Genomic DNA, 54,777 nt, shown 5'->3' on the forward strand with positions numbered 1-54,777 from the left:
ACCTTGCCGTACGCGACGACGAAGACAGCGGCGACGAAGACCGACGTGGGCATCGACTCACGGGGTGCCGTCGACAGGATGGCGAGGCCGGTCGCTGCGAGTGCGAAGCCAGCGAGGCCGTTGAGTCGGCCGTCCCGTCGGTCCTGGGGCCGAGCGAAGAGGTCGAACACCGGCCCCTCGTCCACGACGAACGCGGCGAGGAGCGCCACGATGGCGAAGGGAGCGGCGGCCGCGCGCCCGAGTTCCGGGGCGGCGAGCGCGAGCGTCCCGACGGCCGCGAACGCCCCTGCCCGCCGAAGGGTGGACGTCACACCCTCCGGTATCCCCGATGGCCACTTAACGCTCCCGACACGCCCCGCTCGCGTCCACCAGTCCGCCGGATCCGTGGCTTTTTGCGCCGTCACCCCCTGTCGCCGTCGTGGGACTGTACGACCGCTATCTCGCCCTCAGACAGCGGGTCCACGACGGCGATCCTCCTGCTCATGTCGCCATCGTGCTCACCGAACGCGACCTGCTGGAACAGGGTGCGTACGACCGCCTCGAACGCGTCCTCCGCTGGGCCTTCGAGTACGGCGCCGACCGCGTCACCGTCTCGGTGAGCGTCCTCGACGAGGCGGTAGTGCCGACGTTGGAGCGCGAACTCCGGTCGGTCGACGCCCCCCGCCCCGTGGCCGTCCGCGCCCCCGACGACACCGAACCCGTCGCGGCGCCCGTCCAGGTGAACGTCGGCCTCGGCGGCAAAGGGGAGTTCGCCGCCGCCGTCCGCTCGCTGGCCGAGGAGGTCGACGCCGATCGCCTCGACCCCGAAGACGTCGACGAGACCGACGTGGAACGCCGCCTGGTCTTCCCCGACGAACCCGACCTGCTGATCAAGACCGGCGCCGAGCGCCTCTCGGATTTCATGATCTGGCAGTCGGTCTACTCGGAACTCTACTTCACCGACGTGAACTGGCGGGACGTGCGCAAGCGCGACTACCTCCGGGCGGTGCTGGACTACCAGAACCGCCAGCGGCGCTTCGGTCGTTAGACCGAAGCACGTCGTGGTAACGACGGCGGTTCGGACGCTGAGCGTCGGCACGCGTCGCTCCGTCGCCGATTCGGACGCCACCCGACGCGTCGTCGTTCAGCCCTCCCCGATCGGCTCGGCGTCGTCGACCTCGATCCGCCCCTGTAGCTCGCGCTTGGACGCGGGGCTGATCGCGATGCCGGCCCCGTCCAGTCGCTCTTTGACCGCTCGGGCGTACCGACCGGACGGCGAACACGTCCAGGTGCTTCGGGTCCGCGATCCAGTAGTGAACACGTAGTACGACAGCGTCGCCGCCGAACTCGTCGACGTAGGCCTTCGGCGTCGGCCCCGCTTCGATGTCGTCGACGGCGTCCGTCGCTGCGGTGAGTAGGTCCAGTGCCTCGCTCACGTCCGCCTCGTACGCGATCCCGACGCGCTCGACGATGCGCCGTCGTTTCCGACCGTACGGGCGGGTGATCGCCTGCCCCGTGAGGGTCGTGTTCGGCACCGTGACGAGTTCGCCGTCCGGCGTGAGCACGCGCGTCACCCGGAGCGTGATCGACTGGACCGTCCCTCCGCCGTCCGCCCACTCGATGTAGTCACCCACGTTGAACTCGGGGTCGGCGACGAGTACGAGTCCGCTGACGATGGAGCCGATGACCGTCTGTCCGGCGACGCCGACGGCGAGCGTCCCGGCGGCGATGACGAGCGCGGAGTCGCCGATCAGGTCGCCGTACCCGGCCGTTCCGGCGGCGACGAAGAAGGCGACCACGACGACCAGCAGGCGGACGTACCGCGAGACCGCCTCCCTGATCGTCGGATTGTTCCGGTTGCGCCGGCGGACGTACCGCGCGACGAGGGGTTCGACGCCGAACCAGCCGACGAGGACGACGGCGACGAAGCCGGCCAGGAACCACGCCCCGCGCCGGAGGATCGGCCAGTAGTCGACGAGTCCCCCGGCCCGACGGCCGGCGGCGGTGTGGTCGTCACCTGCGCGATGACGTGCATACCGCGTATTCACGCTCGGGCGCTACAAAGGTCCCGCCGTCACTCGGCGGTGCGGTCCTTGTGGTCGAGTTCGGCCGACAGTTCCTCGGCGCCGCCCCGTGGCAACTGCTCGCGGAGGCGGCCGACGACCTCCCGCGTCTCGACGAGCGACGACCCCGCGACCGCCCGCACCAGCGCCACGGCCCGATCGGTCCGGGTGTGACGCCACGACGCCTCGCGGGACTCGTAGGTCCGGATCGCCCGCAGGAAGTCCACCTTCGAGAACTCGGGCCAGTAGGGCGCACAGAAGAAGACGGCGGCCTCGTTGCCGTTGGCGTGCCAGGGGAGGAAGTTGCTCGTCCGCTCGGCGCCACCGGTGCGGACGATCAGGTCCACGTCGCGGACAGGGCGGGCGTACAGGCGACGGTCGATCTCATCCACGTCGATGTCCTCGGGATCGAGGCGCCCCGCTTCGACCGCCCTCAGGGTGTCGCGGGCGGCGCCGAGCAGTTCCGCACGGCCGCCGTACGCCACCGCGACGTTCAGCCGGAAGCGATCGTAGGTCTCGGTCCGTCCCTCGGCGTAGTCGACGGCCTCGCACACTCGATCGGGCAGGCGGTCGACCTGACCGAGGGCGCGGATACACACCTCGTTCTCGTGGACGCCCTCGGCGTCGGCGAACTCCCGGAGTTTCGACTCGATGAGGTCGAACAGGTGTTCGCGTTCCTCTCGGGATCGGTCGAAGTTCTCCGTCGAGAAGGCGTAGACGGTGAGTTCCTCGACGCCGAGATCCTGACACCACCGCAACACTTGCTCGGTCGTCCGGGAGCCCTCGCGGTGACCGGCCGTGGCCTCGTCGCCGCGCTCGCGGGCGTATCGTCGGTTTCCGTCCATGATAATCGCGACGTGGTCGGGACCGTCGTCGATGTCACGGCGGAGCAGTCGCTCGTAAGCGCGGTCGAGCCAGCTACGGACCCGCGAGTGCATGTGGATGGCGACGACGTGGATGGGTATGGGTCTTTTGACACGTGTCGCCCCGTCGCCCGCCGACGCCGCGCCGGCCAGGGTGGATCATCGCCGTGACGACAACCCATATTAGCCTCGGGCGTCTGTCCTCTCACGATGAGCGACCCGTCCGACGCCGCGGTCGAAGGGTTCGATCACGTCCCCGAGACCGACCAGCACTTCGAGAACGCGCTGGCGAAGGCCCGGCACGGCCACCGCCTCACCGTCGACGACGGGGTGGAGCTTCTGACGACCGGGACCGACCACGAGGGGATCGACCCCGTCCGGAAGGAGGCGGTACTGGAGGCGGCCGACCGACGGCGCGCCGAGGTGGTCGGGGACGACGTGACCTTCGTCGCCAACCTCAACAACAACGTCACGACGGCCTGCGATACGGGCTGTCAGTTCTGCAACTTCAAGGACCGCGCGTCGGCGTTCGAGGCCGACGCCCCCGACGACCACGGCGGGTTCACCAAGACGCCGGCCGAATCGCGGCGGGCCGTCGCCGAGGCGGTCGATCTCGGGATTTCGGAGGTGTGTTCGGTCAGCGGCCTCCACCCCGCGTTCGCCCTCGATGCCGAGCACCGTGAACTGCTCGCCGCCGCCGAGAACCCGGAGCGGGTGAACTACCGTCCGCCCGAAGCGTACACCACGTCGCCGGGCACCTACGTCGACCAGATCCGCGCCATGTCCGTCGACGGCGTCCACGTCCACTCGATGACGCCCGAGGAGGCCTACCACGCCCGCCGCGGCACCGACTGGACATACGAGGAGGTGTACCGCCGCCTCCGGGCGGCGGGACTCGACAGCGCCCCCGGTACCGCCGCCGAGATACTCGTCGACGAGGTGCGCGACGTGATCTGTCCGGCCAAGATGTCGACAGCCGAGTGGATCGACGCTATGGAAGGAGCGATGGCCGCCGGGCTCCCCGTCACCGCGACGATCATGTACGGTCACGTGGAAAACGAGATGCACCGCGTCAGGCACCTGAAACGGGTGCGCGACCTGCAGGACCGCACCGGCGGGATCACGGAGTTCGTTCCCCTTTCGTTCGTCCACGAGCGGACGCCGCTCTACGAACACGGCCTGGTCGACGGCGGCGCGACCGACGCCGAGGACGAACTCATGATCGCCGTCTCCCGCCTGTTTCTCGACAACGTCGAGAACGTCCAGACCTCGTGGGTGAAGTTCGGCGATGAGAAGTCACTGAAGACGCTCTCCTGTGGTGCCAACGACTTCATGGGGACGCTCCTCTCCGAGGAGATAACCAAACGCGCCGGCGGCGACTACGGCGAGTTCCGTTCGGTTGCGGACTACGTCGACATGGTGACGGCCATCGGCCGCCGCCCGGTCGAGCGCTCGACCGACTACGAACGCCGGCGACCCGTCGACCCGGAGGACGCGCCCCACGGCCCCCGCCTCGGTCCCCACGCCGACGGAACGCCGATGCTCGGTGCGCGATCCCGGTCTCCGGCGGACGACTGATATGATGGCGACCACCCATGCGGCCGTCGGACTCCTCCTCGCGCTCCCGCTGACGGTCGTCGCGCCGGAACTGGCTCCTCCTGCCGCCCTCGCGGGCATGGCCGGCGGCGTCTTCCCGGATCTCGACCTCGTCGCCGGCGTCCACCGCAAGACGCTGCATTTCCCCGATTACTACTGGTTCGGCGCGTTCCCGGCGCTCGTCGGCGCCGCTCTCGTGCCCGGTTCTGGCATCGTCTCCGTCGCCTTCTTTCTCCTCTCGGCGGCCGTCCACTCCGTCAGCGATGCCTTCGGCGCGGGGACCGAGCCCCGGCCGTGGGAGCGTACCTCGGCGCAGGCGGTGTACCTTCACTCCCGGAACCGCTGGCTCTCGCCGCGCTACTGGGTACGATACGACGGCGCACCCGAAGACTACCTGCTCACCGTCTGCCTTCTCTCGCCCGGCCTGTTCGTCTTCGGCCCGACCGTTCGGCGCGTCGCGTTCGCCTTTCTCGTCGTCGGCGGGGCCTACACCCTCGTCCGTAAGCGCCTCCCGGACGTCGAGGAGCGGTTACTGTAGGGCACGATACCGCTGTCCCGCCTCGTCGTCGGCGCGAAGTGCCTCCCGGATCGCCGGACGGAGCCACGCTCCACCCTCGGCCGGCGCCGCCGCGCCGCTCCGATACGCCGCTGGAAGGTATCGGTCGTGGACCGGCAGACGCTCGCGGAGCGGGACCCCTGCCTCGCTCGCGATTGCCGACAGTTCATCGACTGCGGGCCACTCGTAGTCCGGGTTGATGTAGTCGTCGGTGATCGGGGAGACACCGCCGAGGTCGTCGACGCCACAGGGAAGCAACTCGCGGACTGGCGCGAGGTTCGGCGGCACTTGCACCGACACCTCGTTCGGCAGGGCGACCCGTGCCATCGCCACCGTCTCGCGCAGCGTCTCGACGCCCGGGCGCTCGAAGTCCGAACGCTCGTTGGGGACGACCGGCTGGACGATCACCTCCTGTACGTGGTCGTAGCGGGCGTGGAGTTCGCCGATCGCCAGCAGGCTCTCGGCCCGGTCCCTGCGCGACTCCCCGATGCCGACGAGGATGCCGGTGGTGAACGGAACCGACGCCTCACCGGCCGCCCGGATCGTCCCCAGTCGGCGTTCGGGGGTTTTCCGCCGGCTCCCCGCGTGTGCGCTCACGTCCGCTGTCGTCTCCAGCATCACGCCCATGCTGGCGTTGACCGCCGCGAGCCGGTCCAGTTCCTCGTAGCGCAGGTCGCCCGGGTTGCTGTGGGGGAGCAAGCCGACGTCGAGTGCCATCTCGCAGGCGTCGTAGAGGTAGTCGAGGACGGTGTCGTACCCCCAGTCGCCGAGTCGGTCGTGAATCGCCGTGTACCGCTCGTCCGGGGCGTCGCCGAAGGTGAACAGGACCTCGGTACAGCCGGCCTCGGCCCCGAACTGGAGCTCTTCGCGGAGTTCGTCCGGCGACACCAGCGTCGCCTCGCCGGGCACGTCGTAGAACGTACAGTAGGTGCAGGTGTACCGGCACGCGGTCGTCAGCGGCACGAAGAGGTTCCGGGCGAAGGTGAGTTCGGGCGCCGGTCCCACGTCTGCAGGGGTCGCGTCGAGCAGGTCGGCGACGGCGCCGGCGTCGACCAAACTCTCGGGGTCGACCCGCTCGGCGTCGGTCTCGGGTGCCCGTGGCATGCCCCCGGATCGTCGCCCGACGGACAAAAATCCTCCCTCACGTCCGACCCGGTCGGTCGGCCGCTCACGCCGTCCGGTCGATCCCGACCCGTCCCTCGCCCGCGTCGAGTTCGAACCCCGCCTCGCGGAGCCAGGCCGCCGCCTCGCCCTCGCCGTGGAGCAACACCTCGACCAGATCCGCCGGCTCGTCCACGTCGCTCGCGAGGCGCATCGAGTCGACCACGCGTGGTTCGACGCCGACCGCTCGCGCCACAGTCAGGTGATCGCGATAGGAGACGCCGTGGAAGTCGACTTGGAAGTCGGGGTGGGAAACGACGAGACCGTTCGTCCCGCCGCCACGGCCGGGGGCGACGACCACGTCGCCGTCGGCCGCGGCTTCGACCAGCGTCTCGACGGCTGTCGGCGTCACTAGCCCTAGGTCCGCGACGAGGACGCCGACCGGGTCGGTGCCGCCGAGGCGAGCGTTGATCGCGGCCGAGAGTGGGCGGTCGTCGACGCTCGTCGGGACGTTGTCTAGGTTGCCGTCGACGGGGGCCGTCGCGACGACTTCGGGTGCGTGACTCGTCGCCCGGAGCGCGCCGAGCACGTCACGGAGCATCGCCCGCGCGAAGGCAGCCCGCTCGTCGGCGTCGAGCACCGGATCGAGTCGCGTCTTGGGCCGCGACGCCTCGAACGGGACGAGAAAGCGCATTCAGCCGAGTGGGTCGTCGGGGCCCTGCTGGGACCGCCAGTAGAGGACGCTGCCGACCAGAAGGCCGAGAACGAGCAGTCCCGCGACGGCGTAGATGAGCAACTGCTGGGTTTGTTGGGACTGCCGGGCCCCGTTTGCCTGTTCCGTCGCACGGGTGGCGAGGTTAGTCGCCACGTCGAAACTCCCGTCGTTGTACGCGGCGATCGCGTCCTCGTAGTTGGCCTGTGCGTCGGACGGATTCGCGCCGCTCGATCGCGCACTCTCGATGGCGCTGCCCGCCTCCTCGATCGCGCTACGGGCCGAGGCGCTCGATTCGGTGTAGTGGTGGGTCTGCCAGCTGTCGATGGTGCTGCTTGCGCCACCCTGCTGGCTGCGGGTCAGTTCCATCAACAGGAACTCCTGGGCCGGGTCGTAGCTGTAGGCGTCGACCTCCGGGACCGTGCCCGTAATCCGGACCTCGACCTCGGCGGTGCCGGAACTCGCCGCGACTTCGGCCCCGGAGAAGGACTGCCCGGTGGGTTCGACTAGGTTCTCCTGTGAACCGGTCTGATCGTAGTAGACGATCGTCCAAGAGACGTCGGTGAGGTCGGTCGATCCCGAGAGCTGCCACTGCTCGCTCTGGGGGTTCTGGTACAGTTCGTCGAGCGTGATCGTCGCCGATACTTGCGTGCCGACCTGTGCTTCCTCGGGGACGTCCTCGCCAGTGACGGAGACTGCTGCCGCCGGGACGGTCGCGGCGAGCAGAACGACGAGTGTGGCGAGGACGACCCTAGAAGAGCGATTCGAGTTCGTCCTCGTCATCTTCGACTAGGTTCTGGAGGTTGGCTTCGCTCTCTTCGCGGATCTCGCTGATGTTGTCCTGTGCTTCGATGGCGACCTGCTGGAGTTCCTTGATGCGGGGAACGTTGGTGACTCCGGAAAGCAGGATGGCCGAGGCGACGAAGTCGCTGTCGTTGACGGGGTAGTCGCCGCCCCTGACTTCCATGCTGCCGGTCTGCTCTTCGAGCCATTTCCGGCCGCGTTCGATGCCTTTCCGGTTCAGGTAGGCGGAGGGCCCGGCCATCACGAGGAGGGCGCGTTCGGTACCGTCGATCTCACAGGGGAGGGTCAGCCGACCCAAGGCGGCCTTGCGGACGAGGCTCGTGATGCGGTTGGTCGTGTTGGCCGAGTCGAGTTGGTCCTCGACGGACTGCTCGTTGCCGGTGAGTTTCGAGAGCAGGCCGCTGGACTGCTGTTTGCGCTCGACGGTCTCCGAGGCGTAGCCGACGGTCGAGACGCCGCCACCCGAGAGCGTGTTGATGATCTCGGAGCTGTCGACGACGGATTCGGCGACCTCCTGTCCCTCGCGGACCTCGCCCGCGCCGAACAGGATGCCGAACCGGCGGACGATCTCGTCGTTGATTTCGTCGTAGCCGCTCTGGACGGATTCGCCGGTCTTGCGCCAGGCGTCGTTGTCGAAAACGAGCAGGTTGTCGACCTCGTTGACGAGCGTCTGGAACGAGCGGGCGGCGTTGAGCGTGTAGATCCCGCCCTCGTCGCTGCCGGGGAGGATGCCGAGACCGTAAACGGGCTCCGTGTAAATGCGCTTGAGGTGTTTCGCGAGGACCGGCGAGCCGCCGCTCCCGGTGCCGCCCCCGAGGCCGGCGACGACGAGGAAGGCGTCGACCTCGTGGACGGGGATACCGTCGATGGCACCCTGGATCTCGCCGATGTCCTCCTCGGCGATCTCCGCACCGAGTTCGTTGTCCGCGCCCACGCCGTGTCCCTTCACCCGGGACTGGCCGATGAGCACGCGCTGATCCTGCGGGATGTGTTCGAGACCCATCAGGTCAGCCTTGGCAGTGTTGACGGCGACCGCCGCGCGGACGATTTCGCTCCCCGTCCGCTGATCGTACTCGAGGAACTTGTCGACGATCTTGCCGCCGGCCTGCCCGAAACCGATCATGGCCAGTTTCATAGTTTCAGACCCCTCTTCATTGGGAAGAACCCAGGCGCAAAACGAACATAAACCTTGTGGGCGACGGCGATGTTCGGCGGCCGAATCCGACGCTCGATCCACCGATGGCGGCGCGAAACCGACCGTTTCGGCGCCGTCTGACGGACGGCGGACGTCCGTCAGCGATCGCCGAGGTACTCCCCGAGGGTGCGAAGGTCCCCCTCCTCGACGTCGAACGCCTCCACGTCGTTGTGCGCGGCCGTGTTGTCGAACCGGAGCGATCGGTACTGATCGGCACCCATCGGCGCGCCGGGAAGCGATCCGAGCGCCGACAGCCCGATCTTGGCGAGGGCCATCGGCACCGGGATCACGGTCGTCGGCCGCCCCTCGCTCCCGTGGACAGTGCGCGCGACGTCCGCGAGCGAGAGCCGCTGGGGGCCGCCGATCTCGTAGATGCCGCCGTCGTAGGCGTCGTCCTCGACCGCCGCCGCGAGCATGGGCACGAGATCCTCGATCCAGATGGGCTGGAACCGGGTCTTCCCGCCGCCCGGCAGGGGCGTCAGGTACGGCGGCGCGAGCTTTTTCGTGAAGGGGACGAACTCGCCGCCGTCGCCGAAGATCACCGACGGTCGGAAGATGACATAGCGCAGCGACGACGACTTGACGATCTCTTCGGCCGCTCCCTTGGCGCGGATGTACGCCGTCGCGCCGTCGGGATCGGCGCCGAGCGCGCTCATCTGCAGGATCTTCTCGACGCCCGTCTCCTCGGCCGCTCGCACGACGTTTTCGGTCCCGCCCCGGTGGATCCGGTCGTGCATCTCGTCGCCGCCCGAGGGCTTGAACAGCGGTGAGAGCGCGACCAGGTTGACGACCGCGTCCTGTCCCTCCATGGGTTCGACCAGCGAGTCGTAGGCGGTCACGTCCCCCATCGCCTTCTCGACGCCCCCGGGCAGATCGCCCTTGCTCGGTTGTCGCGCGAGCGCCGTCACCGAGTGACCCCGCGATTTTAGTTCCCGGCACAGGTGTCGGCCGACGAATCCGGTCCCGCCGGTTACGAGGACATCCATGACTCACGGTTACCCCGTATCACGGTAAAGGTAACGCAGTCGAACGGCTCGCCGTGGGAGTGCCGTTTCACTCGGCCCGGTCAGAACCGTTGCCGTTTCGCGCCCGCGCTCGTCTCGGACAATCGACAGTGAACGTCCGTTCCACGAGGGACACCTCGACCCCGACCCCTCGTGCTTCGATAACTTCTATTCGAAGCGTGTCGGCGGATTCGTTTCCCAACGGATTCACCCGCAGTCCCGGTCCAGTGCCGGGCTCGTAGCCCCGTCCGGACGACCCAGCCCCGTCGAAAACGATCGTGGTGCTGTCGCCGGGATCGAGGCGGGATCCGTCGACCCGGAGTCCATCCCTCGACCCGCGTGGGACCGTCGCGATGATTTCGATCCGTTCGAGGGTGGTTCGAAACCGGTTCTGGAGAACGGTGTTCTCGTGGGGGTTGCCACAGTGCAGGTTTTCGTCGGAAACCCCCAGGAACGCGTCTTCGTCTTCGGCGACAGCTATCTCGACGGGCCGTTCCGCTACCGTCGTGGTGAATCCGCCGGTTCCCGTCGCTACCAGAACGCTCGTCGCGACGAGGCCGACGACAACGACGTGTCTCGCGGGACCCATCGGTCTTTAGGATTGCACCTCGGGCGGAGCTGGTTCGGTCCCCAGTTTCATCCTACGTGTCATGATCTGGTGGACGATGGCGGAGATCACGACCCACACGACACAGAAGACGCTCCACTGGATGTCGGAGAGCATCGTGAGAGGGAAGACGTCCGCCCAGACGGCGGTCATCAGGGACAACTCGACTACCGACAGGCCGAGATAGTACCGGCTCCAGGGGAAGTCCCCGCTCGGGACGATCTCGGTGTAGATGTCGACCTCGGAGAGGGTATCCGTGGGCGTGATGGTCCCGTCGCGCCGGTCGAACGATACCAGTCCGGCGTCGTCCATCTTCGGCAGATGGCGCTGCTGTAACGCCGTGTACGTGTTCTTCCGCTGGGTCGCCGAGAGTCGATCCGGCTCCGTCCCGTGTTCCCACGCACCCACCCGCTCGGCGAGTGTCCCGAGGTCGACGGTCTCACGGTGGTACTGCAAGTAGTGAATGGCGTACCGTCGGCGACGGTTCGCCAGCACCTCGTACAGCGTGTCCCGGGAGGGGTCCCGTTCGGTCGGAGTGCCCTGTTCCGACGGCGCTATCGTCTCCGAGTGTCTCCCCCCTTGGTGTTGTGTTTTCGACATTTCCCCTCGTCGTGTGTCGTGTCGACCTGTCACATAAAAGTGTATTATTTTTCATAATTTCTTGGGGGGGTCGACCGTCTTCGCGGCCCCCGAGAAGGTGCGTTCGGGGACGTTCGCGGTCTCCGTGAGGACGATCCGGGTGACATCGGTCGCCTTCGCGGTACTGAATACAAACACGGTGTGCTTCCACGGGGAACGCACGCGCTCCCGACGAGTGCGTGACAGAACGGAACGAAACCATGAGACGGAGAAAATTATTGATCGGCGCGGGATCGCTCGTCGCCAGCGGGGCGGCTGTAGTGGGTTCTGGCGCGTTCACCAGCGCGACGGCGCAGCGGAGTGTCACGGTAAACGTCGCGGGTGACGGGTCAGCCTACCTCAGGTTGAGGCCCGGCAACTCGTCCGGGGGCGGTCCGAACGCCGCGTACGCCGAGTACAACAGCGACGATGAACTCGAGGTCAATCTCGACGGTTCGGCGTCGAGTGGCTTCTCCGGAACACAGGGGGACGGCGTGAATCCGGATGCAGTGACCGACATCGACGAGGTGTTTACGATCTATAACCAAGGGACCCAGGACGTCGGGGTCTATCTCACCGAGAGTTCGAGTGCGGTTACGTTCTACGCACAGAACTCGTTCCCCGCAGGAGGAAGCGGCGGGACGGCGAAGGCTCCGAGCGGCACCAACGACGCCGGGACTCCCGGAAACGACTCCCTAGAGGGCCAGAGCAATCACGTCGACATGTCTCCCGGTTCGTACCTCGAGGTGAGCATTCAGGTCGATACGACGGGGACATCCAGCACCGACCTGCTCGACAACATCACCGTACACGCGGATGCGAGTTTGGTGTAACAATGAAACGACGTAACCTTCTCCTCGGCATCGGCGGCCTCTCTGCGGCCGGTGCGGGCATGAGAACCGGAGCGTTCAGCCTCGGGACCGTCGACCGGAGCGCCGACGTCACCGTCGCCAACGAGGACGACGCGTACCTCGCGATGGCACCCTCGTCCGGCCCGAACGGTGCGTACGCGACACAGGGCAGTAACAAAAACGAGCTTGCGCTGGACTTCACGAATAACGGACAGGGAGGCGGAGTCAACAGCGAAGGTGAATTCTACTTCGACAACGTATTGACCGTCGAGAACCGAGCCACTCAAACCGTCTACGTCTGGGCGCGATTCGGCGGCGGTAGCCAGTTCGACAACCAGAACCTCTACCTCTACCCGAACGGGGCACGCGACACGAAACTCAACGATCAGTCCAACAGCGTGCTCACGCTCGCGCCAGGCGAACGCGCAAACATCGGAGCGTATATCGATACGTCCTCCACGTCGACAGGGTCCAGCGAGACGCTCACCATGACGGTTCGGGCCGACGTGGACAACCCGAGCGGCACCAACTCGGTGGGGCCGAGCGGCGGGCAGGCCCTCGTGGTAAGCCAAGACCCCGACCAGAACGAGTACGGGTCGATACAGAACGCCATCGACGACGCCACCGGGACCGATGTGCTCGTCGAGGCCGGTACGTACAACGAGGCCATCGTCATCGACAAGGACGATATCACGCTCCGATCGCTTGCGGGTGCGGGTCAAACCACGATCCGGGCGTCGACGGAGGATGCGAACGTCGACTTCGGCACGGGATCGAACAAGGCTGTTCTCGTCGACGGCGCCACGGACGTCACGATCGACGGATTCACGGTCACCTTCGAGTCCGCGCCTGCCAACAACAGCGAGAAGTACGCCGTCCGGGGCCGACCGGATGGCAGCGGCGGCGGTCCCGACAACCTTGTCGTGGCGAACAACATCATCGAAGACTTCAGTACGTCCGATCAGCCCGGGAACTCGGGTGCTGTCAGGGCGGGCGGCGTCTCCATCGACATGAACCCGACCGGTGGCCTCGGGCCTGCAACGACTAACGGAATCGAGGTCAGAAACAACATCATTCGGGATATCGAGTGTGTGGGTGACGTCGACCAGAACGACTCCAGGGCAAAGGGCATCGCGATGAACGGTGATGTCCAAGAGGCGGTCATCATGGACAACACCATCCACAACATCGGGACCACTTCGAACGAGGATCCCAACGCTGCAGAGGAACTTGCGAACACCTCCGGTGTCGAAGGGACTGAAAAGCCCCGCGGGATCTCCCTCACTGAAAATGGTCCTACTGGCCCCACGAACTTCGAAATCGTCAGAAACGACTTCGACGGTATCGAAGGGACCTACGGCCAGCCGGCGATCTTCGTTGGAGGATCGAACGGTCTCGGCGGCAGTCACGCGGTGAGGTTCAACAACTTCCGGCATCCCGTGGACAATCTCAGTGGTGAGGCGCTCGTTCTGCGAAAGAACTGGTGGTCGTCCGGGAGTCCTCCCGCTACCAGTTCTGCCGACAGCGACGCAGACGGGGGTGTCCTGATCGATCGAGGACCCGGTGCCTACGACCAGAACAACTCGCGTAGTAGCCAAGTGAACGATGCGGGATCCGATCTCTGAGGCCAAGGGAGAGTAACGGAACGAAGATCCACTTGAGCACCCTGTTTTCACATCTTTCGATCGAATCGTGTGGAGACGGCTGTTGAAGACGAACGATACTCTTGCCCACTGGGTGCACGCCGTCCTCTGTGGAGTGGATTCCGTGGCGTGACATCGTCGCGTAATGGCGGTTCGACGCCGCCGGTGAGCCCCGATCGGCGAAACGGACGAACCGGCCCGGCGTCGCCCCCGAACGACGGAATCCCCGGATGTTGGACGATGCCCACTCGGGCACTTCCCGAGTATCCGACCTCGCCGATCCCGACTGACTCCCGACCCGGTGGGAACCACCGATATTCGATGTCCGTCCTGCAAGCACTCCACTGCCCGAAGCCGAGGTGTGGAATCGCAGACTGGACGGCGACGCGCGGGGTTTCCACCGTCACCGGGTGTCCGTAGGAGTCCGACCCGCGACATAGGCACCCGGCGCCGCCCCCGCGTCCGCCGGTTGCGAGAACACCCGCGACGCCAAACCTGACGCGGCCCTGGACCCCGACGCTTAACCTCCCTGCCGACCCACCCTCGCCATGCTCATCACCCTGGAGGGTCTCGACGGGAGCGGCAAGACGACCGCGTGGCGGGCGCTCCGCGACCGGTACCCCGGTGCCGTGTTCACGCGCGAACCGACCGATTCGTGGTACGGCGAGGCCGTCCGCCGCTCCATCGACGACGAGGACGCCGATCCGCTCGCCGAACTCTTCCTCTATATGGCCGACCACGCCGACCACCTCTCGCGGGTGATCCGGCCAGCGCTGGCCGAGGGCTCGCTCGTCGTCTCGGATCGCTACTCGGACTCCCGGATCGCGTACCAGGCCGCGACGCTTTCCGACGCCGACGTTCCCGACCCCTTCGAGTACGTCCGGTCGATCCACGACCCCGTCTCGCGTCCGCCGGACGCGACGCTCTATCTCGACGTGGACCCCGAGACGGCCGCCGAGCGGAGCGGCGGGACGAACAAGTTCGAACACGTCGACCACCTCCGGGCGGTACGGGAGAGGTACGAGCGGCTACTGGCCGACGAACCGGAGCGGTTCGTCCGCATCGACGCCACGCGCCCGCAGGCCGCCGTCCTCGACGACGTGACGGACGCCGTCGACCGACTGGTTTAGCGGCTCGTCGTGTCGGGCAGTTCGTACTCGTCCGGGGCGGGCACGTACAACACGTCGATGCTCACGCCGAGCGCCATCGGGATGGCGACCATCAGCCCGATGACGGCACCCGTGCTCCCGAGGTCGACGCCGACGCCGACGCTGAACGCGACGATAGTCGTCGTCACGAGGATCACGGGAACCAAAAGCGCCGTGTACACGACCGTCCCCCAGCGGGTGTGGAGCTGGATGCGGAAAAAGCGGGTCGCGACCGCCGCGATCAGGACGTTGGCCACGAAGACGGCGCCCGTCAGGCCGAAATCCAGAAGCGTCGCCATGGGGAGTCTCGGGGCTCGACCGGCTTTGGCCTGTCGCTTCTACGCGTCGGCGCCCTGCCGTGCGCGGTCGACGAGTCGAGCCACCGGTCCCGTGTAGTCGTACCCCGGAATGATCCCCTGGACGTACGTCCCCTCGACGTAGTTGACGACGACGGCGACGTCGTCGACGCCCCGCCGTTCGTCGATGTCGGTGAACGCCGTCTCGACGATCACCTCCGTGTCCGTCAGTCGGACCGCCGGTTCGAGGTCGTGGTCGCCGCTGACGACGCCGTCGGCGTCCGCCACGCGGCGCTCGAACGTCTCCAGCCACCCCTCTTCGACGACCGCGGCCACGTCGCCCTCGACGGCCGTCGAGAGCGACGGCGCCCGGACCTCGATCGCGTAGTCGATCCGTCCCTCACGTTCGGTCGCCGTCACGACCGCGTCGAATGCCGTCGTCGTCGCCTCGAACCGACCGTCGTCGAGGCGGTCGAACATTTCGTGGTCGCGAAACGCCCGCGTCACTCGTCCGGATGCCTCGCCCATGACCGAACACTGGGGATGGGCGAGGAAAAGTCCCTCGCGTCGCCGGAGCGAGCCCTTGTGACTCCCCCGCCATCCTGCCGACGGCGGCACTCTTAAGTTTCTTCCACCGCTTATCCCACGTGACGCTTCGTCTGGAGGGCCGAAGCGTCAGCGGGGACCAATTCAGGGCGGCAAGCGACCGTACGGACCCCTCTTTCCCCGTACGCTCGCTTTTCGCTTTTCGACGTCGAGACCGGCTTACCGCCACCGAACGGTCAGTCGACGCCGAGCCCCCCGACGACCGCGCCGAACAGCAGCCCAGTCGCGCCGAGTGGTGACCCCCCATCGGGAGTGAGGCCGTAGGTCACGAGACTCGGCCACGACCCGTGACACGCCGGGTGATCAGATCGGCGAGCGGTTCCCGGACGGACGGGTCGCGCAGCCCACCCCGCGATGCCGCACTCTCCTCGCCCGCGCTCACGTCGCCCGTGTCGAGGCGCTCGGCATCGTACCCGTCGTCGAGGAACGACCGCACCCAATCGATCCGCCCCGACCCAGTGCCGTCGATCGTCACGGCGATGTCGCCGTCGGCGTCCATCGACGTTCCCACCGACGACTCCGTCCGGTCGTCACGAGGCCGCCACCCGTCTGGCTCGGCGCGACGACCTACGCGAGGGACCTCCGATCCGGACGTATGTCGCCCGCGAACGGTCACCGAACCGTATACCCGATGCGGTTCGGGATGGGAGTGTCAAACCTGTCACCGGTGACGGGCCGACCGGCCGGGGCGAGTGCACCGATCATCGCGGACCGGAGATCGAACCACGGTCGTTCCACTCCCTGATTCGAACCCCTCGGCACACTGCACGCTCCGCACGGTCGTTCGGAGCGGCAGTGCGAGGGAGGGGATTCGAACCGGAACCGGACTCGCTTCGCTCGTCCGGTAGGGGACGAATCCCGACGTACTCGCTCGGCGCGGACGGGCGCCTCGCTCGATGCGAGGGAGGGGATTCGAACCACGGTCGTTCCACTCCCTGATTCGAACCCCTCGGCACACTGCACGCTCCGCACGGTCGTTCGGAGCGGCAGTGCGAGGGAGGGGATTCGAACCCCCGAACTCCTTCGAGAGCGGGTCTTAAGCCCGCCGCCTTTGGCCTGGCTCGGCCACCCTCGCTCGGGTGTCCGTTTCCCCGTACCGTCGCAAGTGGCTTTCGATCCTCACGGTCGACTGGAGTCCTTCGGACTACGCCCCGTCGCGGTGCTGGAACTCGACCGACGCCCCCAGGATGTCCGCGAGCGACTCGACCGTCTCTTGGAGTTCCCCGATCTGCCGATCCTGTCGGTCGAGTCGCTCCGTCAGCCCCTCGACTGACGCTTCGAGGTCCGCCAGGTCGTCGCGAAGGTCCTCGGGGACCTCCTCGGCGAGTTCCTCGATGGTATCGAGTACCTCGTCGGCCTCGTCGGCCGACACCAGTCCGTGGTCCGCCGGGTTCGTCAGCATCCGCCGGTGAGAGAGAATCGCCTCCGAGACGCTCTCGCTTCCGTCCGGCAACGTGATCGTCAGAGGTTCGACCGCGTCGACGTCGTCGGTCTCCGCTCCGTCCGCGACGTCGTCGATCTCCGCTCCGTCCGCGGCGTCGTCGGTCTCCGCTCCGTCCGCGACGTCGTCGATCTCCGCTCCGTCCGCGGCGTCGTCGGTCTCCCCGTCCGTCGCGACGATGTTGGCCGTCGCTTCGGCCTCGGTCGTCTCTTCGGTACGGTCCGGTTCGGCGCGAGCCGTGTCCATGGGATCTACGTCCATGTCCCGAACACGGGTCGCGTCGCTCATAAACCATCGTCAGACAATAATATGCGTACTGGTAGGTTCTCGACGGATCGTGGGTCACTCCCGACGGTAGTGTCGCATCTCGACCCGCCGGTCGAACGCCGCCGCGAGCCGATCGGTCACCGGGCCGCCGCCGACGGCGACACCGTCGACGGCCGCCACGGGCCTGACCTCCCACGTCGTGTTCGTGAGGAACGCCTCGTCGGCCTCGCGGACCGTGTCGACGCCGTAGGCGTCCGTCTCCACTGGAACGTCCGCTGCCGTCGCGAGTTCGAGGACGACCGCTCGGGTCACGCCCGGCAGGATCGGTCCCGAAAGGGCGGGCGTCTTCAGGACACCGTCGTCGACGAAGAAGACGTTGCTCGTCGCCCCTTCCGCGACGAACCCGTCCGTATCGCGGACGAGTGCCTCGTCGGCACCGCTTCCCCGCAGTTCCAGTCGTGCCAGGATTCCGTCGAGGTAGTTGTGCGTCTTGGCGTCGGCCGGCATCGCCGACTCCGGGATCCGTCGCCGCTCGACCGTCCGCACCGCCGCCGGGCCGTCCCAGACCGGGTCCCCCTCGACGCCACCCCGGGGGAGCGGCTTGACGATGACGACGACCGACGGCTCCACCTCGGGATCCGGCGTGAGTTTGCCGGCCTGTACGCCGCGGGTCACCGAGACGCGGACGTAGGCGTCCGCCAGGTCGTTCGCGTCCAGCGTCGCCCGGATGCGGTCCCGGAGGTCCGCCGGAACGGCCCCGCCCATCCCGAGCGTCTCGCAGGTCCCGACGAGTCGGTCGCGGTGGGCCGCCCACTCGAAGACCGTTCCCCCGTACGCCCTGAGAGTCTCGAACGCCGCGTCGCCGTAACGGAAGCCGCGGTCGTCGACCCGTACTGTCGCTTCCCCTTCGGGGACGAGACGGCCGTTTACGTGGTACTGCATCGGTTCGAATCCAGGAAGTTGCGGACGAGTTGCTGCCCGCCGTCGGTCAGAATGCTCTCGGGGTGAAACTGCACGCCGACGTGTGGTTTCGTCCGGTGGCGGACGCCCATCACGACGCCCTCCTCGTCGTCGGTGTGGGCCGTTTCCACCAGCGCCGCGGGGACCTCCCCGGGGGCGACGGCCAGCGAGTGGTACCGCCCCACCTCGATGCGCTCCGGAAGGCCGGCGAAGACGCCCGTCCCGTCGTGGGTGATCGTCGACCGCTTGCCGTGGACCACCTCGGGTGCGTGCCCCACGTCGGCGCCGTGGACCGCACAGAGCGCCTGGTGGCCGAGACAGACGCCGAGGGTGGGATAGTCGAGGTCGGCGAAGACCGGCATCGATACGCCGGCGTCCCGCGGCGTCCCGGGTCCCGGTGAGACGACGATGGCGTCCGGGTCGATCCGCCGGATTCCCGCGACGTCCACCGCGTCGTTCCGACGGACGAGCACCTCTCCAGCCACCTCGCCGACGTACTGGACGAGGTTGTACGCGAAGGAGTCGTAGTTGTCGACGACCAACACCCGCATCACCGTGCGCTCACCCCCACGTCCATCTCCGCGTCGTCGCCGAGTGCGGTATCGACGGCGGTGATCAGCGCCCGCGCCTTCGCCAGCGTCTCGTCGTACTCCCGGTCGGGCACCGAGTCGTGGACGACCCCGCCGCCCACCCGCAGGTGATACTCGTCCCCGTACCGGACCAGCGTCCGGATGATGATGTTGAGCGTCGCGCGACCGTCGAAGCCGATGGCAGCCATGCTCCCCGTGTACGGCCCGCGGCGATGGTGCTCCACCTCGTCGATGATCTCCATCGTCCGCGGCTTCGGCGCGCCCGTGATCGTCCCGCCGGGAAACAGCGCACCGATGGCGTCCCCGAGGTCGTAGCTCCTGTGGAGACGCCCCGAGACCGTCGAGACGAGGTGGAACACCTCCGAGTAGCGGTCGATCCGGCGGTACTCGTCGACGGTAACCGATCCGTACTCGCTCACTTTCCCCAAGTCGTTGCGTTCGAGGTCGACCAGCATCGCGTGTTCCGCCCGCTCTTTTTCGTCGTTCCGGAGGTCGGTCCGCAGTCGGCGATCCGCCGCCGCGTCCTCGCCGCGGGGTCGGGTGCCCGCGATGGGTTCCGTCTCCAGGCGGTCCCCGTTCCGGTCGAGGAGGAGTTCCGGACTCGCACTCACCAGATCCACGCCCGGGAACTCGATCAGTCCCGAGTACGGCGCCGGATTCACCGTGCGGAGCGCGGCGAAGGCCTCGACCGGGTGGACCGCGGCCGGCGCGGTCAGTCGGTGCGAGACGTTCGCCTGAAACGTGTCGCCGTCCCGGACGTACCCCTTGACCCGCCGCACCCGGTCGCCGTAGGCGGCGCGGTCACAGGAACTCCGGAAGGTGACGGGCCCCGTGGTCGACGGTTCGCCGACGGACGGATCGCCCGTCTGCGCCGCGTCGGCCAGTTCGAGCGCCCGGTCCAGCCCTGTCTCGTAGGCGGCGTCCGGGTCGTCGCCCACTCTCGGGGTCGCGACGAATCGCAGCGTCGACTCGCTCGCCCGCCACGCGGCGAGACAGGTGTACCGCGCCAACTGGAGGCGCGGGAGTCCGCGGTCGTCGACGGTCGTCGACGGGAGGGCCTCGATCTCCCGGGCGACGTCGTAGGAGAGCCACCCGAAGAAGCCACCGGGATAGGGGATCGCACACTCCCCGCGGACCAGCGACTCCGCGTCGACCAGTTCGGTGACGGCGTCGAGCGCTTCGTCGTCGGTCACCTCGCGCACGAAGTCCGGATCGACGCCGAAGTAGCCCCACCCCGACCGCCCGCCCGACGTCTCGAAGAACACCGAGGGCGCCGCCCCGCGCGCCCGGCGGTAGGCCTCGAACGGGTCGAGGTCGACGGTCACCTCGACCGGAACGCGGGCGTTCGTTGGCGCCCCCGCGGCTGCCGTACGGAACACGTCGAGCGACGTCTCGACCGACGGGGTCACGGAACGGTCCTCCCCGCCGGTGGCTGTGTCCATCGGCGTGATCGCGTCGGTCCCGGCCGCTCAGCGATCCACATCCACGGACGTCAAGCGCACGTCTTCGGTCGGCTGGTCGTTCGGGTCCGTCCGAACCGAGCCGATCTCCTCGACGACGTCCATCCCGTCGACGACCTCGCCGAAGACGGCGTGGTCACCGTCGAGATGCGGCTGGGCGTCGAGCGTGATGAAAAACTGCGACCCGTTGGTGTTCGGGCCGCGGTTCGCCATCGAGAGGACGCCCGCACCGTCGTGTCGGAGTTCGTCGTGGAACTCGTCGTCGAAAGTGTAGCCCGGCCCGCCGCGGCCGGTGCCCGTCGGATCCCCACACTGGAGCATGAACTCGGAGATGATCCGGTGGAAGGGAACGTCGTCGTACAGCGCGTCGCCCCGGATCTCGCCCGTCTCGGGGTCCTCCCACGTCGTCGTCTCGGGGCCGGGATCGTCGTTCGCGGCGGGATCGTGTTCCGCGAGGTTGACGAAGTTCTCGACCGTCCTCGGTGCCCGCTCCGCGAACAGTTCGACCGTGATGTCTCCGTGTGTCGTCCGCAGGGTCGCAGTCGGATTGCTCATACGGACTCCTCGCGGTCCGGCGGGATAACGTTGCTGTCCGTGATCATTGGTGCCCGACCGATCAGTCCTCGACGACCGGTTCCGGCGTCGGTGTCGACGTCGTCTCCGGCGTGGGGGTCGGTGTGGCCGTCGCGGTGGTCGCCCCGTCGTCCGCCGGCGGCGGTCCGTCCTCGTCGTCGCTCTTGCCCTCGTCGTCTCCCCGAGGCCGATGCTCGCCCCGGAGGACGAACTCAGCGAGGTAGGCGACGAACCGCTCGTTGTCGGCCACGTTGAACCGATCACCGCGCAGGAAGGTCTTGTCGCCGAGCAACACCGCGTTGTTCGAACGCACGGCCACTGCGTACTCGCCGGTTACCTCGTCGCTGCCCGACTTGTGGGTGTTCGGCGCGCTCCGAAGCAGGACCGTCCCCTCGTCGACGGTGACGGCCGCCGCGGTGTACATCGTCGTCCGCTCGATGTCGCCGAGGTCCGCCTCGCCCGTCGGTCGCGCGACGACGTGTTTGAACGTGCCGTCGGCGTGTTCCTGGTTGTACAGGTACTGCGTGTCGACGCTCATCCCGTAACTGGACGCGAGCGTCGTGAGCTGGCTCTGTTGGGTCTGGATCGAGGTGCCGAAGAGGCTACTGCTGATGGCGGTCCGATCCGGTTCGCCGACCATCACCAGGTGGCCACCGTTCCCGGTGAACTGCCGCACGTCGTCCACGTCGCCCGCGGGATACTCCGCCCCTGGATCGATCACGAGGAACGCGTCGACGTCCTCGAGGGCCGTCGCCAGATCACCGCTCGTGTAGAACTCCACGTCGAAGCCTTGACGGATCAGCGCGTCGACCAGCGGTTCGATGTCGGCGCGTGTAAAGCGGTTGGCGTGCCCCCGGTCGATGAGGACCGTCCCGTTCGTAGTGGCGTCGGGACCGGGGTCGGCGTCGATCGTCCCCGTCGCGGGGAGGGGGTCGGGTGCGATCTCGGCCGGTGCGTACTCGGGGTTCTCGAGGCTCGTTTCCGTGTCGGGCTCCGAGAGCAGCGCCGGTACGATCGCCGCGCCGGCCACGACGACGACGACGGTAAGCGCCAGCACCGCGATCCGTTTCCCCGCCTCACGCCACCACATGTGACCCTCCTACAGCGGCGGCCGGTTCCGGTGTCCCGCCGTCACCGGCTACCGTCCGGTTGCCGTCGGCCGGCAGTCGCCGGTCCGAGGGGCCGTCTCCCTCGGTGTCGGGGGCACGCACCTCCCCGTCGTCGTTCGAGGCGTCGAGATACGTCGCGGGCACCATCAGGAACACCGGTCCGGACGGATCCTCGCCGTAGAGATACTCCGTCGAGACCATCTCCTTGTCCGGGGCTGTCGACGCGATGTAGTTCGACCGCGAGAGGAAGCGTGCGGTGCCGTCGGGGCGCATCATCCGCACGTCGTAGCGGTCGAGTCCGGCCTCGTCGGCCGCGTGTTCGATCGCCGCCTGTCGCCCACCGATGTCGTCGGCGAGCCCGTTCCGGACCGCCTGTGTCCCGCTGTAGATGCGCGCCTGTTCGAGTTCCGTCCGCGTGAGTTCCAGCCGGTCGCCCCGCTGTTCGAAGACCGCGCCGATGAAGGCGCTGCCCAGCGACTCCAGGATGTAGTTGAACTCCCGGGCGTCGCCGCCGGTCAGTTTGTTCGGTCCGGTCGTTGCGACCAGATCCGTCGGTTCGAGTTCCGTCGGTGCGGTCGCCAGCACTCCCACGCTCCCGAGCGTCGACGACGGTTTGGCGTAGATGCGGTCACTCGGCGCGATGGTGTAGTACGCACCCGAGGCCGCGGCGGCGTCCACGCTGGTCACGAGGGGCATCTCCGCCGCCGTCCGCTTGGACTGGAGATACAACTCCTCGCTGGCGGCAGCGCCACCACCCCCGCTGTTCACGAGCAACACGACGGCCTTCACGTCGGGATCGTTACGGGCCTGTTGGAGCATGGAGGAGACGCCCGCCGAGGTCGACCCGTCGATGGTCCCCGAGAGGGGGACGACCGCCACCGTCCCCTCGGTGGACGTGGCGTTCCACGCTACCGGGGCCAGTGCGAGTCCCACGACCACGCCCACGGCCACGAACAGCACGTACGAGCGTGCGATCCGCGACAGGAGGGCTCTGATTCTGCTCGCCATGAGTACGTGTTGGCACACCACTACAAAAAACGTCGGTCGAGCCGTCAGCGGACGGCGAGATCGGCCACCAGTTGCGCCCCGCGGAGCGCGCCCGCCCTGGCCGCCGCCCGTCCCTTGAGCGCGCCGAGTTTCGCGTAGTAGCCGCTCTTGCGCGCCGATCCGACGGCGTAGTGGTGCGCCGAGGCGGCGATGGGTTGTCGCCGCCCGCGCATCCGCATCTCCCCGTCGCGGATCGCCGCGAGGACCGCCTCGCCGTCGAGGGTCGCCCGGTCGACGTCGTCGATGACGAGTTCCGTGTACGCCCGCCCCACGTGGGGCACCGAGTGGGCGTCGCTGGCGGCGAGGGCCGGATAGTCGTGTTCCGTGGCGAATCGCCGCGCCCGCCGGTTGCGAAAGCCGGTGAACAGCCACGAGTTGAACACCTCGATGGCGTCACAGTCGCCGAGGTGTCGTCGCGGGATCCCGTGTCGCGACCGCTGGAACGGGTGGGGGACGACCGCTACGCCGCCGTGGTCGCGCACCCACGCGACGGTTTCGCCGAGGGGCGCACGCCGCGGCGGCATCTCCGTGACGCCGATGGCCAGCAGGTGGCCCACCTCCGTCGACACCTCCACCCCGGGGATGCCGAGCAGTCCGTACTCGGGGGCGAGTTCCGCCGCCCGCAGTGACGCGTGGATCACGTCGTGATCGGTGACGACGATCCCGTCCAGTCCGATCTCGGCCGCCTGCTCCAGCAGTAACTCGACGGGGTCGTGACCGTCGTAGGAGGCCTCGGAGTGGACGTGCGGATCGATCCGGATCGTCGTCTGATTCACACCGTACGTTCGGTCGGCCGAATGATAAGCCTCGTGGCTCGCTACTCCACGCGGGCGCCGACCGTCCCGTCGATCAGCTTCCGCACCGTCGCCACCTGCTCGTCGTCCAGTTCGACCAGAGGCGGCCGGACCGCGTCGTCGTCGATGACGTCCCGCTCGACCAGTCCCGCCTTCGCGGTCGAGGCGAACCCGTACTCGACCGACGAACCGAAGACGGGGCCGATGTGGTTCACCTGCAAGTCACGGGCGCGGTCGAGGTCGCCGGCCACCGCCGCCTCGATAGCTCCGTTCATCGCCTCCGGGAGGAAGTTCGACACGGCGTTGATCCCGCCGGTGGCGCCCAGCGACACCCCGGGGACGAGTTGGCTGTCGAACCCCTGGAACAGGTGGAACTCCTCGTCCGTCCGACGGATGACCTCGATGAAGTGTGTGAGGTCGCCGCTGGTGTCTTTCATCCCCGCGAGATTGGGGTGGTCCGCGACCGCTTCGACCAGATCCGCGTCGATCGACTGCCCCACACAGGAGGGGATGTTGTAGAGGATCACCGGGAGGTCGCTCCCGTCGAGGACCTCACGAAGGAACCGTTCGTTGCCACCGGTCCCGTTCTCGCCATGGAAGTACGGCAGGACGACGAGGACGGCGTCGGCGCCACAGTCCGCGGCGGTGTCGATCCGATCGAGTGTGCCGGCGACACTCGACGACGCGGCACCCGGAAGGACGGGTGCGCCGTCCGCGGCCGCGACGCTCGTCCGGACGACCGTCTCGTACTCCGCGTCGGTGAGGCTCGCGAACTCGCCGGTCGTCCCACAGGGGACGAGCCCGTCGGCCCCGTTTTTCAGGACGAACTCCGCGACGTCGGCCACCGCGTCGGCGTCCACCGAGCCCTCCGAGAAGGGAGTTATCGTCGGAACCAGTGTGGTGCCGTAGTTCGAGTCTGCGGGTGCAGTCGGCATGGTCCGGCGTTCGACAGCCGACCAATTAGGCGTTCCCCTGTGGCTCCGCATCGGCCGCTCGGCTCCCGAACAGTGGCGAGAGCCGCTCGGCCACCCCGTCGAGGACGATCAGCGTCGGCGGGAGCGTCGCCAGCGCCGCCACCAGCGTTAGGAAGATGACGCCGACGGTCAGGTAGCCGAAGTCTCCGAGGATGGGGAACGGCGAGAGCGTCAGCGCCGAGAACCCGAAGACGGTGGTCATCCCCGAGACGGAGATGGCCTTGCCGACGCGGGTGGCGGCCGTCTCCACGGCGTCGAGTTTGCTCGTCCCCGGCCGACCCTTCTCCTCGTAGTAGCGCTCCATCACGATGATGGTGTACTCGGCGCCGATCCCGACGCTCATGGCACCGAGCGACGCGCCGAGCGGCGACACCGGGATCGAGAGCGCCGCCATGTAGAGGTTCTGCCAGCCGATGACGAACACCATCGGAACCAGCGGGGCGACCGCCTTCACCAGGTTCCGGTAGTAGGCCAGCAAGAGCCCGAAGACGAACAGGACGCCCAGTCCCGTCGTCACGTTCCGGCTCTCGATCTGCTCGACGATGGACGGCGTCGAGATGACCGCCGTCCCGGTGAGCGACGCGTCGACGCCCGGCGGCGGGTTGCTGAATCGGATCGTCTCCCGGACGTTCGAGATGAACGACAGCGTCTCGCCGGTCGTCATGTCCTGAGCGCCGATGACCGTGATATGGGCGGCGCCGTCGTTGTAGTACCGTGCGCGTTCCCGGGCTGGCACCTCGCCGAGGACCCGATCGACGCCCGCCCGCGTGTCGGGGATCTCCCCGCCGTTGTGCGCCGCGACGAGCGACGCCGGCGAGTCGACCCCCTGTATCAGGGGCGCACCCACGGCGGCCCGCTCGAAGCGCATCATCCACTTCAGCACCGCCGGATGTCGGAGGTCGCTGCCCGTGACCAACACGTCGTACTGGACGGCCGCCCCGCCGCCCGTCTGGGCGCGGAACTGCTGGAGATCGACGTACGCGGGCAGGTCCTGCGGGACGAACTCCTCGGTGTCCGCCATCGTATCCAGGCTCCGTCCGGCTTGGAACCCCGCCCCCATCAGGAGGAGTGCGACGAGCAACACCACGCCGGGGTTGGCTGCGAGCGTCCGCGAGGTCCGTCCGAGCGTCCGGCCCAACGGGCCGACCCGCTCTGAGTCGGTCGGATCGCCCGACTCCTCGGCGGCGGTCGCCGTCCCGGGCTTCGCCTCTGAATCGCGACCGTCGTCTTCCTCGATTCCACCGTCGGCGAGTTCTCGCGGTCCCAACTCGCCGAACCCGTGCCGCCGGAACCGCGCGTACAGCGTCAGGACGGGGAGCAGGACGACGATTCCCGCGAGGAACGTGAGGAGGACGCCGAAGATGGAGGTCTGGGCGAACCAGACGAACGCCGGCGAGTCGAGGGTGGAGATCCACGTCGCTCCGAACCCCAGGGCGGCGGCGAGCATCGCGACGAACACCGGCGGTCCGATGCCGGACAGCGCCCGCGGGAGCGCCTCGCGTGGCGGCGCCGACTCCAACTCCTCCTCGTAGCGTTCGTGGAACTGGACGGAGTAGTCGATGCCCAACCCGATCAGGATAGGGAAGACGGAACTCGTCAGCGTCGAGTTGGGGATGCCCGCGTACCCGATGGCGCCGAAGGTGTAGAGTACGCCAGTAAACACCGCGACGATGGGGAGAAGTCGAAGCCGCACCCCGCGAAAGAGGAAAAAGAGTGCGACGATCATCAGCCCCACGGCGAGACCGAGAAGTTGATTGGTGCTCTGTCCGATGAGCTCCGAGAGCTGCGCGGAGAAGGCCGCCGAACCGGTGACGATCACGTCGACCCCGGCGGGGAAGCGAGCCCACTCCTCGGCGTTCAGCGCCTCCGTGTAGATTGGGCGCTCCTCGGGCTGGGTGAGTCCCGGCTCGAACACCACTCGCACGATCACGGTGTCCGAGTCGCCGATCACCCGCTCGATTTTCGCCTCGGAGCGCGGAATCCGGCCGTATTCGGCCCGCACTTGATCGGCCGGGCTGGCGACGTACGCGACGTTCTCGACGTCGGACATCCGGTCGTCGAATCTGGCGACGGCCCTGAGCGTCGCCGGGTCGGTCGTCTCGCCCCGGAGCAACATCGAAATCGATCCGCGGTCGAACGCCTCGTTGAACGTCTCCAGGGTTGGGTTCTCGCCGGTGAACGCCTGATCGCCCGTGACGCTCGTGATCTGGGCGGCCCCGCCGAACGCGGCGAAGAGCAACACCAGCGCGACCAGTAGCGTGGCGACGGGGTGGGCCTGGATCTCCCGCCCGACCGTCCGAAACGCGGAGCGGAGCGCACTCATCCCGGCACACCCCCGGCTCCCGCCGGGCGCCGACGGTGGCTCGCGCTCGCGGCCCGGACCGCCGACGGATCGGTCATCGCCGGCGGTACCAGATCCCGCCGCCGATCACGACGAGCAACACGACGCCGATGGCGATGGGGAGGACGGGCGGGCCGCCGGACGATTCGTCGACGCCGATCCCGATCGGCATCCCGTCGGTGAACTCCGTGTCGCCGTCCGCCTCGTCGTACCTGACCTCGATCGAGGCGCCGTACTCCTTGGGGAGCGCGTCACCCGTCGCGCTGATCCGGAAGGTGGCCGTCGCGGTCTCTCCCGGCTCCATCCCCCCCAGGAAGGCGCCGTCGTCGGACGTCGAGAGCGGATCGCTCGTGAACAGTCGCGCGCTGACCGCCGAGATGGGACTGTCGCCGCGGTACGTCACTTCGGCGCTGAGCTGTGCCGTCCCGCCGGGTGTCACCGACGTCGAGACGTTGGACACCTGGAACCGGTCGCGCTCCGGTTCGATCGCTACGGTCTTGCGGATCGGGTTCGACGCCGTCCGCACGTCGCCGTCGGCGTTCTCGTACTCCACCACGAAACCGAAGGAGTTCGACCCCGGTTCGGCGTCGCTAGAGATGGCTGTGGTGAAGTTCACTGCGGCCGACTCGCCCGGTTCGAGCGTGCCGATCGCCGCCTCCCCGTTCGTCGGCGTCACCGTCCCGTGATCCCGCAGGCGGACGACGACGTTCTCGGCGACCGCCGGCCCGGTGTTGACCACCCGTCCCGTGATCGTCGCCTCGGACTCGTCGACCCGGAAGTTCCGTGTCCGTAACTCTTCGATGGCGAAGGTGCGCTCCGGCCGAACCCGAACTCCCGTGGTCAGCATGTCTGACTGCCTGCCGATGTCGCTTTGATCCCGGTAGCTGACCACGGTGTCGATCGGATACGTCCCCGGCGAGAGGTCGTCGGTCGCGCCGACCTGTACCGACACGCGGCGCGTCTCGCCGGGCTCGAGCGACTGCACGTACACGCCGTTCTCCCGCGACGGGTTGGCGGGGTTACCGAAGTACAGCCCCGATGCTCCCGACGTCAGCCGGACCGTCGCGTTCCGGGCCGTCTGCGTCCCGGTGTTCTTGATCGTGAACCCGAGGGATCCAGTGTCGCCCGCGAACAGGTCGGTGGTTCCCTCGGAGACGACGTCGAACTTGGCCCGCTCCTCGATCCGAATCGTCAACTCGATCGTCTCCTCCTCGTCGAGCCAGACGTACTCGATGTTCGCCGGGCCGCCGCTGGTTTCGTCGTAGAGTACCGCCCGAGCGTGCCGGTAGGTGACCTCGACCGGCACGGTGTAGGTGCCCGGTTCGGCGTCACCGATCTCCAGGTCGAAGCCGAACTCGGCGGCTGCGCCGGGGCCCATGCTCCCGGTCGTGACCGTGCCCGACTTCACGTCGATCGGTGCGTCGATCTGCCCTTCGAGGACTCGCATCTGGACGCTCCGAGCCGTCTGCACTTGATCCTCGAATCGGCCGATACCGCCGTCTTCGATGTTGCCGTCGTTCGTCGCGACGACCGTGAGCCTACTCTCCCCGTTCGCGGTGAAGGTATCGTCGGCGACGCTGTAACTCAACTCCGGGTTCCCCGAGACTACGGTCGACGAGACCGCGGGGACCACCGGCGCGACCAACAACAGGCCGACGACCGTCAAAATCGTGAGCCGCCTCATGGTGGCCACTGCGATCGGTCGGACATAACGATGACGATCCCAAGAATCAAACTCGAACGCAATTGAACTTGGTAAGTGTTTATTCGAGTTCGCGGACGCTGCCGGGGCTCTCGGAGCGTTTCGATCAGTAGGATGCGTTGACCACGCGGTCAGCGTCGCCATCGACCAGCCGCAACGACTCGTGGTCGTTGTCGAGGACCGGGTGGGGGGAACCCCAGTAGACGTGTCCCTCCCGGTCCGGGCCCTCGCCGACGTGGACGACGAGTTCCTCGCCCGGACGGAGTGCCCGTTCGCCGAAGCCGAAGTAGACGTGGCCGTCGCCGTCGACGAGATACCAGTTCGAGAGGTCGACGGTCTCCGGACCGGTGTTTTCGACGACGACGAACTCGTCGGCCAGCGCCGCGCCGTCGTCACCCGGGGGGTTGGGGTGGATCGCCGCGATCCGCACGTTCGAGCCATCCGACTCGCGGAGCGGACGATCCGGAACCACGGTCGAACACGCCCAGAGGCCTCGGTCGGCGCTGCGGGCCGCCCGCTCGGCGTCCGCGTACCGGTCGTCGGTCGCACGTGCGTGCCCCCCCGCTACGGTCTGCCGGTTGACCGATCGCCCGTCGACGGTCAGGACTGCGGTGGTTACCCCGCCGTCCCGGTCGACGGATTCGACGCGCACCGACTCGCCGACGAGGCGCGTCCGTAGCGACACCAGCGCCCGACGGCCGTGGTCGGCGAGACACGTCCGTCCCCGACTCCCGGTCAGCACGCCATCGAACTGCCGGGGGTCGTCGCCGTCGACGCCCGGCGCGTCGACGCCCGCCAGTCGAACCGTCCGTCGTGTCCCCTCGGTCCGATACGTGATCCAGTCGCCTGCACTGACGCCGACGACGGTGGCGGCCGTCCGCGTGGCGGTGGTCGACGCCCCCGTCTCCGCGTTCGTCGTCGTTCGGTCCCCGTCTTCGGTCCCCGTCGCGACGGCCGTCGCGGGCGACCGATCGGCGACGGCCGCCGACCCGCCGTCACTCCCCCCCGCGACGGGATCGGCCGGCACCGCCACTGCCAGACCGCCGCCGACGGCCAGTAAGGTCACCGTCGCGACGAGTGCCGTCCGGTCGTCGACCGCGTCCGTCCGGGCGACGGCGTACGTCCCACCGGCCAGAACGAACGCCAGGCCGAAGGCGACGACGGCGGGCGGACCCACGGAATCGACGACGATTGGTACCGAGATAGCGGGGATGCGGAACCGACCGACTTAATTATTCGCCTCGATCACGCCACGCGCCCGTCCAACGCCCCCGACCGCCGACGGGAACGGGTGGCTACGGATCGCCGCGACGACAGCCCGGCGGACGACCCGTACCGGTTTGTGACTCCCTCCCGATCGTCCGGCGCCCTCCGGTTCCCGAGTGGGTCTCTCGTGGGCTCAGAGATACCGAATCCGACGAACGGCGAGTTCGAGGTCGAACCGTTCGGCGGCAGTGGAGTTTTGGGCCCGGCCGTCGCGCTCGAACCGGAGGCTCTCTCGCGCCCGATCGATCTCGTCGGACTGAAGCCCTTCGCGCGTCTCGTCGCTCCCCTCGCCGTCCGTCTCGTCCGGGGGATCGAACACGAATCGGTGGTAGTCGGTCCCGACGATGCGTGCGATATCCTCGTGTTCGTATCGGAGATCGACCCGAAACTCCACGTCCCTGATCGTTCGATCCCCGACGTTCTCCACGTCGAACCGGTAGGTCACGAGCGCGAACGTCTCCAGTCGACTCCGCCGGATCGCGAACCGCCGGTTCGTCACGTCGATGCGGTCGTTCGGGAGCGACACGGCGGTCGGCGTGGGCCGTGCCGTCGGCTCCGGCCGATCGGTCGGTTCGGGCGTCGGTGTGGCCGTCGACGGGGTCGATGGCTCCCCGCCGTCGGGGGTCGGGGTCGTCGTCTCCGGTTCGATGAACAGGCGCGAACAGCCCGATAGCGACGCCAGCAGTCCGACGCCGGCGCCGAGCATCGCTCGCCGTCCGACACGGTCGTCGACCATCGACGCGGATATCGGAGGGCGGGCGGGTTAAACCCCCCGTTGCACCGTCCCCGCGGACCGGGTCGGTGAAACGCTTTTCGCCTCCGACGCCTACCTCGGAGTATGACGTACGAGGCGGTCCTGTTCGACAACGACGGCGTCCTCGTCGAACCGATCGGACGGTCGGTCCTCAGGCAAGCGACGTGGGAGGCCTTCGACGCCCTCGGCGTCCCCGATCCGGACCCGGACGACGTGGACCGACTCGCCATCGGCGTCACGCCGGCGGTCCTCTCGACGGTGTGTGCGCGGTACGACCTCGATCCGGCGCGGTTCTGGCGCGCACGTGACTACCACTCCTCGCACGCCCAGCGGGCGGAACTCCGCGCCGGCCGGGCGGGCCTCTACGACGACTTCGACGCCGTCCGCGAGATCGACGCCCCCCGGGGTATCGTCAGTTCGAACCAGCAGGACACCGTCGAGTTCATGCACGACTTCTTCTCGACGCGCGACCTCTTCTGGCCGACCTACGGGCGCGATCCGACGATCCGGAGTCTGGATCGCAAGAAGCCCGAACCCTACTACCTCCGACGGGCGCTCGCGGACCTGGACGTGACCGACGCGCTGTTCGTCGGCGACAGCGAGTCCGACGTGCTCGCGGCCGAGGCCGCCCACCTCGACGCCGCCTTCCTCCGCCGACCCCACCGCGAGTCCTACGACCTCTCGGTCCGCCCGACCTACGAACTCGACGGGTTATCCGACCTCCTCGGCATCGACGCCGTGCCGACCCGCGGCGGGGCGTGAGCGCGGCACCGAGGCTATCCGTCTGCGGTCCCAACGATTCGGTATGGCCGAAAACGACCGATCCCTCGCGGACCTCTCGGACGACGAGTGGCGCGACCGACTGAGCGACGACGAGTATCACGTCCTCCGCGAGCGCGGGACGGAGCCCAAGTTCAGCGGCGACTATCTCGACCGCGAGGACGACGGGGCCTACACCTGTGCGGGGTGTGGGGCGGCCCTCTTCGACGCCGACACCAAGTTCGGCTCCGGTACCGGGTGGCCGAGCTTCTACGACGCCGTTGAGGGGGCCGTGGAACTCGAGACGGACACCCGGCACGGCATGCAGCGAACGGAGGTCGTCTGTGCCCGGTGTGGCGGCCACCTCGGGCACGTCTTCGAGGACGGCCCGGAGCCGACGGGCGAACGCTACTGCATCAACTCCGTCGCCCTCGATTTCGACCCCGAGGACTGACGCCGACTACCGCTCCCCTTGCTCGGCGATGTTGACGGTCAGCACCGGAACGTCGGACATCGTCACGACCTTCTGTGAGACGCTCCCGAGCATGTTCCGCTGGTAGTCGGCCCCGTGGGTCCCCATCACGATGAGGTCGATCCCCGCGTCGTCCGCGTACGCGAGCACCTCGTCGGCGGGGTTGCCCTTCCGGATCTCCGTCCGGACGGTGAGCCCCTCGCGTTCGAGCTGCCCCGCCACCGACGTGGTGGCGGTCTCGCCTTCCGCCCGGAGTTCGTCGGCGACGTCGGCTTTCATGCCGTCCTGTAGGGTCAGGAACGACCGATCGTCGATAACGTACAGCACGTGGACCGTCGCGTCACGCCCCGCCGCGATGTCGGCCGCGTGTTCGACGACCGCGTCCATCGACTCGCTCCCGTCCGTCGGGACCAGGATGTCCTCGTACATCGTCAACGGTCGCTTCTGCGCGTACACCTTCACGCTTTTCGGTTCCACGCTCGCTCCCCGTCAGTGTGTCAGGAGGAGCAACTGCTCGGCCGTCCGCGCGAGACAGAACGGGGAATCGGGTGGATTTCCGAAGGTGACCCGGTCGTCGTCGGAGACGAAGAGTCGTTCGAACGGCCGGCCACAGGCCGGACACGCCAGGCCTTCCCGGTTCTCCAGATACATCGACGAGCCGTCCTGCGTGTGGAGTTTCAGACTCGACCGGTAGTCGTGGACGTCGAAGCCACCGGACAGGTCGAGGGCGTCGGCCATGTCTCCCGGGGGAACGGCCCGCTTAAAGACCTTTCCGGCCCCTACTCGATCGTGTTCCGGAGCGTGCCGACACCCTCGTAGGTGATCTCGATCGTGTCGCCACGTTCCAGGAGCCCGGGGTTGGCCGGACTGCCGAACGAGATCACGTCACCCGGGCGGAAGGTGTATCGCTCCGAGAGGAAGGCGACGATCTCCGGCGGCGAGAAGAGCATCTCGTCGGTGGTCGCCGACTGTCGCCGTTCGCCCGAGATGACCGTCTCCATCGCCATTCCGTCGGGGGTCACGTCCGTCTCGATCCACGGCCCCAGCGGCGCCGACCCGTCGAAGGCCTTGCGGGCCGTCCGGCGGTCCTGATCGTACGCGTCGAGGTCGTTGAGGACGGTGTACCCTCGGAGGTGGTCCGCGACTTCGTCGACACCGACGTCGTGGCATCGCTCGTCGATCACCGCCGCGAGTTCGCCCGCGTAGGTGAACGAACTCACCCAGTCGGGATACTCGACGGGCTGGGCGGGCGGGTGCAGCGCGTGCGGTGGCTTGACGAACCAGTCCGGGCGGTCGGGCAAGTCGCCCTCGCCCATCTGGCTGATCTTCGCGCCGAAGTTCCGGCCCGTACAGAAGATGGCCGCCGGATCACAGGGCGCCATGAGGTGTCCGTCGTCGCCGACGACGTAGGTGTCGCCGTCGGCGTGGACGACGCCGTCGTCGTATTCGCCGGTGAGCGGACCCCTGGGGGTGGAGATGCGCGCCAGTCGCATGGGCCGACGACGACCCCCGGCGGGCTATCGGTTTCGGTTCAGGCCAACTGCGCGAACGCGAGCGTCCCGCTGATGTTCTCGATGTACGCCTCGACGACCTGGCCCTCTTGCGCGCCGGGAACGAAGACGGTGTACTTGCCGCGTTCGGCGACGCCGTCGCCCTTTCGGCCGGTGCCCGTGATCTGGAACTGGTAGGTCTTGCCCTCCTCCAGGGTCGGCTGGTCGGCGTTCGAACTCTGTTTCGGCCGCTTGGCGACCGGACGGAACGCCCCACAGGCCGTACAGCGGAGCATGTCGACGCCGTCCTCGCGGACGAGGTTGGTGTCCGGAAGCCCACACTCCGTACACGTCACGTACTCCGTGACGTAGGCGTCGATGGCGGCGTCGAACTCGTCGGCGGTGAACGAGCCGTTGTATCGCGCGCGGTCCCCGTCGAACTGCCCGTTGGTCCCGAGTTCCCGCTGGATCGACCGGTGGAGATGTTCGGGCTCTCGGTCCAGCGCGTCGGCGATGTCGCCGAGATTCGTCAGCCGGGTGAAGGCCCCGTCGGTCTGTCCGACCGGATCGGGCACCTGCAGGCGGTCGCCCGCCTCGCGCGTTCGCTCCGGCAGCGTGTCGTAGGCACGGTCGAGCGCAGAATCGTAGTTCATGGAGACGAAAGGACGCCGCGTCCTAAATCCGTTCCGTGAGCCGCGCTCACACGCCCCGCCTTTCGCTCAGAACGTCTCGGCGGCGAGCGCCGTCGCGGCCTCCGCGTCCAGCGGCCCCCGCTCTGCCAGCAGATCGAGCAGTCGAGATACCCGGTCGTCGGTCGGGTCGACCCCCGCCCGTTCGAGGAGGGCGCGGGCGCTCCCGCGGCCGCTCCCCGCCCCGAAGACGAGACGTCGCTCGCCGCCGAACGTGGCGGGGTCGAACGGTTCGAACGTGCCCGGATCGCGGAGCATCGCCGCGGTGTGGATGCCCGACTCGTGGGTCGTCACCGCCTCGCCGAGGACGGGCGTCCGCGGATCGACCGACTCGTCGAGCGCGTTGAGGACCGCCCGACACGCCGGGAGCAGCGACTCGCGGTCGACGGCCACCGCGCCGTCCCCGTCGACGGCGTCGGCCACCACCACCCGTTCGAGCGCCGCGTTGCCCGCCCGTTCGCCGAGGGCGGCGACGCTCACGTCCGCCGTCGTCGCGCCCGCGCCGGCCGCCGCCAGCGTGTTCGCCGTCGCCACCCCGAGGTCGTCGTGGAAGTGGACGCCCAGTCGGTCGCCGTCGACGCCCCGATCCAACAGATCCTCGACGTGGTCACGCACCCGGTCGGGCGTCCGTGCGCCCACCGTGTCGGCCACGGTGATCGTCGGGACCGCGGGGAAGGCGTCGAAGACGTCGGCGAGGTGGTCGGGGTCGGTCCGGAAGCCGTCGACGAGCGTGAGGTGGACCCCCGCCCCGCCCTCGCGGGCGCGGTCGAGCGCCTCGCCAGCCATCGACAGCGCCGCCTCGCGGTCCGTCCCGAGGACGTGTTCGAGGTGACGGTCGGACGTGGGGACGAACACCTCGATCACGTCCGCCTCGGCGTCGAGGGCGGCCGCCACGTCGCCGGTCGTGGCGCGAGCGATGCCGACGACGTCGGCGTCCAGGTCGTCGTCGCCGGCGAGTCGGCGGATCGCCTCGCGGTCCGTCTCGCCGACGGCCGGAAAGCCCGCCTGCACGGCGTCGACGCCGAGTCGGTCGAGTGCTCGCCCGGCCGCGATCCGGCTCTCGACGTCGTAGTTCCGTCCGGGCATCTGTGTCCCCTCGCGGATCGTCACGTCGCGGAGCGTAACCGCCATCAGATCACGCCCGCGTCACGGAGGCGGTCGTACTCGGCCTCGTCGAGGCCCACGTCTTCCAGATACACCTCGTCGTTGTGCTGACCGTGTCGCGGCCCGGCGTGGTCGACGGTCCCCGGCGTCCGGGAGAAGCGCGGGACCGGCGCCGCGGTCTTCAGGCTCCCGAGGTCCGGATCCTCCACCTCGACGATGTCGTTTCGGGCCGCGTACTGTTCGTCCTCGAAGATGTCGGCCATGTCGTAGACGGGGCCGACGATGGCATCGGCGGCCTCCATCTCCGCCATCGCCTCCTCGGTGGTGCGCTCTCGTGTCCACGACTCGATAATTCCGTCGAGTTCGTCGGCGTGTTCGACGCGGCGTTCGTTGTCGGCGAACCGCGGGTCGTCGACGAGGTCCGGACGGCCGATGGCGTCGGCGACGTTCTCGAAGATGGACTGGGCCGAGGCCGACAGGGTCAGGTAGCCGTCGGCCGTCTCGTAGACGTTCCGCGGCGCCGCGTTCTCGTGGTGGTTGCCGATCCGCTCGCGCACCTCCCCCAGTCGGTCGTAAGCCTCGACCTCCGAGAGAAAGAGCCGGAAGAGCGGTTCGTAGAGGCTCATGTCGATCACCTGGCCTTCGCCGCTCCCGCCACGCCCCACGTCGCGTTCGAAGACGGCGAACATGACACCCTGCACCGCGAAGGTCGCGGCGGTGAGATCCGCGAGGCTGATCGGCGGCAGGAGGGGTTTGCTGTCGGGGAAGCCGTTGACGTGTGCCCAGTTCGTGATGCCCTCGGCGACGGTTCCGAACCCGGGTTTCTCCGCCCGCGGTCCCGTCTGCCCGTACCCCGACTGTCGGACGACGATCAGTCCCGGGTTCTCCTTGCGGAGACGCTCGGGACCCAGCCCCCAGCGCTCCATCGTCCCCGGGCGGAAGTTCTCGAAGAGGACGTCCGCGTCCGCGATCAGATCGAGGAGGAGGGCACTCCCCTCCGGGGTGCTCAGATCTAGCGTGACACACCGCTTGTTCCGGCCGATCGACTTCCACCACAGCGACACGCCCCGGTCGTCCGAGGAGCGTGGCTCCTCGCCCGCGTCGTAGGGCGGCCACTCCCGGAGCGGATCGCTCTCGTCGGGATGTTCGACCTTGATGACGTCGGCGCCGAAGTCGGCCAACTGCGTCGTGGCGAACCCGCCGGCGATCATGTCCGAGCAGTCGACCACCCGCAGGCCATCGAGCGGTCCGTCCCGTTCGCGTGCGGTCGTCATGGACGGTCGGTGCCCGCCCGTCGGCATAAGCGGTGCGCTCCTCCCCACCGATCACGACCACGGCCACCCGTCCCGTCGAACCCGTCGGCCGCCGAGTTCGAGGACACAGAGGATCGCGAGGCCGACCAGCGCGCCCGGAACGACCGCGAGCGTCCAGAGCAGGAGCAGGAAGACGGCACTGGCCTCGCCCCCGACCCGGAGAACGGTGTAGACACAGAACCAACTGATCCCGCACAGCCAGGCGACGGGCGTCCACAGCCCACGACTCGCGTGGAGGTACAGCGGCACGCCGCCCTGGACCGCGAGAACGAGCGTCGCGCTCCCGACGACCGCGAACGCGACGAGCGGCGAGTCGCTCGGGTCGACAGCGAACCGCCAGAACAGGAAGCGAACACCCGCCCACAGGAGCAGGACCCCGATCGCGTACGTCGCCCCGCCGCGGAGCGCGAGCGTGCGGCCGTTCGACCGCCGCAACCGACCGACGATCGCCACGCCGGTGACGACGGCGGCCACGGCCGTCGCGACCGCTCCCGTCAGGAGGGGACCGCCGAGCGCGTGATGCGGGGTTCCGGCCACGCTCGGATGTCGTCGCCGCTGCCACCTAAAACGTCGCGGCCGGCAGTATATGTGGGTGTGGCACGTACCCACAGTGACATGGCCATCGCCCGCCACGGGTCCGGCCCGCGCGCGACCCTCGGCGCCGTCGCCTCGCAGGTTCACCCCGTGTTCATGGCTCCGCCGCTCGCCGCCTCGGGGTTCGGCGCCGTCCTCGGTGGGGTCGTCTCGCCGCGGCTGGCCTTCCTCCACCTCGGCGTCGCCTTCGCCGCGCTCTACACCGCCCACGTCAAGGACGGCCTCGTCGACTTCCACCGCCGCGGCGAGGACGACGACCACCCGCTGACCCGGCGGGGGTGTCACCTGACGCTCGCCGGATCGACGACGCTGTTTTTCGCCGGTCTCGCCGCCCTCTCGGTCCTCGTCGACCCCGTCGCCGCCCTCCTCGCCCTCCCGGGATGGCTGGTCGCGGTCTTCCACGCGCCGCAACTGGATACGAACCCCGTCGGCGCCACCCTCGGCTACCCCGCCGGCATCGGCTTTGCCCTCCTCGGTGGCTACTACGTCCAGACGCGGACGCTCTCCGCGGCCGTCCTCGCGTTCGCCGTCGTCTTCGTCGTCGTCCTCGCCGGGATCAAGGTGATCGACGACGCGACCGACTACGACTACGACCGCTCGGTCGACAAGCGGACCGTGGCGGTCGTGCTCGGCCGTGACGGGGCCCGGAGACTCGCGGCCGCCCTCATGGGTGCGGGAATGGCCGCCGTCCTCGCGCTCTCGGCCACCGGCGTCGTCCCGCGTGGCTCGGCGCTCGCGACGGTTCCTTTCGTCGCTGTCGCCCTCGTCGCCCGCCGGGCCGACGCCGAACTCGCGACGATGTTGCTGGTTCGGGCGTCCTATCTCTTTTTCGCCCTGCTCGTCGCCGCCGTCTGGGTCCGGCCGCTCTCCGGGGTTTCGTCCCCCGACATCACCGTCCTCGGTCCGTACACATACCTCGCGACCGAACTGCTGTGGGGGACGGTCGCCGTCGCGTTGGTGGTTCGAGCGGGCGCGGTCCGGGCCGCAGTACGGACGACGCTCGTGCTGTACCCCTTCGCCTACGTCTGGGACTGGTATACCCTGACAGTCGGCGTGTTCGCGATTCCGATGCGGACCGGGATCGATCTGCTCGGGATCCCGGTGGAGGAACACCTGTTCATGTTGATCGTGCCGACGATGGTCGTCGGTGTTCACGAGACGCTGTGCGGGCTGGACGACTAGTCCCGCGTCGTGCCGGGAGCCGCCACCGCAGTCCACCGTTTGCTTCCTCGAGTCGCTCGCGACCGCTCGTCGCAAACGCTGGAGGGAAACACCTACTGGCTCGCTACGCTCGCCGGCAGTCCTACGGACGGCTGTAGGTCATCACGGAGCGACCGCACGGAACTGTGCGGTCGTTCCGGTGTACAGCTACAGCACGTCCGTATCAGTCCCGCTTCGCGCCGGGGTCCGTCACCGCACCGTTGGCCGCCGAACCGAACATCGTCCCGTACTTCGCCAGCACGCCGGACGTGTAGGCCGGGTCGGGGTCGTAGCCCTCGAGCCGCGCCGCCAGTTCGTCGTCGGAGAGGTCGACCGAGAGTTCGAGATCGTCGATGTCGATGGTCACCACGTCGCCGTCTTCGAGCGCGGCGATGGGCCCGCCGACGAACGCCTCGGGCGCGACGTGGCCGATCGAGAAGCCACGCGTCGCCCCGGAGAACCGACCGTCGGTAAAGAGCGCGACGTCCTCGGCGTGGCCCTGCCCGGCGACGGCGGAGGTGACGCCGAGCATCTCGCGCATCCCGGGGCCGCCGCGCGGTCCCTCGTTCCGGATGCAGATGACGTCCCCGGACTCGACGTGACCCTCCTGGACGTACTCCATGGCGTTTTTCTCCTCTTCGAACACCCGCACCGGCCCCTCGTGGTGGAGGTGGTCCTCGCCGGTGATCTTGATGACCGCGCCCTCGGGGGCGAGGTTGCCGGTGAGGATGCGGATGGCGCCACGCTCGTGGATCGGATCGTCGACGGTGTGCAGGAAGTCGACGTCCAGATCCGCGACGGCGGGCGGGTCGTACCGGTCGAGGGCTTCGGCCACCGTCTCGCCCGTCACGGTGAGGGCGTCGCCGTGGAGCAGGTCGGCCTCCAGCAGTTCCCGCAGGACGACCGGCACGCCGCCCACCTCGTGGAGGTCGTTCATCACCCGCTCGCCGCCGGGCTGGAGGTTGGCGATCTTGGGCGTCCGGGCGCTGATGCGGTTGAAGTCCTCGATGTCGAGGTCGATCCCGGCCTCGGCCGCCATCGCCAGCAGGTGGAGGACGGCGTTGGTCGAGCCACCCACCGCGACCTGGAGCGCGATGGCGTTCTCGAAGGATTCCGTCGAGAGGAAATCGGAGGGCTTGCGCCGTTCCTCGATCACGTCGACGACGAGTTCGCCAGTCTCGCGGGCCACCTCGTAGCGCGATTCGTCCTCCGCCGGGGGCGAGGCGGACCCGAGCGGCGCGAAGCCGATGGCCTCGCTGATCGACGCCATCGTGTTGGCGGTGAACATCCCGCCACAGGAGCCCGCACCGGGACAGGCGTTCCGTTCGAGCGTGTCGAGTTCGTCGTCGGACATCTCGCCGTCGGCGACGGCGCCGACACCCTCGAAGACGTTCTGGATGGTGACCTCCCGCCCCTCGTGTTCGCCGGGCATGATCGACCCGCCGTAGAGGAACACGGAGGGCAGGTCGGTCCGGATGGCGGCCATCATCATGCCGGGCATGTTCTTGTCACAGCCACCGACCGTGACGAGGGCGTCCATGCGCTCGCCGAAGGAGACGAGTTCGACCGAGTCCGCGATGACCTCGCGGGAGATCAGCGAGGATTTCATGCCCTCGGTTCCCATCGAGATGGCGTCGGAGATGGTGATCGTGCCGAACTCGATCGGCATGCCGCCCGCCTCGTCGATGCCCTCGATGGCCGATTCGGCCACCTCGTCGAGGTGGACGTTACAGGGCGTGACGTCCGCGGCGGGGTTGGGAACGCCGACCATCGGCGATTCGAGGTCCTCGTCGGTAAAGCCCATCGCGCGGAACATCGACCGGTGCGGGGCGCGGTCCCGTCCCTCGGTCACTTCGCTGCTCCGGAGTTCGGGGTCCTTGCTCCCGGCGTAGGGTTCCTCTCGCTCTGGTTCCTGTTGACTCATGTCCCGATCCTACTCGCCCGGGGTCTTAAACCCTGACGTCGCCGGCCGGTCACCCTTCGTCCCGACTCGCCAGCCCCGAGAGGTGGCCGGCCTCGGGGACGACGATCTCCTCGGCGCCGAGCAGTGCCGCGTTCTCGCTGCCCGGCAGACAGAACACCGGCGTCCCGTCGGCGATTCCCGCGACGGCCCGCGTCCCCACGACTTTCGTCCCGATTTCGTCGTAGGAGAGGCGCCGGAACAGTTCGCCGAAGCCCGGCAACGACTTCCCGAACAGCGGCCGGGCCGCCTCGACGGTCACGTCGTCCGGCGTCACGCCTGTCCCGCCGGTACTCACGACGACGTCGACGTCCCCCCGTCCCGCGAGGTTCGAAAGCGTCGCCTGAACGCGGTCGTAGTCGTCGGGGATGAGTTCCCGAGTGACGACCTCGTGGCCCGCGTCGGTGAACGCCGCGGCGATGGTGTCGCCCGCCGGGTCGTCGTCGAGCGTCCGCGATGTGGAGACGGTCATGACGGCGGCACCGAGCGTCTCGACGTCGTGGTGGTGGTGGGCGTGGTCCCCGTGGTGTTCGTGGCCCTCGCCCCCGTGGTCGTGTTCGCGGTCCTCGCCCTCGTGGTGGTGATCGTCGGCCATACGCGAGCGTTCGGGAGCCGTCCACTAAAGCCGTCCCCGATCCCTCGCCGGATCGCATCGGACGAGTAACACCTTTGGAACCCCGTGCCGTAGTCACGCGTATGGTCGACGACGCCACCACGACCCGCGTGACGTGTTACGAATGTGGCTTCACGGCCCCGCCCGGGAGCGACGACTGGGAGACGGCGACGCATCCCTCGCTCGGCACGCTCACGTCCTGTCCCGAGTGCGGGAGCACCAACACGACGAGCGGGTAGGCCGGTCGAACCACAGCGTTTTGTCCGTCGCCGTGGTTCGATCGGACATGCAAGCGGTCCACTTCGCGGAACACGGCGATGCCGGCGTCATCGAGTACGGCGAGGTCCCCGACCCCGAGGTCGACCGGGGAGAGGTGCGCGTCGACGTGAAGGCGGGGGCGCTCAACCACCTCGACGTGTGGACACGCCAGGGGCTCCCCGGTATCGATCTGGCGATGCCCCACGTTCCGGGGAGCGACGCGGCGGGCGTCGTCCGCGAGGTGGGTGCGGACGTGACCCGCTTTTCGCCGGGCGATCGCGTCGCCGTGACGGCCGGCGTCGCCTGCGGTGACTGCGAGTTCTGCCGTCACGGCGATCCCTCCATGTGCGTCTCCTTTCACATCATCGGCGAACACGTCCCCGGCGTTCACGCCGAGGAGATCGCGGTCCCCGAGGCCAACCTCGTTCCCGTCCCCGAGGGCGTCGACTGGACGGTCGCGGGGTCGGCCTCGCTCGTGTTCGGCACCGCGTGGCGGATGCTGGTCGACCGCGCCGACATCGACCCCGGCGAGTCCGTCCTCGTCCTCGGCGCCTCCGGCGGCGTCGGGCACGCGGCCGTCCAGATCGCCGCCGACGCCGGTGCCGACGTGTTCGCCACCGCCAGCACCGAGGACAAACTCGCGGCCGCGGCCGAACTCGGCGCCGCCCACACCATCGACTACGAACGCGAGGACTTCGCGAGCGAGATCCGCTCGCTGACCGACGGCCGCGGCGTCGACGTCGTCGTCGATCACGTCGGCGCCGCGACCTGGGGGGACTCCCTGCGGAGTCTCGCGAAGGGCGGCCGCCTCGTCACCTGCGGGGCCACCACCGGCCCGAACCCGGAGACGGACATCAACCGCATCTTCTGGAACCAACTGGAGGTGATCGGATCGACGATGGCCACGCCCGGCCAGGTCGACGACGTCCTCGAACGCGTCTGGGACGGCACCTTCGAGCCACGGATCCGCGAGGTGCTCCCGATGAGCGAGGCCGGCCGCGCTCACCGACTCCTGGAGGACCGCGAGGGGTTCGGCAAAGTCGTGGTCGTTCCCGACAGTGAGCGCTGAGGACGACGCCGGTCCGGTCGTCGACCCCCGGGAGGACACACGGCTCCGCGGGGACGAACCGCCCCCGGACGACGACCCGTCGGATCTCGGCTGGGCGGGGTGGGTGCTGGTCGGCGCCGTCGTCCTCGCGGTCCTCGTCGTCCCCGGGTCGGTGTATCTCTGGCCGGCCGGCGGGAGCGTCCTCGGCGCCCACTACCGGACGGCCATGCTCGTCCTGCCGATGGTGCCCGCGGTGCTTCTCGGCCTCGTCGCCGTCTGGTCGATGAAGAATCGGCGCTGACTGTGGGCGGTTCGTGATAAGTCCTGCCGACAAGACTTATACCATGTCGTGTGGTAACGATTCACGAATCGCATGTTCGAAGAGTTCTCCGCCGGCTACTACCTGGGACGGCTGTACGTCCAGCCGCACGACGGCGACCACGCCGTCATCCACCGGACGGATCACGAACGGATGAACGAACGCCTCTACACCACCGGCGAGGGCGTCGAGCGACTCGACGCCCCGCTCGTGATGAAACTCGACGGGAAACACTTCCCGGTCCTCGGGGAGGAGGGCGTCCCCTCCGGGACGCTCGGACTCCCGCCGAGCGTGACCGAGACCGACCTCCCGGACCGGTGTGAGGTGTTCCTCGCCAAACCCGACCGCGCCGCCGAACTCCTTCGGTATGCGGGGTACGGCTCCGACGGCGTGACCGACGAAGCCGTCTGACGCCCCCGGCCGCTCGGCCGCAGGGTAGAAGGCCCTCCCGACCGCTCGTGTGTCCATGCTCGACTCGTTGCTCGGGCGGGCCGAACTGAAGGCGCGCATCGAGGAACTCGAAGAGGAAAAGCGGCATCTCGAACGCCGACTCGACGCCGAGAGCGAGCGCCGGGCCGACGCCGTGACCGCCCGACAGGCGGCCGAGGAGCGGGTAAACCGGCTCGAAGATCGGGTCGCGGATCTGGAGGGACGACTCGACGGCGACGACGACGGGGCGCCCGCCGTCACGCCCCGGGAGACCGCCGACCTGCGCGGCGACCGTCTGGCGGCGGTGCTCGCCCGTCTCCGGAGCGTCGAAACCGGTCCCGAGGGCGCGCTGACCGCGATGGTGGCCGACGCCGAGGGCGACCGGTCCCGTCGTCGGACGTCGAGTGGCGCGCCCTCCGGCGTTCCCGACGCCGTCGCTGACGTTCTCGGCGACCGGGCACCGCTCGTCGACGCGGCCGCTCCCTGTCTCGTCTGTGCCGACGACGCCGGCCTCGTGAGCGTCGCCCTCGCCCCGCCGCTCGCGCCCGATCCCTTCGTCGAGTGGGGCGAGGCGTTTCGCCTCGACCCCGACTGGTTCCACCCCTCGGACGGCCTCACCGTCGCGCTGGTGCGCTCGGACCTGTTCGCGGTCGGGCGCTACGTCGACGGTGTGCTCGCGGACGTGGAGACGGTCGAGACGGACGTGAAGGGGCGTCACTCGAAGGGCGGATTCTCGCAGGCGCGGTTCGAGCGCCGCCGCGACGAACAGGTCGCGGCCCACCTCGACGACTGCCGGGCGGTCCTCGACGCCCGGAACCCGGACCGACTCGTCCTGCTCGGCGAGCGGACCGTCCTCGACGAGTTGGCGTACGATACTGTCGCCACGGCGCCCGTCGACGCCACCGGCGACCCCGAGACGGCCCTCCACGATGCGGCCGACGACTTCTTCACGACGCGGCTGACGCTGCTGTAGCGTTCCGAACCGCCGTGTCGACGCGCACGCCGGAGACGTAGTCCCCGGCCGGCCCGACGTACGTCCCCTCGCGCCCGCAGTCGGTGGTGAGCGAACAGACCCGTATCTCCGGCGGCCAGACCACCCGGACGTCCCCACCGGTCCGCTCGACGCTCGCAGTCTGTCGATAGGTAACCGTCGTCCCCTGCGGATCGACGAACGTGACCAGTAGGGTCACCTCGCTGATCCCCGCAGGCAGCCGTGCGCTCGCCGTCCCGCCGTGGTTCGTCACCGCGACGCCGTCGGCGCCGACGGTCCAGTTAACGGTCACCGGGCCGTCGACCCGCCCCACGTCGTACCGGACGGTGCCGGCTTCGGTGACGACGCTCGCCTGTGCCCGGGTGGCCCGCGCCGGCACGCCGAGGGTCGTCGTCGCCGCCACGCGCCCGCCCCGTTCGACCGACAGCGGGGTGAGCGTCGGCGTGATCGGTTCGACCGCTCCGGTCCACTCGCCCCGGTAGGTGAACCGGTAGGCCCGGCGGTCCCCCGTCGCGTCCAGCGCCTCGAATCGCTCCACGTCGCCCTCGTTCAGGACGTACACCGCGTCGCCGTCGAAGCCGGGGTCGTTGCGCAGATACTGGAAGGGATGATGGAGCCAGTCGCCGTAGGGATCGGGCACGAACACGACGGCGTTCGTGAGGGAGCGCTCCGCGAACGGCTCGTAGGTGGCGGCGAGGTTCTCGGTTCGCAGGCGGTTCTCCCCGTACGGGTCCGCGGCCGCGTCGACCCCCGCGGCGCCGACGACGCCCGCGCCGGCGAGGAGGGCAACGGCGAGGACGACCCGTCGCTGCCGGCCCTCGAGGCCGTCGGTGGCCTCGCGGAGGCGCCGCCAGCAGACGACCGTCCCAGCGGCCGCGAACGCGGAGCACGGCAGGAGGAGATCGAAGTGGTAGTACGGCCCGAGCAGACCGATCAGCCCGTTTTCGAGGCCGTTGAGCGTCCCCCAGAAGTAGGCGTTGCCGAGGACGACGGCCGGGACGACCCCGAGGACGACGACGCGGAGCGCGGGTGCGGACAGCGCCGGATCGGCGACGGCCGCCCGGTCGGTCGGCAGGGTCGCGAGGCCGACCAGCGCGAGGAGGGTGCCGACCGGGCCGGCGACGGTCCACTCGGTCGCCAGCGTCCGCAGGAGTCTGACCGTCGTCTCGGCGGCGAGCGCGGGCGTGTAGACGCGGTCGTACCCCAGCAGTTCGTGGCGGCCGAAGCCAAGGCCGTCGTTCGGGCCGAATGCCTTGTACGGGAACAGGAACGGGTCGCCGGTCACGACGGCGTTGTACGCGAGGGTCACGCCGACGCCCGCCAGTCCGACGCCCGCGACGGCGAGGAGACGGACGAGCGTCGGGCGGAACCGCTCGGTCCCGCGCGTCCACCACAGCGACCCGACGGCGTGGGCGATGAAGGGCGTCGCGAAGCAGACGGCGGTGAAGGGGCGGGAGAAGAACGCGAGGCCGATGGCGGCGCCGGCGGCCAGTCCCCACCGGGGGGAGTCCCGGCGCATCGTCCGGACGTAGGCCAGCGCGAAGGCGAGGTTCAACAGGGTCGTCGGGGCGTAGGGGAGGAAGACGGCCGAGGTGAACAGGAAGAGCGGGGCGCCGAGGAGCGCGACGACCGAGAGGGCGCCGGTCCGCCGGTCGAACGCCGCCGTCGTGAGTGCGCCCACCAGCGTGGCGTTGCCCGCGGCGACGATTCCCAGCGCGAGGTTCGCATCGCCGAGCAGTTTTCCGACGGCGAAGACGCCGGCTGCGACGGGCGAGTACTTCGAGTAGTACCGGAGGTCGCCACCGGCCGTGTCGGCGACGAAAAACCAGGGGCGCACCAGTTCGCCGAGCGCGCCGGGACGGAGGAAGAGCTTCCCCTCCAGAAGCATGGCCGCCTGCATCAGATAGACGCCCTCGTCGTCGTTGACGGAGTGGTACGGAAAGAGGTCGATGGCCAGCCAGTAGACGACGATGCCGGCGAGGACGGCGAGGGCGGCGACGAGGAGTCGCTCCCGGCGGGACCGCGTGGCGGACACTATTCGGTCGGGTCGTCCGGGCGCTGGTCGCTCGGGAACCACGCGAGTTCGTGATCCGCGTCGAGTTCGATCCGGACCGCGGCGTCGAGGGGCATGGACTCGTCGTGGTTGTGCATACACTGGACGGTCGTGTCGTCGTCGAGACGGACCTCGTAGAGGACCGTCGGACCGAGGTAGCGGCGGGCGACGACCCGGCCGTCGGCGGCGCCGTCGCCGACCGGGACCGCGCGGATGTCGTCCGGGCGGACGAGTACGTCGACCTGCGTCCGGTCGTAGGTGCCCGCCAACCCGTTGATCTGGCTCCGCGGGATGGGGCCGAGGCCGGTCGTCACCTCCTCTCCGTGCACGTAGCCGGGGAGGAAGCTCGCGTGGCCGAGGAAGCCGGCGACGAAGCGGGATTCGGGCTGCTGGAACACCTGTTCGGGGTCGCCCACCTGCTCGATCCGGCCGTCGTTCATGACGGCGACGCGGTCGGAGATGGACAGCGCCTCCTCCTGGTCGTGGGTGACGGAGACGGCGGTCACGCCCGTCTCCTTGAGGATGCGCCGGACCTCCTCGCGCATCTGGACACGGAGATCAACGTCGAGGTTCGAGAACGGTTCGTCCAGCAGGAGGACGTCGGGTTCGGGGGCGAGCGACCGCGCGAGCGCCACGCGTTGCTGTTGGCCCCCGGAGAGTTCGTCCGGGTAGGAGTCGCCCTGTGCTTCGAGGCCGACGAGGTCGAGGAGGTCGTCGACCCGTGCCTCGCGGGCGTCGGCGTCCCAGTCCTCCAGGCCGAAGGCGACGTTCTCGGCGGCGGTCAGATGCGGGAAGAGGGCGAACTCCTGAAACACGACGCCGACGCCGCGGTCCTCGGGGACGACGAAGTCGTCCGGGCCGGACACCGTCGCGTCGTTGAGCGCGACGCGGCCGCCGTCCGGGCGGTCGAGGCCGGCGATCAGCCGCAGGGTGGTCGTCTTGCCACACCCCGACGGTCCGAGCAGCGTGAGGATCTCGCCCTCGTGGACCGACAGGGAGAGCCCTTCGATGACCCGTTCGGTGCCGAAGTTCTTCTCGACTCCGTCGAGTTCGAGGACGGGCGTCTCGTCCGTCGTGGTCGGTCGGTCGGCCGTCGTCTCGTGGGTCGCGTGCATCGTTCTATTTGACATCGTATCCCTCCTGGGTGAGGATCACCAGCATCGACAGCCCGGAGACGCCAAGCAGGATGAGTGCGGGCACCGCCGCGTGGCCGTAGTAGCCCGACGCGGTCGCCGTCCAGATGTGAGTGACGAGCGTCTTGAACCCCGAGGGCCGGAGCAGGAGCGTCGCCGGGAGTTCCTTCATCGTCGTGAGAAAGACGAGCGCCGCGCCGCCGAACAGGCCGGGCGCGATGAGGGGGAGCGTCACCGCGCGGAAGGCGCCGAACGAGGTGCGGCCGAGCGTCCGCGCCGCCTCGGGGAGCGCGGGGTTCACCCGGAGGAAGGAGGCCCGCATCGAGCCGACGGCCTGGGGCAGAAACCGGACGACGTAGGCGGCGACGAGGAGATACACCGTCTGGTAGAGCGGCCGCGCGTACGAGGTGCCGAGGTAGACGAGTGCGAGGCCGAGCACCACGCCGGGGACGGCGTAGCCGACGTACGTCGCCCGTTCGAACGCCTCGGCCAGCCGGGAACGGTAGCCCGCGGCGAGGTAGGCGACGGGGAGGCCGGCGACGGTGGCGACCAGTGCCGCCGCCGCCGAGACGCCGACGGAGTTGAGGGCGTACTCGGCGCGGAAGGCGAGCGCGCTCCCCACGTCGGCGCCGCCCTGTGCGAGCCAGGTCAGCAGGATGCCGACCGGCACGACCAGCGCGAGGCCGGCGACCGCGAGACAGCCCGCGGCGGCGACGTACTTCCAGGGCCCGAGCGGGACGGTGCCGCTGGTCCGGCCGCCCTGTCGCCCGGCGTACAGCGGTTCGTTGCCGCGGACGTGGGATTCGAGCCCGAGGACCAACAGCGTCACCGCGACGAGTTGCAGGGAGAGCAGGGAGGCGACGTCCCGGCCGAAGCTCGTGAACTCGACGTAGATGACGCGCGTGAAGGCGTCGAACTGCATGATCGCGGGCGTCCCGAAATCCGAGAGGGTGTACAGCGCAACCAGGAGCGCGCCCGCGGCCACCGCCGGCCGAATCTGCGGGAGCGTCACCCGCCGGAACGCCGCCCACCGCGAGTGGTCGAGCGTCCGCGCGGCGTCGATCAGCGTCGTATCGAGCGACTTCAGCGCCGCCCGGGTCGTGATGAACACGTAGGGGTAGGTGTAGAGAGTCACGACGAGGGCGGCCCCCGGGAAGCCGTAGATTTCCGGCAGGCGCTCGACGCCGAGGGGGGCGAGCAGCCGCTGGAACGCACCTCGCGGGCCGAACGCCGAGACGAAGGCGAAGGCGCCGACGTAGCTCGGGATGACCAGCGGGAGCGAGACGGCGACGGTGAACGCCCGGCGAAAGGGGAGATCGGTCCGCACCGTCAGGTACGCGAGCGGGACGCCGATGAGGACGGACGCGACCGTCACGGTGACCACGAGGGCGGCGCTGTTGAGAAACACCTGCACCGTCGAGGGACGGGTGGAGATGGCGACGGCCTCCGCGAAGCCGACGTCCAGCGACGTCTTGACCAGCCACACCAGCGGGAGGAGCACGGCCGCGGCGACGGCGCCGCTCGCTATCGTCGTGGGGAGGGGCAGATCCTCGCTGCCGCCGTCGACGGTGTGCTGGTCGGTGGCCATGGTGGTGGGGTCAGAGCATGCCGACGTCGCGGAGGAGGTCGACCGTCCCCTCCAGGTCGGACAGCTGAGTGAGGTCTAATCCTTCGGGGGGGTTCAATTCGTCGATACTGGGCAGGCGGCCGATGGGGTCGACGCCGGGGACCAGCGGATACTCGAACGTCTCCCGCGCGAAGTAGTCCTGCGCCTCCGCCGAGAGCAGGTGGCGGACGAACGCCGACGCCAGGTCCGGGTCCTCGGCCGTATCGAGGACGGCGGCGCCGGCGACGTTGAAGATGGCGCCGGCGTCGCCCTCGGTGAAGGCCGTGGCGATGGGGGCGTTCGGTCGCCCGGCGAGTACGCGCTGGATGTAGTAGTGGTTCGCGAACCCGGCGCGGAGTTCGCCGTCGGCGACGGCCTGGCTGACGAGGAACTCGTCGGCGTAGGTGGTCTGGAGCCCCAGATCGAGCATCCCGTTGAGCCACTCGCGCGTCTCGGACTCGCCGTTGAGCGCGCGCATCGCGGTGATGAACGCCTGGAACGAACTGTACGTCGGCGCACACCCGATGGCGTCACGGAACGCCTCCGTCTCCGGGAACGCGAAGATGTCGTCGGGAATCTCGTCGTCGGAGAGCGCGTTCGTGTTGTAGGGAATCGTCCGCGCCCGGCCCGAGGTGCCGATCCACGTCCCGTCGGGGTCGTGGAACTGATCCGGCACCATATCGAGCACCTCGGTCGGGAGTTCGGCCGTCCGTCCACGGTCCTTGAGCGCGCCGAGCGACCCGGCGTTGACCGAGAAGAAGACGTCCGCCGGGCTCCCCGACCCCTCGGTTTCGATCTGGTTGACCAGTTCCGACGCCGAGTTGTACCGCGGTCGGATCGTCAGGTCGGGGTAGAGGTCCTGAATGAAGCCGATGAGCTGGCCGACGAGCGGCTCTCCGCGGCCGGAGTAGAGAGTCAACTCGCCGCTCAGCTCCGGCATCTCGGTCATCGAGACGCCGCCGGTGATCGTCCGCTCGCCGAACGGCGACCGACCGGAGCCGATCTGACCGGCGACGGTACCGCCGCCGCCCCCGTCGCCGCCGTTGTCGTCGCCGCTCCCGCTGCCACTGCCGCCGCCGAAGACCCCGTTACATCCGGCGATCGATGCCAATCCGGCTGCTCCTCCGAGACGCAGGACGCGACGACGAGAGCTGCGATGATCCGTCATACATAGATTTAGGCCGCCCTAAAGAACTTATATTTGCCGATTCGAAGAACGATGGGCCGCGTCCCGGACTCTCGGCTGTCCCCGTTTCGAGCGAGTCGCCATCTCGGCGACTCTCTCGATCGACACCCGTCCGATCGTCTCAGTCGTCCGCCGGAACCGCCCGATCGACCGACTGGAGTTCGTCGAGACAGGCCAGCCAGTCGTGCATGTGTTCGCCCACGTGGGCGAGGAAGTCGCCGTTGCGGTAGTCGCCCTCCGCCTCGATCAGCGCGTCGGCCATCGCGGCGAAGGCGGTGGCGTAGGTGACTTCGCTCTCGGGGTCGGCGTCGTCGACCAGTTTCCAGAGGTGTTCGTTCAGTTCTAGCCCCGCCACCTCGTTGTGCAGGTCGTCGAACGTCGACCGCGGCGCCTTGTCGTGGCGACAGAGCGGGTCGCCCGTCAGGATCTCCTTGCCCAGCAGATCCGCCGCCCGCTTGAGGAACACGCCGCTCCAGATGTCGTCGAAGCGGCCGACCGACCACTCGTTGTCGTCCATCGGCAACTGGTAGAACGCGGGGACCACCTCGCGCCGGAAGGCGAGGTTCATCGAGCAGACGGTGAGATACTGGCCGGGTTCGGCGACGAAGTCGGGGCCGAAGTCGTCGGCGGTCAGACGCGTCTCGGCCTGACCCTGCAGGTCGCCGTCCATCAGGATGCGAACGGCGTCCAGGTCGGGAACGTTCGTCCACAGGCCCTGCGAGGCGATCACGTCGTCGACGTGGGCCGTCCCCGTCTCGACCGTCTCGTCCATCGCCGCGTAGGGATATCCCCGCGGGTAGAGTCCGTGCTCCTCGGCGGCGTGATACAGAACGTTGACCCACCGCTCGTCCGAGCGCACCGACTCGACCGTCCGGTCGGCGTGCAGGTTCCGGAGGTGGGTTCCGAAGAAGTCGACGGCGTCGTGGGGCCGGGTGTCGTCGTCGATGAAGACGCCGTAGGGATGGTCGTGTGCCCAGAGGTACAGTAGCCCGAAACTCGTCTGGGCGTGACTCCGCGCCGGGATCAGGTGACCGTAGTCGCCGACGCCCCGTTCGGCCAGCCAAGATTCGCGTCGACTCCCGTCGAACACCTCGCCCGCGACGCCCAGGTCGTCGAGCATCGCCGCCATCTCGTCGGTCGGGCAGTGGTCCTCGGTCACGAGTACGAACTCCAGCCGATCCGTGTCGAACCCGTGGCGCTCCGCGTTCGCGACGTAGGACCGCACACATTCGTACTCCCTGATCGTCGGCACGATGACGCAGACGTCCTCGCTCATTGCCTGCCTTTGTTTAGGCGTACCTAAAGTAACTGTCGTTCCGTGGCGACCGTCACTCCCGAGGACCAACGTGGGACCGTACGGCGGATGCTCGACGGCTAGTCCGTCCCGCTCAGTGCCTCCAGCAGGACGACGGCCGGCCCGGGCGCAAGCGGCTCGTTCGCGTTCCCGCAGTGGGGCGACTGGACGCAGGCCGGGCAGCTGTCGGCACACGCACAGCCGTCGATCAGCCGGGCAGTCCGCGGCACGAGCGACTCGAAGCGCTCGTAGCCGCCGCGAGCGAGGCCGACGCCGCCTGGATGGCCGTCGTAGACGAATATCGTGCTCGCGCCGGTGTGGGGATGAGACGGCGTCGAGAGACCGCCAATGTCCGCCCGGTCACAGAGCAGGTGGAGGGGAAACAGCGAGATCAGGCCGTGTTCGGCCGCGTGGATGCCGCCGTCGAAGTCGCCGATCGCCCGCATCTCCGCCTCGACGTCCTCCGGGACGGTGACATACAGCGCCGTCGTCGACAGCGTCGTCTCGGGCAGAGCGAGCGTCTCTCGCCCCAGCGTCTCGCCCCGACTGGCGTCCCGGCGCTCGTAGCCCGTCACCCGTTCCGTGACGGTTACGTCCGCGAGGTGGACGTCGGTGTCGGGCCGGGCGTCGAGCGGCGTTTCCTCCCGGTCCCGCTCGACCGTGATCGACTTCTCGGTCAGCACCCGGGTGTAGTAGTCCGCCCACGTGGGCTGGAGGGTCGCCACGTCCCGGTCCAGATCGAGATCCGTCACCTCGTAGGACTGGCCCTGGTGGTGGTAGATCGCCCCGGGGTGAGCGTCCCGGAGGGCGTCGCCGACGCCGAGGGTGGCGATCACGTCACCGTCGGCCAGGAGGTCGACCTCCCGGTCGTCGACGCTCCGCAGGGTCGTCGCGTGCTGTGGACTCCGGTCGCCCGCGTGGGTCCACCGGACGCCCTCGGCCGTCTCCCGGCGTTCGAGTCGGCCGGCGGCTTCGAGGTCGCTCACCACGTCCCGAAAGTCGTCGCCGAAGTGGGCGGCGTCCGCTCGCGACAGCCAGTTCTCGGCCGCCGCCGACGCGACGTGAGCCGGGCGCAGGTGGTCGTTCTCGGGGTCGACCGTCGCGCGCTCGGGGTCGCCGTCGAACAGGGTGTCGGGGTTGGACATCAAGTACTGATCGAGCTGGTCCTCGCCGGCGACGAGGGCGACGAGCGCCGGGTCTGCCCCCCGACCTGCCCGCCCCGCACGCTGGAACGTCGACATCCGCGTCCCGGCGTAACCGTCGAGGAGGACGGCGTCGAGTCCGCCGACGTCGACGCCGAGTTCGAGGGCGCTCGTGCTCCAGACTCCCCGGACGCTGCCGTCGTGGAGGCCGTCCTCGATCTCGCGGCGGCGCTCGTCCCGAAGCGAGGCTTGGTACGCCTCGATCCGCCCGGCCACCCCACGCTCTCCCCGGTCCCGGAGCGCATCGGCGCTCTCGGTCGCGTAGCGTTCGGCGGTCTGTCGCGCCCGGGTAAACGCGAGGGTCTGGTGGCCCGCGGCCACGAGGTCGGCGAAGAGCCGCTTCGTCTCGACGTGACTCGATCGCCGCCGTCCGGCGCCGCGGTCGTCCCTTTGTTCGGGCGGGTTCCACAGCAGCCAGTGGCGCGGTCCCCGTCCGCTCGCGTCCGTGTCGACGCAGTCGAAGGACGATTCGGAGCGACCGGTCAGGCGCGCGGCGTGTTCGACGGGGTTCGCGATGGTGGCCGAACAGCAGACGACGGCCGGATCGCTACCGAACCGCTCACACAGGCGTTCGAGCCGCCGTAGGACGAGCGAGACGTGGCTGCCGAAGACGCCGCGGTAGGTGTGTATCTCGTCGATCACCACGAGTTCGAGCGACGAGAACAGCCACTCCCACAGGCGGTGGCCGTGCGGGAGGAGGCCGTAGTGAAGCATGTCCGGGTTGGAGAGCAGGACCGTCGGACGCCGGTCCCGCACGTCCCGCTTCTCGGCCGTCGAGAGCCGTCCGGTGTAGGTGTCGACCGAGACGCGGCTGCCGAACCCCAGGCCGCGAGCGAGGTCCCCGAGGCTCTCGGCCTGATCCGCGATCAGGGCGTTCTGCGGGCCGAGATACAGCGTCCGCCCGCCGTGGTCCATCGCCCGCTCGAACGCGGGGACGATGTACGCGAGGCTCTTGCCGCTCGCCGTCGGCGTCGCCAACACGACGTCGCGCCCGTCGCGGACGGCCTCGATGGCCGCGACCTGGTGGCGATAGAGGCGGTCGATCCCGCGGTCTTCGAGCGCACTCGCCAGTCGGGGTTCGAGGTCGCAGTCGGCGTAGGCCGGGTCGCGCGCCGGCAGGACGCGGTAGTCCGCCACCCGGCCGTCCTCGGCATGCGCCCGGAGTCGGTCGACGACGTCGTCCACGTCCACCGGTGCGGCCGTCGCGAACAAACCGGTTCCGGTCGAACTTTCCCCCCTGCGGCCCGCGTCACCGCATGGACGACGCCGACGGCGGCACGTACACGCTGCTGCTCGACCTGCCGCGGGCGACCGAGATCGCGGTCGGCGCGCTCGGGACCCACCGCTTCCCCGCCGGCGCCTACGCCTACACCGGCAGCGCCTTGGGCAGCGGCGGCTTCGCCCGTGTGGACCGCCACCGCCGGATCGTGGCCGGCGAGAACGACACCCGCCACTGGCACGTGGACTACCTCACCGGCCACCCGGCGACCGACCTGGTGACCGTCGTCACGAGCGAGGGCGACGACGTCGAGTGTGCCGTCGCCGACCGCCTCCCCGCGGGCCCGGTCGACGGCTTCGGCGCCTCGGACTGTGACTGCCGTTCGCACCTCGCCGGTGGCTCGTCGGTCGATGGACTGGCCGCGACCGCCCGGTCGGCCCACCGCGAGGCGACGAAGAAGTGATCCCGACCGCTGTCGGGCGACCGGGGGCACCCGACCGCCGGCGGATCCGGGCGAATCCGTCGGCGGTCCGGCGCCAGGTCGAATAGCGGGCCGGGCAACCCGCCACGACCCCTGTGTCAGAGGCACCCCGGCGGCCACGATTACTCCGATCGACGACTTCATGTTGTCGTCCGCCGAATTCGTCACCGATTGAGACGTGTTATATAAATATTCCGCAGAAAGGCCCCTGTGCCGCGGGACGGGCGCCGGGGCGGGGCGATGACCGACGTGTCGCCGGCCGCGGTCGTCGCCCGCCGACTCGACACGATCCGGGCGCTCGACGAAGGGCCGGCGTCGACGGCGACGCTCGTGGAGCGGACCGGCGTCTCGCGGTCGACCGTCGATCGGGCGCTCCGCGAACTGTCGACGGTCGGGTTCGTGGCGTCGACGGCCGCGGGCCACCGGCTGACCCAGACGGGGCGG

General features: G+C 68.9%; 58 protein-coding genes and 1 tRNA gene (2 of these 59 only partly in view). 16 read left to right on the forward strand and 43 right to left on the reverse strand.

Annotation, left to right across the window (positions count from 1 at the left end):
* A protein-coding gene (locus NBT82_RS10995) for a DUF92 domain-containing protein (protein ID WP_251328163.1) crosses the window boundary here: on the reverse strand, window positions 1-311 show its beginning. Its footprint begins 1,003 nt before the window's first position; 311 of the gene's 1,314 nt are visible here — the first part of the coding sequence; it begins with the start codon at window positions 309-311; its stop codon lies beyond the left edge, outside the window.
* A gap of 107 nt (window positions 312-418) precedes the next feature.
* Here NBT82_RS10995 and NBT82_RS11000 point away from each other — a divergent pair, with 107 nt between their 5' ends.
* Window positions 419-1,027 carry an undecaprenyl diphosphate synthase family protein gene (locus NBT82_RS11000; RefSeq protein ID WP_251328164.1) on the forward strand — a complete coding sequence of 203 codons (609 nt, stop codon included), beginning with the start codon at window positions 419-421 and terminating at the stop codon, window positions 1,025-1,027.
* Here NBT82_RS11000 and NBT82_RS11005 read toward each other — a convergent pair.
* The gene (locus NBT82_RS11005) at window positions 936-2,027 is read right to left on the reverse strand and encodes a mechanosensitive ion channel family protein (protein WP_251328165.1); all 1,092 of its coding nucleotides are present in this window, start codon (window positions 2,025-2,027) and stop codon (window positions 936-938) included. The two genes, NBT82_RS11000 and NBT82_RS11005, sit on opposite strands and share 92 nt — an antisense overlap.
* Window positions 2,028-2,053: 26 nt before the next feature.
* Window positions 2,054-2,980 carry a polyprenyl diphosphate synthase gene (uppS, locus tag NBT82_RS11010; protein WP_251328166.1) on the reverse strand — a complete coding sequence of 309 codons (927 nt, stop codon included), beginning with the start codon at window positions 2,978-2,980 and terminating at the stop codon, window positions 2,054-2,056.
* A gap of 135 nt (window positions 2,981-3,115) precedes the next feature.
* Here uppS and cofH point away from each other — a divergent pair, with 135 nt between their 5' ends.
* Window positions 3,116-4,483 carry a 7,8-didemethyl-8-hydroxy-5-deazariboflavin synthase subunit CofH gene (gene cofH, locus NBT82_RS11015; RefSeq protein WP_251328167.1) on the forward strand — a complete coding sequence of 456 codons (1,368 nt, stop codon included), beginning with the start codon at window positions 3,116-3,118 and terminating at the stop codon, window positions 4,481-4,483.
* A gap of 1 nt (window position 4,484) precedes the next feature.
* Window positions 4,485-5,039, forward strand: a complete 555-nt coding sequence (locus NBT82_RS11020) for a metal-dependent hydrolase (RefSeq protein WP_251328168.1) — start codon at window positions 4,485-4,487, stop codon at window positions 5,037-5,039.
* Here NBT82_RS11020 and cofG read toward each other — a convergent pair.
* From cofG to NBT82_RS20030, 8 genes are all read right to left on the reverse strand, one after another.
* Window positions 5,031-6,161 carry a 7,8-didemethyl-8-hydroxy-5-deazariboflavin synthase subunit CofG gene (gene cofG / locus NBT82_RS11025; protein ID WP_251328169.1) on the reverse strand — a complete coding sequence of 377 codons (1,131 nt, stop codon included), beginning with the start codon at window positions 6,159-6,161 and terminating at the stop codon, window positions 5,031-5,033. The genes NBT82_RS11020 and cofG overlap by 9 nt on opposite strands.
* A gap of 64 nt (window positions 6,162-6,225) precedes the next feature.
* Window positions 6,226-6,852 (reverse strand): 2-phospho-L-lactate guanylyltransferase, encoded by a 627-nt coding sequence (gene cofC / locus NBT82_RS11030; protein WP_251328170.1) that lies wholly within the window; start codon window positions 6,850-6,852, stop codon window positions 6,226-6,228.
* Window positions 6,853-7,653, reverse strand: a complete 801-nt coding sequence (locus tag NBT82_RS11035; RefSeq protein WP_251328171.1) for a hypothetical protein — start codon at window positions 7,651-7,653, stop codon at window positions 6,853-6,855.
* Window positions 7,622-8,809: a tubulin/FtsZ family protein gene (locus NBT82_RS11040; protein WP_251328172.1), complete on the reverse strand. Its 1,188-nt coding sequence runs from the start codon at window positions 8,807-8,809 to the stop codon at window positions 7,622-7,624. Before NBT82_RS11040 ends, NBT82_RS11035 begins: the two co-directional genes overlap by 32 nt.
* 158 nt (window positions 8,810-8,967) lie before the next feature.
* Complete coding sequence (locus NBT82_RS11045) at window positions 8,968-9,855, reverse strand: complex I NDUFA9 subunit family protein (protein WP_251328173.1); 888 nt, start codon at window positions 9,853-9,855, stop codon at window positions 8,968-8,970.
* 67 nt (window positions 9,856-9,922) lie between these two features.
* A complete protein-coding gene (locus NBT82_RS11050; protein WP_251328174.1) occupies window positions 9,923-10,462 on the reverse strand; it encodes a hypothetical protein in 540 nt (179 codons plus the stop codon).
* Between the two features lie 6 nt (window positions 10,463-10,468).
* Window positions 10,469-11,080: a DUF7344 domain-containing protein gene (locus NBT82_RS11055; RefSeq protein ID WP_251328175.1), complete on the reverse strand. Its 612-nt coding sequence runs from the start codon at window positions 11,078-11,080 to the stop codon at window positions 10,469-10,471.
* Between the two features lie 51 nt (window positions 11,081-11,131).
* Window positions 11,132-11,257, reverse strand: a complete 126-nt coding sequence (locus NBT82_RS20030; RefSeq protein WP_256476543.1) for a hypothetical protein — start codon at window positions 11,255-11,257, stop codon at window positions 11,132-11,134.
* Window positions 11,258-11,319: 62 nt separating this feature from the next.
* Between NBT82_RS20030 and NBT82_RS11060 the strand changes: the two genes are divergently transcribed.
* From NBT82_RS11060 to tmk, 3 genes are all read left to right on the forward strand, one after another.
* Window positions 11,320-11,931 (forward strand): hypothetical protein, encoded by a 612-nt coding sequence (locus NBT82_RS11060; RefSeq protein ID WP_251328176.1) that lies wholly within the window; start codon window positions 11,320-11,322, stop codon window positions 11,929-11,931.
* A 2-nt stretch (window positions 11,932-11,933) separates the two neighbouring features.
* A complete protein-coding gene (locus tag NBT82_RS11065; RefSeq protein WP_251328177.1) occupies window positions 11,934-13,574 on the forward strand; it encodes a DUF1102 domain-containing protein in 1,641 nt (546 codons plus the stop codon).
* A 566-nt stretch (window positions 13,575-14,140) separates the two neighbouring features.
* Window positions 14,141-14,722: a dTMP kinase gene (tmk, locus tag NBT82_RS11070; RefSeq protein WP_251328178.1), complete on the forward strand. Its 582-nt coding sequence runs from the start codon at window positions 14,141-14,143 to the stop codon at window positions 14,720-14,722.
* Here the strand turns inward: tmk and NBT82_RS11075 are convergent.
* The 17 genes from NBT82_RS11075 to NBT82_RS11155 all read right to left on the reverse strand — a co-directional run bounded on the left by NBT82_RS11075 (window position 14,719) and on the right by NBT82_RS11155 (window position 30,902).
* The gene (locus tag NBT82_RS11075) at window positions 14,719-15,039 is read right to left on the reverse strand and encodes a DUF7991 family protein (protein WP_251328179.1); all 321 of its coding nucleotides are present in this window, start codon (window positions 15,037-15,039) and stop codon (window positions 14,719-14,721) included. The two genes, tmk and NBT82_RS11075, sit on opposite strands and share 4 nt — an antisense overlap.
* Before the next feature lie 39 nt (window positions 15,040-15,078).
* Window positions 15,079-15,564: a DUF5813 family protein gene (locus NBT82_RS11080; RefSeq protein WP_251328180.1), complete on the reverse strand. Its 486-nt coding sequence runs from the start codon at window positions 15,562-15,564 to the stop codon at window positions 15,079-15,081.
* Window positions 15,565-15,907: 343 nt separating this feature from the next.
* Window positions 15,908-16,141 (reverse strand): hypothetical protein, encoded by a 234-nt coding sequence (locus tag NBT82_RS11085; RefSeq protein WP_251328181.1) that lies wholly within the window; start codon window positions 16,139-16,141, stop codon window positions 15,908-15,910.
* A 491-nt stretch (window positions 16,142-16,632) separates the two neighbouring features.
* A tRNA-Leu gene (locus NBT82_RS11090) sits at window positions 16,633-16,717 on the reverse strand.
* Window positions 16,718-16,786: 69 nt separating this feature from the next.
* Window positions 16,787-17,344, reverse strand: a complete 558-nt coding sequence (locus tag NBT82_RS11095; protein ID WP_251328182.1) for an autophagy-related protein 17 — start codon at window positions 17,342-17,344, stop codon at window positions 16,787-16,789.
* 81 nt (window positions 17,345-17,425) lie between these two features.
* Complete coding sequence (locus NBT82_RS11100) at window positions 17,426-18,292, reverse strand: aminotransferase class IV (protein WP_251328183.1); 867 nt, start codon at window positions 18,290-18,292, stop codon at window positions 17,426-17,428.
* Window positions 18,277-18,861: an anthranilate synthase component II gene (locus tag NBT82_RS11105; protein WP_305882147.1), complete on the reverse strand. Its 585-nt coding sequence runs from the start codon at window positions 18,859-18,861 to the stop codon at window positions 18,277-18,279. The genes NBT82_RS11100 and NBT82_RS11105 overlap by 16 nt, the downstream gene beginning before the upstream one ends.
* Complete coding sequence (gene pabB / locus NBT82_RS11110; protein WP_251328185.1) at window positions 18,861-20,342, reverse strand: aminodeoxychorismate synthase, component I; 1,482 nt, start codon at window positions 20,340-20,342, stop codon at window positions 18,861-18,863. The genes NBT82_RS11105 and pabB overlap by 1 nt, the downstream gene beginning before the upstream one ends.
* Window positions 20,343-20,369: 27 nt before the next feature.
* Window positions 20,370-20,915: a peptidylprolyl isomerase gene (locus NBT82_RS11115; RefSeq protein WP_251328186.1), complete on the reverse strand. Its 546-nt coding sequence runs from the start codon at window positions 20,913-20,915 to the stop codon at window positions 20,370-20,372.
* Between the two features lie 61 nt (window positions 20,916-20,976).
* Window positions 20,977-22,023, reverse strand: coding sequence for a GldG family protein (locus NBT82_RS11120; RefSeq protein WP_251328187.1), 1,047 nt, complete (start codon window positions 22,021-22,023; stop codon window positions 20,977-20,979).
* Window positions 22,010-23,050 (reverse strand): S49 family peptidase, encoded by a 1,041-nt coding sequence (locus tag NBT82_RS11125; RefSeq protein WP_251328188.1) that lies wholly within the window; start codon window positions 23,048-23,050, stop codon window positions 22,010-22,012. Before NBT82_RS11125 ends, NBT82_RS11120 begins: the two co-directional genes overlap by 14 nt.
* A gap of 44 nt (window positions 23,051-23,094) precedes the next feature.
* On the reverse strand, window positions 23,095-23,865 hold the full coding sequence (locus tag NBT82_RS11130) for a CehA/McbA family metallohydrolase (protein ID WP_251328189.1): 771 nt from the start codon (window positions 23,863-23,865) through the stop codon (window positions 23,095-23,097).
* 41 nt (window positions 23,866-23,906) lie between these two features.
* Window positions 23,907-24,818, reverse strand: coding sequence for a dihydrodipicolinate synthase family protein (locus tag NBT82_RS11135; protein ID WP_251328190.1), 912 nt, complete (start codon window positions 24,816-24,818; stop codon window positions 23,907-23,909).
* A gap of 25 nt (window positions 24,819-24,843) precedes the next feature.
* The gene (locus NBT82_RS11140) at window positions 24,844-27,180 is read right to left on the reverse strand and encodes an efflux RND transporter permease subunit (RefSeq protein WP_251328191.1); all 2,337 of its coding nucleotides are present in this window, start codon (window positions 27,178-27,180) and stop codon (window positions 24,844-24,846) included.
* A gap of 73 nt (window positions 27,181-27,253) precedes the next feature.
* Entirely contained in the window at window positions 27,254-28,882 is a 1,629-nt protein-coding gene (locus NBT82_RS11145) for a COG1361 S-layer family protein (RefSeq protein ID WP_251328192.1), read from the reverse strand.
* Between the two features lie 124 nt (window positions 28,883-29,006).
* Window positions 29,007-30,077 (reverse strand): lamin tail domain-containing protein, encoded by a 1,071-nt coding sequence (locus tag NBT82_RS11150; RefSeq protein WP_251328193.1) that lies wholly within the window; start codon window positions 30,075-30,077, stop codon window positions 29,007-29,009.
* Between the two features lie 222 nt (window positions 30,078-30,299).
* Complete coding sequence (locus NBT82_RS11155) at window positions 30,300-30,902, reverse strand: hypothetical protein (RefSeq protein WP_251328194.1); 603 nt, start codon at window positions 30,900-30,902, stop codon at window positions 30,300-30,302.
* A 102-nt stretch (window positions 30,903-31,004) separates the two neighbouring features.
* On the opposite strand from NBT82_RS11155, the gene NBT82_RS11160 reads away from it, so the two are divergent.
* Together NBT82_RS11160 and msrB are read left to right on the forward strand one after the other, a co-directional pair.
* Complete coding sequence (locus NBT82_RS11160; protein WP_251328195.1) at window positions 31,005-31,682, forward strand: HAD family hydrolase; 678 nt, start codon at window positions 31,005-31,007, stop codon at window positions 31,680-31,682.
* Between the two features lie 43 nt (window positions 31,683-31,725).
* Window positions 31,726-32,133: a peptide-methionine (R)-S-oxide reductase MsrB gene (msrB, locus tag NBT82_RS11165; RefSeq protein ID WP_251328196.1), complete on the forward strand. Its 408-nt coding sequence runs from the start codon at window positions 31,726-31,728 to the stop codon at window positions 32,131-32,133.
* Window positions 32,134-32,139: 6 nt separating this feature from the next.
* Here msrB and NBT82_RS11170 read toward each other — a convergent pair whose 3' ends face one another.
* The 7 genes from NBT82_RS11170 to NBT82_RS11200 form a co-directional block, all read right to left on the reverse strand.
* Window positions 32,140-32,628 (reverse strand): universal stress protein, encoded by a 489-nt coding sequence (locus tag NBT82_RS11170; RefSeq protein WP_425601748.1) that lies wholly within the window; start codon window positions 32,626-32,628, stop codon window positions 32,140-32,142.
* Between the two features lie 12 nt (window positions 32,629-32,640).
* The gene (locus tag NBT82_RS11175) at window positions 32,641-32,889 is read right to left on the reverse strand and encodes a DUF7385 family protein (RefSeq protein ID WP_251328197.1); all 249 of its coding nucleotides are present in this window, start codon (window positions 32,887-32,889) and stop codon (window positions 32,641-32,643) included.
* 41 nt (window positions 32,890-32,930) lie between these two features.
* Window positions 32,931-33,644 (reverse strand): fumarylacetoacetate hydrolase family protein, encoded by a 714-nt coding sequence (locus NBT82_RS11180; RefSeq protein ID WP_251328198.1) that lies wholly within the window; start codon window positions 33,642-33,644, stop codon window positions 32,931-32,933.
* 38 nt (window positions 33,645-33,682) lie between these two features.
* The gene (locus NBT82_RS11185; RefSeq protein ID WP_251328199.1) at window positions 33,683-34,294 is read right to left on the reverse strand and encodes a translation initiation factor IF-2 subunit beta; all 612 of its coding nucleotides are present in this window, start codon (window positions 34,292-34,294) and stop codon (window positions 33,683-33,685) included.
* A gap of 66 nt (window positions 34,295-34,360) precedes the next feature.
* Window positions 34,361-35,461 (reverse strand): LeuA family protein, encoded by a 1,101-nt coding sequence (locus NBT82_RS11190; protein WP_251328200.1) that lies wholly within the window; start codon window positions 35,459-35,461, stop codon window positions 34,361-34,363.
* Window positions 35,461-36,708 carry a CaiB/BaiF CoA transferase family protein gene (locus NBT82_RS11195; RefSeq protein WP_251328201.1) on the reverse strand — a complete coding sequence of 416 codons (1,248 nt, stop codon included), beginning with the start codon at window positions 36,706-36,708 and terminating at the stop codon, window positions 35,461-35,463. The genes NBT82_RS11190 and NBT82_RS11195 overlap by 1 nt, the downstream gene beginning before the upstream one ends.
* Before the next feature lie 51 nt (window positions 36,709-36,759).
* Window positions 36,760-37,284, reverse strand: a complete 525-nt coding sequence (locus NBT82_RS11200; protein ID WP_251328202.1) for a hypothetical protein — start codon at window positions 37,282-37,284, stop codon at window positions 36,760-36,762.
* A gap of 78 nt (window positions 37,285-37,362) precedes the next feature.
* Here NBT82_RS11200 and NBT82_RS11205 point away from each other — a divergent pair, with 78 nt between their 5' ends.
* Window positions 37,363-38,523, forward strand: a complete 1,161-nt coding sequence (locus NBT82_RS11205; RefSeq protein ID WP_251328203.1) for a lycopene cyclase domain-containing protein — start codon at window positions 37,363-37,365, stop codon at window positions 38,521-38,523.
* 202 nt (window positions 38,524-38,725) lie between these two features.
* Here NBT82_RS11205 and ilvD read toward each other — a convergent pair whose 3' ends face one another.
* Window positions 38,726-40,465 carry a dihydroxy-acid dehydratase gene (ilvD, locus tag NBT82_RS11210; protein WP_251328204.1) on the reverse strand — a complete coding sequence of 580 codons (1,740 nt, stop codon included), beginning with the start codon at window positions 40,463-40,465 and terminating at the stop codon, window positions 38,726-38,728.
* Between the two features lie 49 nt (window positions 40,466-40,514).
* The gene (locus NBT82_RS11215) at window positions 40,515-41,096 is read right to left on the reverse strand and encodes a MogA/MoaB family molybdenum cofactor biosynthesis protein (protein WP_251328205.1); all 582 of its coding nucleotides are present in this window, start codon (window positions 41,094-41,096) and stop codon (window positions 40,515-40,517) included.
* Window positions 41,097-41,197: 101 nt separating this feature from the next.
* Between NBT82_RS11215 and NBT82_RS11220 the strand changes: the two genes are divergently transcribed.
* From NBT82_RS11220 to NBT82_RS11240, 5 genes are all read left to right on the forward strand, one after another.
* Window positions 41,198-41,353, forward strand: coding sequence for a hypothetical protein (locus NBT82_RS11220; protein ID WP_251328206.1), 156 nt, complete (start codon window positions 41,198-41,200; stop codon window positions 41,351-41,353).
* 47 nt (window positions 41,354-41,400) lie between these two features.
* Window positions 41,401-42,441: a zinc-binding dehydrogenase gene (locus tag NBT82_RS11225; protein ID WP_251328207.1), complete on the forward strand. Its 1,041-nt coding sequence runs from the start codon at window positions 41,401-41,403 to the stop codon at window positions 42,439-42,441.
* The gene (locus tag NBT82_RS11230) at window positions 42,431-42,721 is read left to right on the forward strand and encodes a DUF7977 family protein (RefSeq protein ID WP_251328208.1); all 291 of its coding nucleotides are present in this window, start codon (window positions 42,431-42,433) and stop codon (window positions 42,719-42,721) included. Before NBT82_RS11225 ends, NBT82_RS11230 begins: the two co-directional genes overlap by 11 nt.
* Before the next feature lie 72 nt (window positions 42,722-42,793).
* A complete protein-coding gene (locus tag NBT82_RS11235) occupies window positions 42,794-43,150 on the forward strand; it encodes a DUF5802 family protein (RefSeq protein WP_251328209.1) in 357 nt (118 codons plus the stop codon).
* Window positions 43,151-43,205: 55 nt separating this feature from the next.
* Window positions 43,206-44,141, forward strand: a complete 936-nt coding sequence (locus NBT82_RS11240) for a Vms1/Ankzf1 family peptidyl-tRNA hydrolase (protein ID WP_251328210.1) — start codon at window positions 43,206-43,208, stop codon at window positions 44,139-44,141.
* Here NBT82_RS11240 and NBT82_RS11245 read toward each other — a convergent pair.
* The 6 genes from NBT82_RS11245 to NBT82_RS11270 form a co-directional block, all read right to left on the reverse strand.
* Window positions 44,116-46,194: an ArnT family glycosyltransferase gene (locus NBT82_RS11245; protein WP_251328211.1), complete on the reverse strand. Its 2,079-nt coding sequence runs from the start codon at window positions 46,192-46,194 to the stop codon at window positions 44,116-44,118. The genes NBT82_RS11240 and NBT82_RS11245 overlap by 26 nt on opposite strands.
* Window positions 46,194-47,342, reverse strand: a complete 1,149-nt coding sequence (locus NBT82_RS11250; protein WP_425601749.1) for an ABC transporter ATP-binding protein — start codon at window positions 47,340-47,342, stop codon at window positions 46,194-46,196. Before NBT82_RS11250 ends, NBT82_RS11245 begins: the two co-directional genes overlap by 1 nt.
* A complete protein-coding gene (locus tag NBT82_RS11255; RefSeq protein WP_251328212.1) occupies window positions 47,332-48,933 on the reverse strand; it encodes an ABC transporter permease in 1,602 nt (533 codons plus the stop codon). Before NBT82_RS11255 ends, NBT82_RS11250 begins: the two co-directional genes overlap by 11 nt.
* 10 nt (window positions 48,934-48,943) lie before the next feature.
* Entirely contained in the window at window positions 48,944-50,119 is a 1,176-nt protein-coding gene (locus tag NBT82_RS11260; RefSeq protein WP_251328213.1) for an extracellular solute-binding protein, read from the reverse strand.
* A 139-nt stretch (window positions 50,120-50,258) separates the two neighbouring features.
* Entirely contained in the window at window positions 50,259-51,413 is a 1,155-nt protein-coding gene (locus NBT82_RS11265; protein WP_251328214.1) for an alpha-1 4-glucan-protein synthase, read from the reverse strand.
* Between the two features lie 98 nt (window positions 51,414-51,511).
* Window positions 51,512-53,818: a DEAD/DEAH box helicase gene (locus tag NBT82_RS11270; protein WP_251328215.1), complete on the reverse strand. Its 2,307-nt coding sequence runs from the start codon at window positions 53,816-53,818 to the stop codon at window positions 51,512-51,514.
* A gap of 71 nt (window positions 53,819-53,889) precedes the next feature.
* On the opposite strand from NBT82_RS11270, the gene NBT82_RS11275 reads away from it, so the two are divergent.
* Both NBT82_RS11275 and NBT82_RS11280 read left to right on the forward strand, forming a co-directional pair.
* Window positions 53,890-54,315, forward strand: a complete 426-nt coding sequence (locus NBT82_RS11275; protein WP_251328216.1) for a GIY-YIG nuclease family protein — start codon at window positions 53,890-53,892, stop codon at window positions 54,313-54,315.
* 228 nt (window positions 54,316-54,543) lie between these two features.
* On the forward strand, window positions 54,544-54,777 hold the start of the coding sequence (locus tag NBT82_RS11280) for a helix-turn-helix transcriptional regulator (protein ID WP_251328217.1). It continues 567 nt past the right edge of the window; only the first 234 of its 801 coding nucleotides appear in the window; its start codon is at window positions 54,544-54,546; its stop codon lies off the right edge, out of view.

Source organism: Haloplanus sp. HW8-1 (genome assembly GCF_023703795.1).
GTDB lineage: Archaea > Halobacteriota > Halobacteria > Halobacteriales > Haloferacaceae > Haloplanus > Haloplanus pelagicus.

What these genes read in the sequence shown, in the direction of transcription:
- uppS (WP_251328166.1), bottom strand. Translation starts at nt 2,980, where the DNA reads ATGCACTCGCGGGTCCGTAGCTGGCTCGACCGCGCTTACGAGCGACTG.
- cofH (WP_251328167.1), top strand. Translation starts at nt 3,116, where the DNA reads ATGAGCGACCCGTCCGACGCCGCGGTCGAAGGGTTCGATCACGTCCCC.
- NBT82_RS11020 (WP_251328168.1), top strand. Translation starts at nt 4,485, where the DNA reads ATGATGGCGACCACCCATGCGGCCGTCGGACTCCTCCTCGCGCTCCCG.
- cofG (WP_251328169.1), bottom strand. Translation starts at nt 6,161, where the DNA reads ATGCCACGGGCACCCGAGACCGACGCCGAGCGGGTCGACCCCGAGAGT.
- cofC (WP_251328170.1), bottom strand. Translation starts at nt 6,852, where the DNA reads ATGCGCTTTCTCGTCCCGTTCGAGGCGTCGCGGCCCAAGACGCGACTC.
- NBT82_RS11035 (WP_251328171.1), bottom strand. Translation starts at nt 7,653, where the DNA reads ATGACGAGGACGAACTCGAATCGCTCTTCTAGGGTCGTCCTCGCCACA.
- NBT82_RS11040 (WP_251328172.1), bottom strand. Translation starts at nt 8,809, where the DNA reads ATGAAACTGGCCATGATCGGTTTCGGGCAGGCCGGCGGCAAGATCGTC.
- NBT82_RS11045 (WP_251328173.1), bottom strand. Translation starts at nt 9,855, where the DNA reads ATGGATGTCCTCGTAACCGGCGGGACCGGATTCGTCGGCCGACACCTG.
- NBT82_RS11050 (WP_251328174.1), bottom strand. Translation starts at nt 10,462, where the DNA reads ATGGGTCCCGCGAGACACGTCGTTGTCGTCGGCCTCGTCGCGACGAGC.
- NBT82_RS11055 (WP_251328175.1), bottom strand. Translation starts at nt 11,080, where the DNA reads ATGTCGAAAACACAACACCAAGGGGGGAGACACTCGGAGACGATAGCG.
- NBT82_RS11060 (WP_251328176.1), top strand. Translation starts at nt 11,320, where the DNA reads ATGAGACGGAGAAAATTATTGATCGGCGCGGGATCGCTCGTCGCCAGC.
- NBT82_RS11065 (WP_251328177.1), top strand. Translation starts at nt 11,934, where the DNA reads ATGAAACGACGTAACCTTCTCCTCGGCATCGGCGGCCTCTCTGCGGCC.
- tmk (WP_251328178.1), top strand. Translation starts at nt 14,141, where the DNA reads ATGCTCATCACCCTGGAGGGTCTCGACGGGAGCGGCAAGACGACCGCG.
- NBT82_RS11075 (WP_251328179.1), bottom strand. Translation starts at nt 15,039, where the DNA reads ATGGCGACGCTTCTGGATTTCGGCCTGACGGGCGCCGTCTTCGTGGCC.
- NBT82_RS11080 (WP_251328180.1), bottom strand. Translation starts at nt 15,564, where the DNA reads ATGGGCGAGGCATCCGGACGAGTGACGCGGGCGTTTCGCGACCACGAA.
- NBT82_RS11085 (WP_251328181.1), bottom strand. Translation starts at nt 16,141, where the DNA reads ATGGACGCCGACGGCGACATCGCCGTGACGATCGACGGCACTGGGTCG.
- NBT82_RS11095 (WP_251328182.1), bottom strand. Translation starts at nt 17,344, where the DNA reads ATGGACGTAGATCCCATGGACACGGCTCGCGCCGAACCGGACCGTACC.
- NBT82_RS11100 (WP_251328183.1), bottom strand. Translation starts at nt 18,292, where the DNA reads ATGCAGTACCACGTAAACGGCCGTCTCGTCCCCGAAGGGGAAGCGACA.
- NBT82_RS11105 (WP_305882147.1), bottom strand. Translation starts at nt 18,861, where the DNA reads ATGCGGGTGTTGGTCGTCGACAACTACGACTCCTTCGCGTACAACCTC.
- pabB (WP_251328185.1), bottom strand. Translation starts at nt 20,342, where the DNA reads ATGGACACAGCCACCGGCGGGGAGGACCGTTCCGTGACCCCGTCGGTC.
- NBT82_RS11115 (WP_251328186.1), bottom strand. Translation starts at nt 20,915, where the DNA reads ATGAGCAATCCGACTGCGACCCTGCGGACGACACACGGAGACATCACG.
- NBT82_RS11120 (WP_251328187.1), bottom strand. Translation starts at nt 22,023, where the DNA reads ATGTGGTGGCGTGAGGCGGGGAAACGGATCGCGGTGCTGGCGCTTACC.
- NBT82_RS11125 (WP_251328188.1), bottom strand. Translation starts at nt 23,050, where the DNA reads ATGGCGAGCAGAATCAGAGCCCTCCTGTCGCGGATCGCACGCTCGTAC.
- NBT82_RS11135 (WP_251328190.1), bottom strand. Translation starts at nt 24,818, where the DNA reads ATGCCGACTGCACCCGCAGACTCGAACTACGGCACCACACTGGTTCCG.
- NBT82_RS11140 (WP_251328191.1), bottom strand. Translation starts at nt 27,180, where the DNA reads ATGAGTGCGCTCCGCTCCGCGTTTCGGACGGTCGGGCGGGAGATCCAG.
- NBT82_RS11145 (WP_251328192.1), bottom strand. Translation starts at nt 28,882, where the DNA reads ATGAGGCGGCTCACGATTTTGACGGTCGTCGGCCTGTTGTTGGTCGCG.
- NBT82_RS11155 (WP_251328194.1), bottom strand. Translation starts at nt 30,902, where the DNA reads ATGGTCGACGACCGTGTCGGACGGCGAGCGATGCTCGGCGCCGGCGTC.
- NBT82_RS11160 (WP_251328195.1), top strand. Translation starts at nt 31,005, where the DNA reads ATGACGTACGAGGCGGTCCTGTTCGACAACGACGGCGTCCTCGTCGAA.
- msrB (WP_251328196.1), top strand. Translation starts at nt 31,726, where the DNA reads ATGGCCGAAAACGACCGATCCCTCGCGGACCTCTCGGACGACGAGTGG.
- NBT82_RS11175 (WP_251328197.1), bottom strand. Translation starts at nt 32,889, where the DNA reads ATGGCCGACGCCCTCGACCTGTCCGGTGGCTTCGACGTCCACGACTAC.
- NBT82_RS11180 (WP_251328198.1), bottom strand. Translation starts at nt 33,644, where the DNA reads ATGCGACTGGCGCGCATCTCCACCCCCAGGGGTCCGCTCACCGGCGAA.
- NBT82_RS11185 (WP_251328199.1), bottom strand. Translation starts at nt 34,294, where the DNA reads ATGAACTACGATTCTGCGCTCGACCGTGCCTACGACACGCTGCCGGAG.
- NBT82_RS11190 (WP_251328200.1), bottom strand. Translation starts at nt 35,461, where the DNA reads ATGGCGGTTACGCTCCGCGACGTGACGATCCGCGAGGGGACACAGATG.
- NBT82_RS11195 (WP_251328201.1), bottom strand. Translation starts at nt 36,708, where the DNA reads ATGACGACCGCACGCGAACGGGACGGACCGCTCGATGGCCTGCGGGTG.
- NBT82_RS11205 (WP_251328203.1), top strand. Translation starts at nt 37,363, where the DNA reads ATGGCCATCGCCCGCCACGGGTCCGGCCCGCGCGCGACCCTCGGCGCC.
- ilvD (WP_251328204.1), bottom strand. Translation starts at nt 40,465, where the DNA reads ATGAGTCAACAGGAACCAGAGCGAGAGGAACCCTACGCCGGGAGCAAG.
- NBT82_RS11215 (WP_251328205.1), bottom strand. Translation starts at nt 41,096, where the DNA reads ATGGCCGACGATCACCACCACGAGGGCGAGGACCGCGAACACGACCAC.
- NBT82_RS11220 (WP_251328206.1), top strand. Translation starts at nt 41,198, where the DNA reads ATGGTCGACGACGCCACCACGACCCGCGTGACGTGTTACGAATGTGGC.
- NBT82_RS11225 (WP_251328207.1), top strand. Translation starts at nt 41,401, where the DNA reads ATGCAAGCGGTCCACTTCGCGGAACACGGCGATGCCGGCGTCATCGAG.
- NBT82_RS11235 (WP_251328209.1), top strand. Translation starts at nt 42,794, where the DNA reads ATGTTCGAAGAGTTCTCCGCCGGCTACTACCTGGGACGGCTGTACGTC.
- NBT82_RS11240 (WP_251328210.1), top strand. Translation starts at nt 43,206, where the DNA reads ATGCTCGACTCGTTGCTCGGGCGGGCCGAACTGAAGGCGCGCATCGAG.
- NBT82_RS11250 (WP_425601749.1), bottom strand. Translation starts at nt 47,342, where the DNA reads ATGTCAAATAGAACGATGCACGCGACCCACGAGACGACGGCCGACCGA.
- NBT82_RS11255 (WP_251328212.1), bottom strand. Translation starts at nt 48,933, where the DNA reads ATGGCCACCGACCAGCACACCGTCGACGGCGGCAGCGAGGATCTGCCC.
- NBT82_RS11260 (WP_251328213.1), bottom strand. Translation starts at nt 50,119, where the DNA reads ATGACGGATCATCGCAGCTCTCGTCGTCGCGTCCTGCGTCTCGGAGGA.
- NBT82_RS11265 (WP_251328214.1), bottom strand. Translation starts at nt 51,413, where the DNA reads ATGAGCGAGGACGTCTGCGTCATCGTGCCGACGATCAGGGAGTACGAA.
- NBT82_RS11275 (WP_251328216.1), top strand. Translation starts at nt 53,890, where the DNA reads ATGGACGACGCCGACGGCGGCACGTACACGCTGCTGCTCGACCTGCCG.